This window comes from Neisseria sicca, assembly GCF_014054945.1.
GTDB classification, from domain to species: domain Bacteria; phylum Pseudomonadota; class Gammaproteobacteria; order Burkholderiales; family Neisseriaceae; genus Neisseria; species Neisseria sicca.
The window spans coordinates 1,034,480-1,090,864 of sequence record NZ_CP059566.1 but is presented as its reverse complement, the minus strand read 5'-3'; the positions used below and the strand labels follow the sequence as shown (position 1 = coordinate 1,090,864).

The window sequence follows — 56,385 nt, the reverse complement described above, 5'->3', positions numbered from 1 at the left end:
ACTGCGCCTTTTTCTTTACCGACCCACAGGAAGGTCAGCGGGCCGACGATGGTCGGTTTGGCTTTCAGACCCAAAGCTTGGGCTTCTTTCAGTTGTTGAACGTAGTGTTTGGCGTTTGCTTTGAATTCGGTATCGGCGTGGAATTCAGGCACCAAGTAGTGATAGTTGGTGTCGAACCATTTGGTCATTTCGATGGCGAATTGGTCTTTGTTGCCGCGCGCCAGTTGGAAGAATTGTTCCAAAGACAGGTTTTGGCTGTCGAAGCCGAAACGGGCGGGAATTGCGCCGGTAGCGACTTGCAGGTCAAGGATGTGGTCGTAGAAAGTGAAATCGCCTACGGCAACGTAATCGGCGTTGGCGGCGGCTTGGTGTTTCCAGTTTTTTTCGCGCAGGTCTTTGGCGACGTCGAGCAGCTCTTGTTCGCTGATTTCTTTACGCCAGTATTTTTCTTGGGCGAATTTCAATTCACGGAAGGCGCCGACACGCGGGAAGCCTGAGAAATGTAATGTTGTCATGTTGAACTCTCCAGTTGGATTTTGTAAGGACCGGTTCAATCCGAATCGGTCGGTATTGTAAATCAGAATAGGGCGGATGGGGCGGTGTTTTGTTTTTCAGACGACCCCTGAGGTCGTCTGAAACCGTTTTCGGCTTTAAGGACGCACGCCTAAAATATGGCAGATGGCGTAAGTCAGCTCGCTGCGGTTGAGCGTGTAGAAGTGGAAATCTTTCACGCCTTCGCGGGATAGGACTTTGACCATGTCGATGGCGATACTTGCCGCCACCAGATTGCGCGTTGCTTGGTCGTCGTCCAAGCCTTCATACATTTGCGACAGCCATTTCGGGATTTTGACGTTGGTTACTTGCGCCATTTTGCCGAGTTGCTTGAAGTTGGTAACAGGCAGGATGCCGGGAACGATTTCGACGTCGATGCCCAGCATTACGCAGCGGTCGCGGAAGCGCAGGTAGCGTTCTACGTCGAAGAAGAATTGGGTGATGACATGGTTTGCGCCCGCATCGATTTTGCGCTTCAGATTAATCAGGTCGGCTTGTGCGGATTTCGCTTCGGGATGCACTTCGGGGTATGCCGCTACGGAGATGTCGAAGTTGGCGACAGAGCGCAGGAGTTTGACCAAATCTTCGGCGTAAAACGGTTTTTTCTCATAACCGGGTGGCTCGTCGCCACGCAGGGCGACAATACGGCGGATGCCGCTGTCCCAATAGTCTTTGGCGATTTGGCGCAATTCGTCGGGAGAGGCGTCGATGCCGGTCAGGTGCGGCGCGGCTTCCAAGCCGGTTTCCTGTTGGATGCGTTTGACGATGCTGTGCGTACGGTCGCGTTCGCCGGAGTTTGCGCCGTAAGTTACGGAAACGAATTTGGGATGAAGGGTTTGCAGGCGATGGATGGAGTCCCACAGCATGGTTTCCATTTGTTCGTTTTTCGGCGGGAAAAATTCGAACGAAACGTTGATGTCGCCCTTCAAGTCGGAAAGGCTGTTGTTTAACGCATTGATTTCTTTTGCGTAACTCATTGGCTGTGTACCTCGGTTGTCTTTTTTAAACGTTTTCAGGCTTGTATGATAAATTTGCCTTGTATATGAGTCAAATTCAAAATTTTCAGAAAGTTTATGAATTATTTTAATGTGGTTGCCATTATGCTTGTCTCTATTCATATGAGGGCAAGCCGGCGAGAAAATACATATTCTGATGTGTGGGAATGTCTTGAAATTAAATGGATTTCAATGGTTTGTATTTTTGTTGGTAACGCAAAAGCAATAAGATGTTTCGCGCTTGAGTTGGCTATCAACCCATTCAAACGTCGTCTGAAAAATTTTCAGACGACGTCTTGGTTTTTAGCTTACAAATGATGTTGCCTCACTCAGCCTCTTCAATCCATGCCTGTTGTACGGCTTCGAGGATACGTTCGCCGCAGCGTGCGGGATCGTCGTCGAAGTCGGGCAGCGCCATAATCAGGTCGCGCAGTTGGGTGAAGCGAACGGTTTTCGGGTCGATGCTGTCGCCGTGCAGGTCGTAGAGTTCCTCAGCGATGCGTTGGGTGTCTGTCCATTTCATGATGTCGTTCCTTTTGGAGTGTCCGAATGGGTTGATTCGGGATGGCTTGTTTAGGTTTTAATGCTTTGGGGAAAATTCGTGTCGGCAATGATTAATGCGTCTGAAATCGCATATGGTATTTTCCTATGTAATATTTTCAAGGTGTACGTTAATACATTTTTCTGACTTTCACTAAGGAAAATTTACACTTTGTCATGCAACCAAATCATTTGGAATGGTTCTTAAAGAAATCCATTATAGTATGAATAACAGGAAAATCGATGAACAACGCACTCAATGCCAAATTATCCAAACTTATTTACGCGCTCGCCTCCGATGATCCTAATTATCTTGCTAAAGCGGGGGTGTTCGACCGCCTGCTGCTGCTTATCCGCGAGCTTTATCAGATGCTGGACGATAGTGAGGGGCTGAAGCGGCTTTCGCTGCGCCTCCGTTATGGCAAGCGTTACGGCATGATTGCTTTGGATGCCGCCACGCCGGACGAAGATGCGGGCGCTTTGCGTTTGAAACGCTGGATGGTGTATTCGCGTATTGCGGAACGCATTGTCGGCTGCGGCAACGACGTGTCTGTGGCGCTTGACGATATGGTGGTGGAAAACGAAGAAGCAAAACAGCGTTATATGGATGCCGCAAACAAAATCATCAAACGCTTCGGCTTGGCGGGATATGTCCCCGAACCGCCGAAATCCGTTACAACCGCAACAAAAAACGAACCGGCACCGAAGCCCGAACCTAAGAGCATCATTACCCGTCATGGCAGCAGCCTCAGTATGCTGAACGCCAAAGGCAGAGTGGAAAATTACCCTGTTGCGCAAACCGTCGCTTCGATGAAAGTATCCCGCTTAAGGTTTGTCGTTCCACGTTCCAAATAAACGATTTGGCAGCGATTTGACGGAAGGTCGTCTGAAAACGGTCGGTAAGGCAGTTTCAGACGACTTTTTGTTTGCTCAAAATTTGGCAGGGGTCGTCTGAACATTGCTGTATCCGTTTCAGACGACCTCTTTGCATCAATGATCTTCGCGCGCGTGGTTGATGGTGTATTTGGGGATTTCCACCACCAAGTCTTCGTCGGCAACCACTGCCTGACAGCTCAGGCGCGAGTCGGCTTCCAAGCCCCATGCCTGGTCGAGCAGGTCTTCTTCCAGCTCGCTCGGCTCTTCCAAACTGTCGAAGCCTTTGCGGATGATGACGTGGCAAGTGGTGCAGGCACAGGATTTTTCACAGGCGTGATCGACTTCGATGTCGTGGTCGAGCAGTACGTCAAGGACGGTTTTGCCTTCGGGTGCGTTTTCGATGACTGCGCCTTCGGGACATAATACGGCGTGTGGGAGTACGGTGATTTTGGGCATTTTTATTGTCTCTTGTAATGAGTGGTTTGATAATGGTGGGGTTTAACAATAGTCTGTGTTCTATGTCCATTCGAATGTAAATAATGCAATCCGGCTGACGGGTTCGTAGAGCAGAATTACGTCATCTGCTCCGTTGGAGTATCCATATCCTGAGCATGAGGCAATATGGTAGAAAGGATTACCCTGGTGTTCTATGAATACGTTCCAATCCTTGTCTTCTTTTAGAGTGAAGGCGGGAGGAATGGGACTAGTATCTACCCAATTTCCACCTTTAATCACTCCGCCTAATCTATCAAGATATAGACCAAAATAGGTATTATCGTAAGGCTCGTCGCCGTACCGCCCCTCTCGTTTTTCAAAATCTGATTTGTTCTTTTGATAGATTTGAACAGATTCATCGAAATACTTCAGTGCTTCTTGATAAAACTCTTCTTTACACTTTTCCAGAATGTCTTTGTTTTCAAAAGCATTGGGATCGAAATCGGCGCAAAGTATTTGTTTTAAGTTCTCTCTGTATTGAGGACTGCGGGTGAAATAGCCTTCTTCTCCCAAAAATTCATATTTGTTATCGTCTGTCAAACGGAAAGCCAGCCAGTTTTCACCAATAAATTTATTGTGGTAAGCGGGTGTGCAGCCACCTATATTGTATCCATAAGGTTCGATTGGGTTGATAAGATGGACGATTGTGCCACTCCATTCTGTTTTAAATTCTCCCAAATCTATACTCATCATGGGTAGGAAATGATTTTTTAGCCATGGCTGTTTTTCACAGAATACAGTTTCCGGTTCTGCAAAAGCAATGAGATTTTCATTGAGTTCGTTAACTTTTTCCTTGAACGGAAGATTTGTAAGTTTGTTCATGGTTTGCTCGTGCTGGGTTGGTCATTATAGTGGATTAAATTTAAATCAGGACAAGGCGACGAAGCCGCAGACAGTACAGATAGTACGGAACCGATTCACTTGGTGCTTCAGCACCTTAGAGAATCGTTCTCTTTGAGCTAAGGCGAGGCAACGCCGTACTGGTTTAAAGTTAATCCACTATATTTCAGACGACCTTTTGTGATGAAGAGGTCGTCTGAAACCGTTTATAACACGATGCCTTTGCTTTTTAAATTTTCCAGACATTCGTCCAGATAAGCATCATCGTGTTCGGGGTAAATCGGCGAATCGGCAGCTTCGGTATTGTGTGCGGGATAAGGGGCAACCGCTTTGCCGCGGTACAGCGGGTCTTTCCACAACGGATCGGGTTTGTAGCCGCGTTTTTCCATTTCTTCCATAATCAGCGCGTGATACAGATAGAGTTTGTCAGGCGAATGGGTGAAAACGTAATTCACCGTCGCGTGTGGCCTGCCCCAGCCTGCTCCGCGCAGGGCGGCGCATTCGCGGTGTTGCCCTAAAAGCTGGGCGCGGGGGAGTAGCGGGATGAGGGTTTGGTGCCAGAGTCTCATGTTCGGTAGGTTGGAGGTCATCTGAAATTGTATCTTGGTTTTCAGACGACCTTTTGTTTAGTGGGGTGGTTCAAATATCTTGATGACGTTTTGTCGGTCAAGGAGGTGTGCGACGCTGAGTGTGGTCAGTCTTTATGTTGTTCGGTCATTTTCGCTTTTTTGGCGGCAACCCAGTTGTCTATGCGGCCTCCCCATCGGGGATGAAGCAGTAGTGCTAAGGTCAGAAGCAGGGTGATGCCGGCGGCTATTAGTCCTGCTACCAGTCGTCGGGAAAAGGAATCCCAGGTAAAGGATAAAGGCTCTATGCGACCTTCTGTCAAACGGTAGTGATTGGTCTCTGTTTGATCTGTACCATAAGCAATGAACTTGTATTCTTGAGTATTTATCTGTTTTAAATCGCAACCGGTTTTCGTCTGTGGGATTGGGAAACAAGACATGTCCTCAAAGCTTTGTGTGCAAATTTTGTCCTGAACGGAATCAAACTCTGTCCATCGTTTTAAGACACATTCACCATTTTCATTTTTGAGGACGGGAACGCTGAATTGTGCGTTTATCTTGCTGCTTGGGGTGTAAGTTTCGTGTTGCGGTGGTAAAAAGTAAAACACAGCAATACCGACCAGAACAGATACGGTAAATCGCCAAACAAGAGCCCAAATGACGGTCAGTATTGTCAGTATGATTAGCATGATTAGTCGAAATCGATCGGACATTTTTACTATTCTTTCTTTTCAGACGACCTCATCAAGATTTAGGTCGTCTGAAACAGTTTAAACCCATCTATAAGGCGGCAATATATTGAACAAAATCTGTTTATTTTGCGGTTTACAGTATGGTCAGTCTTTATGTTGTGCCGCCATTCTTGCTTTCTTGGCTGCCGCCTGAATTTTTCTACGGCGTCGCCACGTACAGTAAAGTAGCGGTACTAAAGTCAGAAGAAGGGTGAAGATGCCGGCTAGTAGTCCTGCTTCAAATCTGCGTGAGGATGAGTCGAAGGTAAAAGACAAGGGTTCTACACGACCTTCAGTTATACGGTAATGACTGGTTCTTTCCTCTGTGAAGAAGGGGTCAGTATAAATGAGTTCGTATTCTTCGGTACTGATACGTTTTACATTGCAAGTGATTTTCGAATTTACGTAGCAATCATTTTGATCAGGGCGGTACGTACACACTTTATCCTGCTCGGCATTGAACTCATTCCATGGTTTCACTGCACAACTACTGTCATCAGTTGGGCGAACGGCGATTTGAAACAAGGCGTTTATTTTGCTGCCTTGGGTGTAAGTTTCGTGTTCGGGTGGTAAAAAATGAGATACGGTCTTTCCGACCGAAATAGAGACGGTCAGCCGCCAAACAAGGGCCCAAATGAATTTCAGTATTGTCGGTATGATTAGTCGAAATCGATCGGACATTTTTCTTTTCTTTTTTTCAGACGACCTATGGTTTAGTGGCGTGGTTCGAGTATCTCGATGACGTTTTGCCAGTCCATAAGGCGGGCAAAGTCTAGGGCGGTCAGTCCTTCTTGCGTGGTGGCGGCCGGGTCTGCACCCAATTCGAGCATGGCTTTGACCAGGGGCGCGTTGCCTGCGATGGCTTCGTGATGGAGCGGTGTGTAGCCGTCTTCGTCTTGCTCGCGCAGGTAATCCGAGTTTTGTGCCAGCTGTTGGCGGAAGTCGTTCAGACAGTTTCGACACATCGGATGTTCGTCCAGATTTTCGGGGTGTTTTTTTTCTTCGTAAACCAGCAAGACTTCTTCGGGATCGCCAAAGTCGATGCCCCATGCGGCATCGTGTTCTGCGCGCTCTTGCGGCGTCATTTGGATGCGGACTGCCTGTACGGTGAAGCCGCCGTAGGGGATGCCGTTACACAGGAATATCCAGTCGCTGATATCGTCAACCGGAACGCAGACGCTTTCGCCTTGTTCTACATTGGTCAGGTCGTTGGGTTCGTTGACCAGCGTGCCGTAAATGTGGAGGCCGTCGAAGTAGATGTCGTTTATCCACATATGTTCGCAAATTTCGCCGTCTTCGCTGTCTTGGAAAAAAGGTACTTTGACCATGGCAAAATCTAAGGCGGGTATGATGCGGCGGTTTTCCCAATACAGCTCGCGCCAGAAATATTTGAATGTGGAACGTGCCTGTTCGAAGGCGCGGTTCATGAGTTCATTTTCCTGATCGATACCGTAAACAATGGATTCGCTCATGGGATTCTCCTAAGGTCAAAGTGGATGCGGGTCGTCTGAACGGGGCTGCCGGTGTGTTTTCAGACGACCTGATGCTTTATTGGACTAATATGCTGCCCCAGCCGTCGTAGTCGCCATTGTTTTCGTGGGCGATATCGATCAACTCCCATGTGTCGTTGTCGATGTCGGTAAGCGGGGCGTTTTTGGAAAGTTGCAGGCGGTAGCTCGGGTGGTCTTCTTCCTGCTCGATGCGGCCGCTGTCGCTGACGGTATAGCCTAATGTGCCGACTTTGGCGGCTGCGGCGTTCAGGTCTGCTTCGGTGTGGAAAAACAGCCAGTGGTCGATGGGGCGGGGCTTATCGAGGCGGTCGCCGTCTTGTCGGAAACGGCGTAAAACCTGTTCGTTGCGGATGGCTTGCAACTCGTAGCTGTCCGGATACAGGAATTCTTGATAAAACGACCATTCGGCATCTTCGCTGATTGTGATGTCGCAAACACGGTCGTTTTGTGTCAGCAAGTTACGGCAGGCTTGGGCGAAGGTTTCGGCATCTCGGCTGTAAAAATGCCAATTTGCCGCGCCGTTTGTGGTGACTATGCCTGAGGGAATGTTGTCGTTGCCCGCCAGTCGGTCGATTTGGTCTTCGATGTCGTAAACCGCTTCGCTTTCTTCGGGCGTCGGGAAGCCGTGTTCGTTGGTTTGTTCCAATTTCATGCTGACGCGCACATGTTGCGGATACTCTGCCAGCGGCGCGACTTCGATTAAGGCAAGGTTGATGCGTAAGGCGGCGGGTGCGTCGCTAATGCGGCTGAAATAAACGTTCCAGTCTTGGGGGATGGAAGGGTTTTGCATGGGATGGGGTCGTCTGAAAAATAGTGTTTGAATTTTTTCAGACGACCTTTGTGTCTTTCGAGGTCGTCTGAAACCGTTTGCCGTCAAATATCATCCACACTTTGCCCTGTCAGCGCACGTTGGATGTTGCGGTTCATGCGTTTGGCGGCGAAGTTGTCGGTGCTGCGGCTGAGTTTGGTGACGGCGGCGCGGATGTCTTCGGCGTTGCTGTCTTTCAGACGACCTTGCAAATCGGCGATGTCTTGCTGGATTTGTGCAAGCTCTTCGGCATCCAGCAAATCGTTATCCAACTCGAGGGCGGCGTTGACGGCGTCGGTCAGGCTTTCGGCTTCGACCACGGCTTCGGCACGGGCGCGTGCCGCCATGTCTTCGGCGGCGTTGCTCATGCTGTCTTTGAGCATTTGGGTGATGGTGTCGTCGTCCAAGCCGTAGGAAGGTTTGACTTCGATTTGCGCCTGTACGCCGGTGCTTTGTTCTTGGGCGGAAACGGACAGCAGGCCGTCGGCGTCAACTTGGAAGGTAACGCGGATGCGCGCCGCGCCTGCGGTCATGGGCGGAATGCCGCGCAGGGTGAATTTGGCAAGGCTGCGGCAGTCGGAAACGAGTTCGCGCTCGCCTTGTACGACGTGTATCGTCATAGCGGTCTGGCCGTCTTTGAAGGTGGTGAAGTCCTGCGCGCGCGCGGTGGGGATGGTGGAATTGCGCGGGATGATTTTTTCGGCGAGTCCGCCGTAGGTTTCCAAGCCGAGCGACAGGGGGGTAACGTCCAGCAGCAGCCATTCGCCGTCGGTTTTGTTGCCGGCAAGGACGTTCGCCTGTATGGCGGCGCCGAGCGCGACAACTTCGTCGGGGTTGAGGTTGTTCAACGGGGTTTGTCCGAAGAAGGTGGCGACCGCTTGTTGAACGTGCAGCATACGGGTGGAACCGCCGACCATAATCACGCCTTTAATGTCGGCTTTGGTCACGCCCGCGTCTTTCAAAGCCTGTTTGACGGGTTCGATGGTTTTTTGCACCAGATTTTGCGTCAGGTGGTGAAATTCTTGGCGGGTAATGACGGTATGGATTTTGCGGCCATCTGAAAGCGTGGCTTCGACGATAGCTTCGGTTTGGCTGGTCAGTTGTTCTTTGGCGGCGCGGACAAGGGAAAGCAGAAGCTGGCTGTCGCGCTCATTGAGTTTGGAAAGGTCGTTTTGCTCAAGCAGGTGGCAGAACAGGCGGTGGTCGAAATCGTCGCCGCCCAATGCGCTGTTGCCGCCGGTGGCTTTGACTTCAAACAGCCCTTTGGTCAGTTGCAATACGGATACGTCGAACGTGCCGCCGCCCAAGTCGTAAACGACAAATGTGCCTTCCGAGGCGTTGTCCAGCCCGTAGGCAATCGCGGCGGCGGTCGGCTCGTTGAGCAGGCGCAAGACGTTCAAGCCCGCCAAACGCGCGGCGTCTTTGGTGGCTTGGCGTTGGGCATCGTCGAAATAGGCGGGAACGGTAATGACGGCGCCGACCAAATCGCCGCCTAATGTTTCTTCGGCACGCGATTTGAGGGCTTTGAGAATTTCAGACGACACTTCGATAGGCGTTTTTGCACCTTGGCGGGTGTTCAGCTCGACCACGCGCTCGTTGGGCGTGAAACGGTAGGGCAGGTATTGCGCGTCCTGCGCGAGGTCGGCAAGCGTGCGGCCAATCAGGCGTTTGGCGGAGCTGATGGTGTTCAGCGGGTCGGTTTTTTGGGCGGCAAGGGCGGCTTTGCCGACTTCGACGGCATCGCCTTCGCCGTAGCGGACGACAGAGGGCAGGGTGGTGCGCCCGTCCATATCGGTCAGACAGACCGGGCTGCCGCTGCGGACGGTGGCAACCAGGCTGTTGGTCGTACCCAAGTCGATGCCGACGGCGAGGCGGTGTTGATGCGGAGCGGCGGACATGCCGGGTTCGGAAATCTGCAAAAGAGCCATGATTGTGTGCCTTTTGATGCTGTATTTATTAGGATAGGTCGGTATTTTAACAGATTTCGGGCGGATAGTTGAGTGGTTTGGTAGGGAATTGACTGTGGTTAGAGGATTTGCATTTTTAGATAAAAACAAAGCCGACCGGATTGTTTTTCAGGTCGGCTTTGTGTCTAAACATGGATGCCGTCGATTTCGGCGTACCGTTTTACTTTTTCTTCCTCGTTTAAAAACGAGGCTTTGAACGAGTTTTTGCACAAGGTGCGGATGTCTGCTTCATTCAAATCCAATGCGTCGGCAAGTTCGATGAAATTTTGGTTGAGGTAGCCGCCGAAGTAGGCGGGGTCGTCTGAATTGACGGTAACCAATACGCCGTGCTCAAGCATACGGCGCAGGTTGTGCCGGGACAGGTCGCCGACGACTTTGAGTTTGAGGTTGCTCAATGGGCAGACGGTCAGGGGCATTTGCTCGGCAATCAGGCGCTGCATAAGGGTTTCGTCTTCTTCGGAGCGCACGCCGTGGTCGATGCGGACGACTTTCAGCAAATCCAACGCTTCCCAAACGTATTCGGGCGGGCCTTCTTCACCGGCATGGGCGACGGCGGGAAAACCTTGGGCGCGGGCTTGGGCAAAGACGCGCTCGAATTTCGAGGGCGGGTTGCCGAGTTCGCCCGAATCCAGTCCGATGCCGTCGATATGTCGTCTGAAAGGCTGCGCTTGGGCAAGCGTTTCAAACGCGGATTCTTCGCTCAAATGTCGCAGGAAACACATAATCAATCTGCTGGAAATGCCCCATTTTTCCTGCGCTTCCAGACGTGCACGGGTAATGCCGTTGATGACGGTTTCAAACGGTACGCCGCGCGCGGTATGGGTTTGCGGGTCGAAGAAGATTTCGGTGTGGACGACGTTGTCCTCGCGGCAGCGGGCGAAATAGGCGGTGGTCAGGTCGTAAAAATCCTGCTCGTGGAGCAAGACCGCCGCCGCAGCGTAGTAAATATCGAGGAAGGACTGGAGGTTGTGAAAATCGTAAGCGCGGCGCACGGCGTCTACATCCGCATAGGGAATGGAAACGCCGTTGCGTCCGGCGATGGCGAACATCAATTCCGGCTCGAACGTGCCTTCGATATGGACGTGCAATTCGGCTTTAGGCAGGGCGCGGATTAAGGTGTGTACGGTCATGGGCGGCATCCGCTCAATCAATAGTGGCGGCGGCGGAAGTAGAACATTCCTTCGCTGTCGAGTTCGAGGATGTAGCGGCCGTTTTGAACGGCGGCATAGCCGCTTTTGCCAGCCTGATACGGTTGCAGGGCGGCATGGGAGAGGAGGTAGCTTGTCAGTTTGCCGCCGTCTTCGGCGATGTTGCCGACCAGTTTGGCAAACAAGGCATGGCATTTGCCGTTTTCAGTCCAGCCCAAAGGCTCGCCTTTGTCGCCGGTTTCCATACATTTGCCGCTGATGACTTCCAAATCGTTGGGGTGGTTGCCGATCAGTTGGATGACGTTTTGTTCGGATAAGCCGTTAATCGGATAGCTGATTTGTTTTTTGCCGTCGTTGGTTTTGCCTTCGCTGCTTTGTCCTAAATCCAAGCCTGCGATGGCGTTGTTGTCGATGTATTTGACTTTAAACGTGGGCTTTGGCGCGGCTTCGGCGGCATTTTGTGCAGGCTCGGCTGGGGCTTCGGATTTGCCGCAGGCGGCAAGCAGGAGGGCTGATAAGAGAATCGGAAAGGCTTTCATCGGATATTCCTTGTTTTAAACAGGAAAAGGTCGTCTGAAAATAGCGGGCTGCTTTTTCAGACGACCTTTTGAGATTTACTTCAATGGGCGGATGCCGACGGCGTCGCGTACTTGATCCAGCAGTTCGCGCGCTTCTTTGCGCGCTTTGGCGGCGCCTGTCTGCAGGATGTCTTCGATTTGCGAAGGGTTGGCGGTCAGCTCGTTGTAGCGTTCGCGCGGTTCTGCCAGCTCGGCGTTGATTTTGGCGGCCAAGAGTTTTTTGGCTTCGCCCCATGCCAAGCCTTCGGCCAGCATTTGCGTAAACGCTGCGGTTTCAGACGGCGTGGAGAAGGCTTTGTAGATTTCAAACAAGGGGCTTTCGTCGGGCTGCTTCGGCTCGCCCGGCTCTTTCATGTTGGTGATGATTTTGTTGACCGATTTTTGGGTTTTCTTGTCGTTTTCCCAAAGCGGAATGGTGTTGCCGTAGGATTTGGACATTTTACGTCCGTCCAAACCGACCAAGAGTTCGACGTTTTCGTCGATTTTCACTTCGGGTAGGGTGAAAACTTCTTTGAAGCGATGGTTGAAGCGGCCGGCGATGTCGCGCGCCATTTCGACGTGTTGGATTTGGTCGCGGCCGACGGGTACTTCGTTGGCGTTGAACATGAGAATGTCGGCGGTCATCAGGATGGGGTAGCTGTACAACCCCATTTCTACGCCGTGGTCGGGGTCTTCCTGATTGTTTTCGGCGTTTGCCTGCACGGCGGCTTTGTAGGCATGGGCGCGGTTCATCAGGCCTTTGGCGGTAATGCAGGTCAGAATCCAGTTCAATTCCATCACTTCGGGAATGTCGCTTTGGCGGTAGAAGGTAGTGCGCTCGGGGTCGAGTCCGCAGGCAAGCCAAGTGGCGGCAACGGCTTGGGTGGATTGGTGAATCATCTCCGGTTCGTGGCATTTGATGATGCCGTGGTAATCGGCGAGGAAGAGGAAGGACTCGGTATCGGGGTTTTGCGCCGCGCGGACGGCGGGGCGGATGGCGCCGACGTAGTTGCCCAGATGCGGGATGCCGGTGGTGGTTACGCCTGTGAGGACGCGTTTCTTGCTCATGGAGATATCCTTAATGGCTCAAGGTCGTCTGAAAATGAAATAATGAAATAGGGATGGATTATACCTGATTCTGATGCGTTTCAACTTTACGGAAATCGGCGGTTTCAGGCAGGAGTCTCAACACAACGGACGGGTAAAATCGTCAAGCTATTTGCGTGAAATAACAAAAAACGGATGATTTGTTTTTTGGCAAAGTTTCAAATATATCCGTTCTGCTGCTCATCGCGGTTGAAACGGAATTTATAAAACCCTACCAGCTGTCGCGCTTCATGCGGTCGAGTTGGCGGCGGTCGCGTTTGGTCGGCCTGCCGTCGGGATACGCCGCGCTGATGCGGCTTGCTTGGTCGAGTTGTTTCTGCGCTTCGCGTTCGGCGGCGGTTTTCATGTCTTCTTCGTAAAGCTGACGCGCTTCGGGGGCGGGGCGGCGCTGGTGGTTGAGTGCCAATACTTTGATTTTGTAAGGCAGTGAATTGAGCGTCAGGTCGATGATGTCGCCTGCGCTGATGTTTTTGCTGTTTTTGACTTTGGCGCCGTTGACCTGAACCCTGCCCAATTCGATATGTTTTTGAGCCAGCGCGCGGGTTTTGAAAAAGCGCGCAGCCCAAAGCCATTTGTCGAGCCGCATCGCTGTATTGTCGTGTTCGTTTTTCATAGCCTGTTTGAAATGATTGAACTGAATGGAAGTTTATCATAAGATACGGCACTTCATTTGTTTAGTGCAGATATACTATATCATCCGCAAAAGGTCGTCTGAAAAGGCATCCGCCCGATTATCTGCCGTTTTGCACGGCATATCCTCAATGAGAAATGCTGCCAAATATGCCTGATTGGCGTATGATAGCGGCAGCGTCCCTACCGAGAGCTTCACCCTATGAAACCAGTTTTTTTGGATTTTGAACAACCCATCGCCGAATTAACCAATAAAATCGAAGAGTTGCGCTTTGTGCAGGGCGAATCCGCCGTCGATATTTCCGATGAAATCTCCAGATTGCAGAAGAAAAGCAACGACTTGACCAAATCGATTTTCAACAAGCTGACGCCCGCTCAGATTTCGCAGGTTTCACGCCATCCCCAACGTCCTTACACCTTAGATTACATTCAAGCCATTTTCACCGATTTTGAAGAGTTGCACGGCGACCGCCATTATTCAGACGACCATGCCATCGTCGGCGGTTTGGCGCGCTTCAACGGTCAAAGCGTGATGGTTATCGGCCATCAAAAAGGCCGTGACACCAAAGAAAAAATCCGCCGCAATTTCGGTATGCCGCGTCCTGAAGGCTACCGTAAAGCGTTGCGCCTGATGCAGACCGCCGAGAAATTCAATATTCCCGTGATGACTTTTGTCGATACGCCGGGCGCGTATCCGGGTATCGGCGCGGAAGAGCGCGGTCAGTCCGAAGCCATCGGACGCAACCTGTACGAATTGACCCGCCTGCGTGTGCCGGTTTTGTGTACCATTATCGGCGAGGGTGGTTCCGGTGGCGCGCTGGCGATTGCGGTCGGCGATTACGTCAATATGCTGCAATATTCGACTTACTCGGTTATCTCTCCGGAAGGTTGTGCGTCTATTCTGTGGAAAACCGCCGAAAAAGCGGCAGATGCCGCGCAAGCCTTGGGTATTACCGCCAAACGCCTGCAAGAACTAGATTTGATCGATACCGTGATCAACGAGCCTTTGGGTGGGGCGCACCGAGACTTTGAAACGACCATGAAAAACGTCAAAACGGTTTTGGAAACCGAGTTGCGCGAAGCGCAAAATATGCCGATGGCGGATTTGCTGTCGCGCCGTTTCGACCGGATTATGGCTTACGGCAAGTTTACGGATAAGTAAACAATTAATGTGTAGAAAAGCAGGCAGAAGCCCCCCTGCCTGCTTTTTCATTTCTCAGAACTTGCCTTGCCGACAAAACATAGATTACGCCATATGAACCCGACGTCGTCTGAAAACCTCCCGCCTCAATGTCGCAGTTTGTTGGAAACCCTGCGTCTTTCGGCGCGTTCGCTTCCAGATGGTTGTACGGTAACGGTCGGATTAAGCGGCGGTTTGGATTCGGTGGTGTTGCTGCATATGCTCGCGTGTTTGCGGGAAGAGCTTGGTTTGAATGTACACGCTTTGCACGTTCATCACGGATTGAGCCGCAATGCGGATGACTGGCTGGGGTTTTGCACACGCTTATGCCAAGAATGGAATGTGCCGTTTAGAAGCGTAAAAGTTGAAGTCAAAAAAGACGGCTTGGGAATCGAAGCCGCCGCACGGAAAGCGCGTTATCAGGCGTTTTCAGACGACCCCTCCGGCATCATCGCATTGGCGCACCATCAGGATGACCAAATTGAAACATTCATGCTCGCGGCGGTTCGCGGCGGCGGCATTAAAGCACTTGCCGCCATGCCGCAATGGCGCAAGCTGGATGAGGAAACGCAAATTTGGCGGCCGCTGCTGACGTTTTCCCGAAAAGAACTGGAAAGCTACGCCGCTGCCTGCAATCTGCCGAACATCGAAGACGAAAGTAACGCCGATACTGCCTTTTTAAGGAATTGGATGCGTTATGAGGCGTTGCCGGTTTGGCGGGAGCGCATTCCGAATTTTGACCGTCATGTGTGTGCCAACATCCGTTCTTTGCAAACCGATTTGGCGATTTTAGACGAAGTTGTCGAAGCGGATTATCAGGCGGTTTGCCAAAGCGGGCGTTTCCAAGTCAGCCGCTGGCAGACATTCAGCGAAGCGCGCCGCAGCCGGATTCTTTGGCGGTTTTTTAAAGAGAATGAGATTGTGGAAAGTTCTCCGAGAAAGCTGGCGGATTTCGCGCGGATACTGTTGGAAGCAGAAACTGCACAATGGCAGTTCGGCGAAACATCGGTATGTTTATACCGGGATTTTTTATTCATATTGAAACAAAACCAGTTTGCAGACGCGGATTGGATAAAGGGAAAAGAAGTCAGAGGTCGTCTGAAAGATATTCTCCAAGAAAACGGCTTTTTTCTGGTGCCGCACCGCAACGGATTGCCGGAATCGGTCTTGGAAAAAGACGGAATCATTCGGACGGCGGGCAGTGATGATATGATGAATGTAGGTTTTTTGTATAAAAACGTTAAGAAAGTGTTGCAAGAAAACCATATTGTACCGTTCGTCAGAAAATGCTGGCCGATTATCACAAATACTGACGGAAACTGCATTGCTATTGTTAACCTTACGGTAAGCCACGATTTTCAAGGGTTTGACGGTTTTTTACCGGTTTACGGAAAATTTTTGAGATATAAATGGAACTAAATACGGCGGCAGTTGTCTTTAACTGGCACGGCACGCTTTACTATTTTATAGCTTATAATGCAGTTATTATAAAAGGTAAGATATGAATGATCGCCAGATTGATCAGGCCTTGGTAGAGCGCGCGCAGAAGGGCGAACAAAAAGCATTCGAGTTGCTGATGTCCAAATATCAGCGTCGGCTCATCAGATTGATTTCCCGTTTTGTCAAAGACGAACACGAAGTCAATGATGTGGCGCAAGAGGCAATGATTAGGGCTTATCGGGCCTTGCCGAATTTCCGGGGTGAGAGTGCTTTTTATACTTGGTTGTACCGGATTGCCATCAATACCGCCAAGAATTTCTTAGTAACATCAGGAAAGCAGCCGTTCGTCAGTGCAGAGGCTGCTAACGAAGACGGGGATATTCTGGATTTGTCGGATCAGATTGCGGATTACCATACGCCGGAAGCTGAAATGATCAATCGGGAAATCCTGCAAACAGTCGAATCAACAATTTCGCATTTGCCCGAAGACTTACGCAAAGCCATTACCCTGCGGGAAATGGACGGTTTGTCTTACGAGGAAATAGCCAAAATTATGGATTGTCCGATAGGAACGGTCCGCTCCCGTATTTTCAGGGCGCGGGAAGTGATAGCAAAAGATTTGAGGCCGCTGCTGGAAACCTCTGAAAATCAAAGGTGGTAAAAAAATGGTAACAACTATGGATACAACAAGAGAATATGTTTCCATGCTGATGGATGGAGACCAAGTAAGCGAAGAGATGCTTGACCGTCTGTTGTCCGACGATGCCGCTGCCGAAGCGTGGTACGAGTACCATCTGTTAGGCGATTGCATGCGCTATAAAGAAGGGACAGGGCGTGATGCGGATTTCATGCAAAGCGCGGCATTTACCGCTACGCTTGCGGAAATCAGCGAAGAACACAAACAGCGTCATGAAGCCGAAGTTGCCGCTGTGATGCCTGTTGTTAAGGAAGTACAGGCTGCGAACAGTTCCTTCTTCAAATCCTTCGCCGTCGCCGCCAGCGTGGCAGCGGTTGCCGTAGCCGTATGGCAATTCGGTCCGCAAGTGAAGGGCGACTCTTCTGGTATGGTCGCGGAAAAAGCTGTTGAAACCAAAAATCAACAGGAAAATATCGTACCTGTAGCCGCCAATCCGACAGCCAAAAATGCTTCGGACGCTGTGGTAATGCCTGAATCCGCAAAGAATGATAAAGGTGTGAGTCAGACTACAGTTCGAACCGAAACGCAGGTTCAACAGGATTCCGTCGTTCATTAAGCTGCATAGAGATACAGATTTTCATCAAGTAGAGAAAATCCCTTCCCGAGCTATTCGGGCAGGGATTTTGTTTTTGACCGGACGCATCTTGAGGTCGTCTGAAAAAGCGGGTTGAACAAAGTCGGACGGTATTGAGCTGTATCCTTTTTATTTGAATCCGCTATATAATGCGGCACATGAAATTGATTACCTCCGCGCAAAACGAGCAGCTCAAGCATTTGTCCAAGCTGTTGACACAATCTAAAGCACGCCGTGAATACGGGCAAACCGTGTTGGAAGGCGTGCATCTTTTGCAGGTCTATTTAGAGGCGGGATACACGCCCAAACAAGTGTATTTGCCCGAAAGTAAAAACACGCATCCTGAAATCCGAAATTTAATCAGCAGTTTGGACGAAGATGGTATTACTTGGGTCGGAAACGAAGCCTTGTCTAAAATCACCAGTCTGAACGATGCCGACGATGTGATGACTTGGATAGAGATTCCGCCGCAAGGTGATTTGCCTTTAAGCGGCGACTGCGTGGTGTTGGACAGGTTGCAAGATCCGGGCAATGTCGGGACGGTTTTACGCAGCGCGGCAGCTTCGGGCATTAGGCAGATTGTGTTGGGTAATGACTGTGTCGATATTTGGTCGCCCAAAGTATTGCGTGCGGGTATGGGGGCGCATTTTCTGCTGGACATATACAGCCGCGTTTTTCTACCGCATTGGCTGGATGCTTATCAGGACAAAATATGGGCAACCGCTTTGGACGGGCGCAATCCTTCCGACTTGTACCAACTGGATTTAAATGCCCCTTGCGCTTGGGTTTTCGGCAATGAAGGCAGCGGCGTGAGTCGGGAAATTTTGGAAAAAGTTGACGGCAGCGTCAGAATCCCGATGCTGGGACAGACCGAATCGTTAAACGTCGCCATGGCGGCAACGGTATGCCTTTTCGAGCAAATGCGCCAACGCATCGCCTAAACCGTTTTCAGACGACCCCTTAGAGAATATAGTGGATTAAATTTAAATCAGGACAAGGCGAGGCAACGCCGTACTGGTTTAAAGTTAATCCACTATAAACATACCATTTAAAATTAAGGAATAACCATGCAATTGCAAGCATTTGACGAAGCGTCGCGCGTACGCCTGATGGAGCTGCTCGATGCCAAATCGGAACACCACAACACCATGCGCTGCGATGAGGTGCAGGCGTTTATGATGGCTTTGTTGAGCGGTCCCGATGCGTTGAACCCGAATGACTGGCTGCCTGAAGTTTTGGGCGACGAATCCTTATTTGATGCCAAAGAGCGCACCGAAATCGAACGTTTGGTCATCGGTTTGGCAGCGGATTTGCGCATCAAACTCAGTAAAAAAATGCTGCCCGATTTGTGGTTATACGAAGATGCCGCTTCTAATCCCGATATTTATACTTGGTGTAACGCTTATCTGTATGCTTTGGATATCGTTCCGACCGATTGGTTTGAGGCGGTTGATCAGGAAGAATTTGAAGATTTGTTCTATCCGATTATGGCTTTGGGCGGGATTTACGATGAAGAGCGAAACGGCGAAATCATCCTGCACCTGACCGAAAAAGAACTCGCCCAGCTCGAATCCGAGCTGCCGCATGTGTTGCTGGATATTTATTGGTATTGGCAGGCAATCATCAACAAACCGCAAACGGTACGCCGCGAAGGCGACAAAATCGGACGCAACGACCCTTGCCCTTGCGGCAGCGGTAAGAAATACAAAGCCTGCTGTAACAAATAAGCGTTCAAAAACCAAAGGTCGTCTGAATTTTCAGACGACCTTTGGTTTTGAAGATATGGCTTAGAAAAACGAAGCCAGCCATACGAATAGGACAGTCAGCATAATGGTCAGCGCGCAGCCGATTTTGGCAACCGTACCGATGATAAAGCCGATAAACGTACCGATGCCGACTTTGCCTGCCTGCCAACTGTCTCTGCGGGCGATGAATTCGCCGCTGGCTGCGCCAATCAGAGGGCCTAACAGCAGGCCGGGGATGGCGAAGAATGCGCCCACAATGCCGCCGATAAACGCTCCCCAGACAGCGGTTTTACTCGCCCCCGTATATTTTGCCCCCAGCGCGCCCGCGACATAATCCATTGCCGTGCCGAAAATGGCGACAACGGCAAGGAAAATGAGTGTGCCGGAACCGAAAACCTGATAGTCGCCGGCATAGCCCAACAGCCATGCGCCGACAAACATCAAGCTCAATCCCGGCAAGGCGGGGTAAATCGTGCCAAAAATGCCGACCGCTATGGCAATCAGGCCGAGGATAATCAGGATGGCAGTCATCGCTTTCTTTCAAATATGAAGTGGTATAACGGCAGTATTATGGGGATGTTTCGGCTGATTTCGATAAGGCCGGATGCAAGAAAATGAAAATTTATATCGGGATGTTGCAGCTTGGGATAGGGAATTGAGCATTGCAGGATATTTCATTGAAAGGCGGTTTAAGAGAAATCAAATAGATTTTTGTATGAACATAAAGCCTTGTCTGCAAACCGCGCTAAACATTTTTGTGTTGAACAAATTTCCTGAAAAAGGTCGTCTGAAAAAATGAATTTCGGTGTTTTCAGACGACCTTTGATGTCTTAATTTCAGTAAAACATTGTTAATAACGAGTGCTTACTCTATAATCACGCCCGATTTAATCGGATAAAGTGTTGGTATTTAAAATAAAAACAAAAATATGGATATCAGATGTAATGCAACAGCAGCTTCCGCCGATATCCGCTTTAATCCGTTTCCTCTTCAAGATTTTTTTACAAACAATGGAGTGTTCATGTCCACAATGTTTTTTATCCAGTTCGCCATCGTACTGGTGTGTATCTTAATCGGCGCGCAGGTCGGCGGCATCGGCTTGGGCGTGCTCGGCGGTATCGGGCTGGCGGTTTTGGCCTTCGGTTTCCATCTTGAGCCGACCAGTCCGCCGATTGATGTGATGCTGATGATTATGGCGGTCGTTTCCGCCGCCGCATCGATGCAGGCAAGCGGCGGCTTGGACTACATGATTAAAATCGCCACCCGTGTTTTACATCGCAATCCGAAATACATCACTTTCATCGCGCCTATGGTGACTTATCTGTTTACCGTATTGGCAGGCACGGGACATGTCGCTTATTCGGTATTACCCGTCATTGCCGAAGTCAGCCGCCGCAACGGCATCCGTCCTTCCCGCCCGCTGACGATGGCGGTCATCGCGTCGCAATTTGCCATTGTTGCCAGCCCGATTGCGGCCGCGGTCGTCGCCTGCGTGACCTACCTGGAGCCGCAGCACATCACGATGGCCGATGTGCTGAAAGTGACTGTTCCTTCAACTATTTTAGGTATCGGCCTTGCCTGCATATTTGTCAACAAGCTCGGCAAAGAGTTGAAAGATGACCCGCATTATCAGGCGTTGCTGAAAGACCCGGAATATGTAGAAGCCAACGAAAAAGATTCGACTGAAGTATCCAATGCGCCCGTCAGCAAAGCGGCGAAACTTTCAGTCGGGATTTTCCTCGCCGCCGCATTGTTGGTGGTCGTGATGGGTGCCGTCCCCGAGTTGCGCCCAACCTTCCAAACGGAAGAAGGCCCGAAACTGATGGGCATGGCGCACACCATCGAAATTGTCATGCTTTCCGCTGCTGCGCTGATTATTCTGCTTTGCAAACCGAATGGTAACGCGATTACCAAAGGCTCGGTGTTCCATGCGGGGATGCGCGCCGTTATCGCCGTATTCGGCGTGGCATGGCTGGGCGATACATTGATGCACGGTCATTTGACCGAAGTCAAAGAAACCGTATCGCATTTGGTCGAAACCGCGCCGTGGACTTTTGCGTTTGCCCTGTTCGTTTTGTCCGTCTTGGTCAACAGCCAAGGGGCGACCGTTGCCACGCTGTTCCCCATCGGTATTTCGCTGGGCATTCCCGCCCCGATTATCATCGGCACGTTTGTCGCGGTGAACGGCTATTTCTTCATCCCGAACTACGGCCCGATTATCGCGGCGATTGATTTTGACAGCACGGGTTCGACTAAAATCGGCAAATTCATTTTCAACCACAGCTTTATGATCCCCGGCCTCTTGAGCATGGCATTCAGCTTGGCATTCGGTTTGCTGCTGGCGAATTACTTCTTTTAAGGTCGTCTGAAAAAAGGTCGTCTGAAAACACAAAATAGGTTTTCAGACGACCTTTGCTATATCTTTCCGGCAAAAATCTTATTCGCAATGAAGCGAGCGCGTTTTTTCGGCGAACGAATCCATGGCAATTTTGCACATGGTTTCACGCTGCGTTAAATCGGCGGCAGGCAGGGATTGAAACAGGAATTTTGTATTGTTGCGTTGAAAATCGGATTTGGCGCCCGCCTTTTTGTAACAATTCTCCGCGCGCGTGAAGTATTGTTGGCAGATTTTGGGCAGCTCTTCAAAGGTCAGCGGCTTATGTTTATGCATGCCGTGAGCGGATGCTGAGAATGCCGATGCCGTTAAAACAAAGGCGGTTAAGAATTTTAGAGGTGTTTGCATGATGCACTCCGGTTAAAAAATGGGGCAAAACAGGCAGGAGCAAGGTCAGCCCGCCTGCTTTGACAGATTGGTTTCATCTATCGCCGACGTTTAAAAAAATATGCGCTTTGTATTTCGCATTTGTTGCATTTTTGCCTTACGCGCCGTGTCGGTATTGAGTAAGCAATGCCATCCATTGCTTCAAGTTTTGCGCTGGATACGGGGCAATTTGCGGATAAAGGTCGTCTGAAATACTGTTTTCAGACGACCTTTAAACGTGTTTTAACGAGGCAGGCCGCGTTCCCATGCGCGGCGGGCGCGTTTGCAGGCAAGCTGTTCTTTCCAATTCATGTAGCGTGCTTTAAAGCGGGCTTTCATGAAGTCGTCGAACTTGCGCTGTACGGTCAGGTTCCACAAACTATGCGCCTTAACCACCCAGCTTTCATCCCATGCGCGCAGGGAGATGGAGAATGAGCCGTCAAGGTATTTCATCCAATGCCACCAGCCGGTCGGCATGAACAGGGTGTCGCCGTATTCGAGGAAACATTCGATGCCTTCGATGCCTTCAAGCTCGGGGAAACGTTCCGTATCGGGGTTGTCGACGTGGTAGTCTTCCAGCGCGTAAGTGGCGAAAGGAATACGGAACAGGCGCTCTTTCCATTTGTAATCGAACAAGATGATGTGTTTTTTGCCGAAATGCGTATGGAAGATGTGCGCCATATCGATGTCGTAGTGCAGGAAGGTTTCCGAACCTGCACCGCCGAAAAACAGAGTAGGGTAACGGTCTAAGAATCCGCCCATCAGCTCTTTGGGAAAAACGTAATCGTTCAGTAAGGCGGGAGCGTGTTTGATGGGGTCAAATAAGAAAATCCGCAAATCCGTCGGCTCGCGTTTGATCAGATCGATATAATCGCTGAAGCGCATTTCCGTACTGGCGGCGTTAATCGGCGCGGAAGGGTCGGCTTTGGCGCTGTCGTACAAGGGGACGACGATATCGCCGACGGTTTCTTTCATATAGTCCAGCGACCATTTGTCACGGGCAGGCCAGTTGCGGGTCAGTCCTCTGATCACGACGGGACGGCGCGGCTTGAGATAATTCTGATAAAAATCTTCGCGGCTGATGTCATCAACAACATCAATCGGAGTAAGTTTGAAACCCATAAGCAAATCTCTTTTTGGAATGTAAGACTGATTTTAAGTGAATATTTCGGAAGGAGGCAAGCGATGTTTCAGACGACCTGATTGGAATCAAGAATCGCGGTTAACTGTGATATTATGTCGATATAAATATTCCGTCCGAAACGCTTATGAACGATGCAGACGATTATTTGGGCAAGATGCCTTTTTTTATTGTATTCCTCGACCCGCTGCACACGGATTTCCACAGCAGCGGCAAGCCTCTGAACGAATACATCGCCCGCCATCCGCTGATGCACGACAAGCTGCACCGCCCCGCTTTTGCCGCCAAAGTGTTGGAAATGGCGGCAAACAGCAGCAATATGCGTGTTTTTGTCCGCAAAGCGGATGCGCTGATTAAGCATCCGCTGCATTATATTGTCCGTAACGGCGTTTTCCGAACCGAAGAGCAGATGTGGGCGTTTATCAATTCGCCCGAAAACATCGCCGCCGTCAAACAACCCTAAAAGGCCGTACCCCATGCTTTTGTTCATTGATAACTATGACAGCTTCACCTACAACATCGTCCAATATTTCGCCGAACTTGGTCAGGAAGTCGTCGTCCGCCGCAACGACGATATTACGCTTGAAGAAATCGAAGCTTTGAAACCGCAATATCTCGTTATCGGGCCGGGTCCTTGTTCGCCGAAAGAGGCGGGCATTTCCGTCGCCGCCATGCGCCATTTTGCCGGCAAGCTGCCGATTATGGGTGTGTGCCTCGGGCATCAGACGATAGGCGAAGCGTTTGGCGGGGATGTGGTGCGGGCAAAAACGCTGATGCATGGAAAAGTTTCGCCCGTGTTCCATTTGAACAAAGGCATGTTCAAAGATTTGCCCGATCCTGTCACCTGCACGCGTTATCACAGCCTTGTCATCGCCCGCGATACGCTGCCCGATTGCTTGGAAGTAACCGCATGGACGGAAGATCAGGAAATCATGGGCGTGCGGCACAAGGAATATGCTATCGAAGGCGTGCAGTTCCACCCCGAAGCCCTGTTGACCGAACACGGACACGATATGTTGAAAAACTTTTTGGAAGAATTTAAAGACTTCCAAGCGTCCGCCGCTTAAACCAAACGTCGTCTGAAAATTTTCAGACGACGTTTGACGTAAAAATACCCGTAAAAAGGATTGAACCATGATTACACCGCAACAAGCCATCGAACGATTAATCAGCAACAACGAATTGTTTTACGACGAAATGACCGACCTGATGCGCCAGATTATGAGCGGGCAGGTGCCGCCCGAACAAATCGCCGCCATCTTGACCGGATTGCGGATTAAAGTCGAAACCGTATCAGAAATCACCGCCGCCGCCGCCGTCATGCGCGAATTTGCCGCCAAAGTGCCGCTGGAAAATTCAGACGACCTCGTCGATATTGTCGGTACGGGCGGGGACGGTGCAAAAACCTTCAATATTTCCACGACTTCGATGTTTGTCGCGGCGGCGGCAGGCGCGAAAGTCGCCAAACACGGTGGGCGCTCCGTTTCCTCGTCCAGCGGCGCGGCAGACGTGATGGAGCAGATGGGCGCGGTGTTGAACATTACACCGGAGCAAGTCGCCGAAAGCATCCGTCAAACAGGCTTGGGCTTTATGTTTGCCCAAAACCACCACAGCGCGATGCGCCACGTCGCGCCCGTGCGCCGCTCGCTCGGGTTTAGAAGTATTTTCAATATCTTAGGTCCGCTGACTAACCCTGCCGGTGCGCCAAACCAGCTTTTGGGCGTGTTCCACATCGACTTGTGCGGCATCCTGTCGCGCGTATTGAAACAGCTTGGTTCCAAACACGTTTTGGTCGTGTGCGGCGAAGGCGGTTTGGACGAAATCACGCTGACGGGCAAAACCCACGTTGCCGAGCTGAAAGACGGAGAAATCCGCGAATACGACATCAGCCCTGCGGATTTCGGCATTGAAATCCGCCGCAATTTGGACGAAATCAAAGTCGCCAACGCACAAGAATCTTTGGAAAAAATGGATGAAGTGTTGAGCGGCAAACATGGCGCGGCACGCGACATCGTCCTGCTCAACGCCGCCGCCGCGCTTTATGCCGGCAATGTCGTGCCTTCGTTGTCGGACGGTGTCAAAGCCGCCGAAGCAGCCATCGATTCAGGCAAGGCAAAAGCGAAAAAAGAAGAATTTGTCCGCTTTACGCAGCAATTTGACAAAGAGTAAGCGAAGGTCGTCTGAAAACGGGAATTCGATGCTGATTATCGGGAACGGGCTGAAACGCTGCAAAACCGTTCGATAAGCAGTTGAGGAGGATTGAACGTCTTCAAGAAAAGATAGAAAAGTGCCGTCATCAAAAAAAGGTCGTCTGAAAATTTTCAGACGACCTTTTGTTTAATCTGCCATTTGTATCAAGCTGTCGGCGAGGCGGTCGGCGGCTTGGCGGTAGCCTTTGCCTGAGAAGTGGACGCCGTCTTTGGCGGCAAGACCTTGGTTCATCCAGCTTTTCATGCTGCATTCGCCGCCCATCGCGTTCTGCCACGACCAATACATGATTTTTTCATCGCGGGCGACGCGCTGCTGCATTTGTTGGATGCTGCTCAAGGTGGCGGGACGTGTGCCGCAGCTTCCTGAAGTGCTTTTAAGGGATTCGGGCGCGCCGAGAATCAGGATGCCTGCGTCGGGCAGGCTTTGTTTGATTTGGCGGATGTAGCTGCGCCAGCTTTGTTCGGTGGCTGTGATGTCCAAATTTGGCGCGAAGGCTTCGTTGGTGCCGTAGGCGAGGATAACGAGGTCGGCGCGGGTTTGGGCAAGGTCATCCTGCCAAGAGGGACGCCATTTGGACCAGTGGGTCAGTTGCGCGCCGTTGATGCCGAGTGCGGAAACGGTTACGCCGCGTCCGGGATTTTCGATATTGATGTAGCCGATGTCCCAAGGCATGGAGCTGCTGAGGGTCAGGGGCAGGCGACCGTTGCTGCGGATGATTTGCCAGCCGCTGCTTCCGGCAGGAACTTCGCGTCCGTTGAACGACAGGGTTTGCTCGGGCAGGACGGGTTTGGCGAAAACGGAAATCTGCCTCTCGCCGCTGCTTCCGTCTTTGGCGCTGATGGTAACGCTGCTGCCGTTGGCTTTGGCTATGATGCCGCCTAAGGGGAAGTCGTCTGAAACGCTGCGGCTGCTGACGGTTTGCCATGAACCGTCATAGCGGACGGCTGCGCTGCGTTGTCCTTTGACGGTAAAGGGGTAAACCCAGCCTATGCCGCCGTCGCCCCATTTTTGTTGGAGACGCAGGCGCAGTTGTTCGGTGAAAAGGTCGCCGGCAGTGTGTGAATCGCCGATTTGGAGGATGCGGAATTTGCCGTCCGAGCTGCGGTCGAGTTTTTTGAGCTTGAAGAGCCAGGTGGGACGGCTGCTGCCGTAGTTTTCCAGCAGCATATCGGCGGCGGGGGCGGCGGCAGACAGGCACAATGCGGTAAGGGATACGGACAGGGTTTTGATGTTCATGAGTTTCCTGTGTGTGGTTTCAGACGACGTCTTTTGATGCGGCGGATGGCTATTGTAACGAAAAAGACGGCATTGGATAAACTAAACGCCGTCCTTTTGCTGCCGATACGGGCTTAACGTGCGGACAATTGTTCCGTGCGTTCTTCGCCGTTCATTTCAGGGGTCGTCTGAAAAACGATTTTTTCCATGATTTTATCCGCGAGCAGTTTTTGTCCTTCAGCAGAGAAGTGGATGCCGTCTTTGCTGCGGTAGCGGATGATTTTTCCATTGATGTTGACGGAGTCGGCGTAGGTGTCCGAGCCGTTGCTGAGGAGTTTGTCGGTCGGTATCCACAGGGCTTTTGGACTGATCTCGTCTGCTAAAAGTTTGTCGAGATATCGCATTTGCTTGTTAAGTTTTGCCTGTTTCATATAAGGGATGCCCATCCAAATGACTTGCACGTGGTGTTGTTCGGCGGCGGCCAAGATGCGGTTGACGCGGCTGAGGTATTCTTCCGACCATTCGGGCGAGGCGAATTTCAGGTATTTTTTGCCTTTCGGGAAATCCCACGGATCGTTGGGACCGAGGAAAACGACCAGAAGGCGGATGTCGGTTTGTTGTTTCAGCGTTTGTTCGATGGTGTTCGGCCAGTCAAAAAATTTGGGATAGGACAATCCGGTACTTTGCTTGCTTAAGTTCACCGACTGGATACCGTATTGTTTTTTCAGGCTTCTTTCAACAAAAGGTGCAACGCCCTGCATCATCGAGTCGCCGGCAAAAAAGACTTTGTCGCCTTGTCCGAGAACGATATTGGCGGGCGGGGTAATAGGGAGACGATGTGCTTCGGGTTGTCCGCCGTGTTGTGCCGTTTGGGGTTGACGTCCGTCGGCGGGACGGTTTTTTTCGTGCGGTTCGGACGCATTAAGCTGCGCATTTTGTTCAGACGACCCGTCGTTTTCAGCGATTTGAGGTTCCGGTTCGGCAATCACAGGCTGTCCTGCCAAACGTGCTTTGAGGTCGTCTGAAAAGGCGTATGCGTCTTGTTGCAGCTTCGCGCCCGTGCGCCACCATTCGTATTCGGACAAAGGCTCCAACGGAGAAGCCTGATGATAGGTTTGCTGCCAATAGGCATTGATGGAGTCTTGACTGAACCACGCCGCGCCAAAGGCGCAAACCAAAAGGGAGGCAAACAGGGAAATAAAGCGTTTCATATTCTGATTGTCCTTTTAAAAATCGGCGTAAATAAAGCCCGGGATGCCTGACGGCGCCAATACGATAATCAACACCAACACCAGCGTCAGCGGTATAAACCACAGCCACATCGGCATTTTTTCCAATGCCGCCACTGTGCCGTCAAACAGGCGAAGCAAATACGGGTAGAGCAAAATCATCAGGCCAAACGCGGCAAGCAGCAGGGTATCCGCCTGTTTCGGCGCGGCCCAACCTGCTTCGTTGGCGAATAAGGCATCAAATACCATCTGCGTATCGGCGAGGCTGCCGGTGTTGAACACGACGAAAGTGAAGCAGACAAAATGGAAAGTGACGAACCAGGCAAGCGGACGTAAGATTTTCAGACGACGTGAGCCATCCCGACCGAATATTTTGTCGCCGCAGTTGAGCAAAATTAATGCCACGCCGTGCAGCGCGCCCCACAGCAGGAAATTCCAGCCGTAGCCGTGCCAAACGCCCGACAACACCATCGCCAGCAGCAAGTTGAACTGCGTCAGGACGAAGCCGTGTTTGTTGCCGCCCAAAGGAATATAAATATAGTCGCGTATCCAGGTGGAAAGGCTGATGTGCCAACGGTTCCAGAAGTCGCGGATATTGAACGCGCGCAGCGGTGCCGCAAAGTTTTTCGGCAGGCGGAAACCGAGCAGCATCGCCATCCCGATTACCAAATCCGAATAGCCTGAAAAATCGAAGAAAAGCTGGAAAGTATAGCCGTACACCCCCGACAACACGCCCCAGCCGTCAAATTGGGCGGGATTCTCGAAAACGGGCGATACCCAGCCGTCTCCCAGCGCACCCGCCAGCCACCATTTTTTAGCAATGCCCAGCAAAATCAAGCACACCGCTAGAGCGGGGCGCACCAATGCGCGCGGTTCTGCCGTCCGAATCTGTTCCAAAGCCCCCGCCTGTTCACCGTCTATGCTTTTAAACGCCGCGGCACGGATAATCGGCCCGGAAGTAATCGTCGGGAAAAAGCTCAAATGCAGCAGCAATTCATGCCACGCAAAGCGGTCGCCCATCGGATGACGGCAGCAGTACACCAAATAAGCCAAAGATTGAAATGTGTAATAAGACAGCCCCAAAGGCATCAAGATATCGACAATCTCGCTCTGCCCCGTGTATTGGCGGATAAACGGGCGGAAAAAGTCGAAATATTTGAAGAAACACAATACTGCCAAAGCAGTTGCTACGCCGAAGCCCAGCCAGAATTTCCGTACGTTTTCGTTTTCAGACGACATCAACAGACCGAGCAAATGCACGCAGGACGAATAGCAGGTAATTATGGCGGCAAAGATGGGATTCAAGTGATACAGCCAGCCCATCCCCGCCAGCAGAAGCAAAACATTCTGCACTGACGGCATACGGACAAATGCCCAATAAATAGGCAAAAAAGCAATAAAAAATACCGCGAATTCAATCGACAGCAACGGCATAAGTGTTCCTTGAAATTTTTATTATTTCAGATGCCCCGAATATAGGTTTGGCAAGTCGAAGCGAACCATATATTTTAAATAAGTGTTTGAATTTATACAACTAACGCTAATCTCGTTTTAGAACCGCTCGTCAGGGTTTGGGGTGGATTTTGAAATCTTTTGTCATAAATATCGTATTGGATAAGCAGGCTTTTTTTAAATTTTCAGAGATAAAAAGCAGGTTGGGCAGGGCATGCTGATTGCCCTTGTTTCGACACTCAATTTCAAGCAATGAATTGATTTAAGATGAAAAAAAAGCAGATTCGGGGTAAAGATGCCCGTAAGGTGTTTAAACCTTGACGGGTTTTACCTTGAATCTGCTTTTAATAAGGTTGGTTTTTAAGAATAATATTTTATTTCAATAAATTAGATGATTTTTTACTTAAGAGGATAGGGCGGCTTGCTGGTGTGCCGTCAACTCGGCAATGCCTTTCTGCGCCAGCGCAATCAGTTTGCCAAATTCGTCCAAGCTGAACGGCGCGCCTTCCGCCGTGCCTTGGATTTCGATGATTTTGCCCGAAGCGGTCATAACGATGTTGACGTCGCTGTCGCAGCCGGAGTCTTCGGGGTAATCCAAATCCAAAAGCGGCACACCGTTCACCACACCTGCGGATACGGCGGCAACGGCTTCGCGGATGGGATTTTCGCTGATGAGGTCGTCTGAAAGCAGCTTGTTGACTGCAATTTGCAGGGCGACGAACGCGCCGGTAATAGATGCGGTGCGCGTTCCGCCATCTGCCTGAATTACGTCGCAGTCAATCAGGATTTGGCGTTCGCCCAGTTTTTCCATATCCACGATGGCACGCAGCGAGCGCCCGATCAGGCGCTGGATTTCCTGAGTGCGGCCCGACTGTTTGCCTGCCGCGGCTTCACGGCGCATACGCGAGGCAGTGGAAGCGGGCAGCATCCCGTATTCGGCAGTAACCCAGCCCTGACCCTTGCCGCGAAGGAAGGGCGGGACATTTTCGTCGATGGAAGCGGTGCAGATAACTTTGGTGTTGCCGCATTCGATCAGGCACGAACCGTCGGCGTGCGGCAGGAAGTGCGGGGTGATTTTGATGTCGCGCAGGCTGTCGGCAGCGCGCGAGGTTCGGGTGTAATTGCTCATGATTTGTCCTTTGGGGAAGCGGTAAAAATTTGTGGTCGGTATTATAGGGCAGAAGCCAAATGAGATGGGAAGGTCGTCTGAAAACAAAGGTTGAATCCCAAAAATTGGGGCGGTATAGTCAATTGTGTCGAGTATTATCAGCAATTTGAATATGTGTCTGATGAACTAATCAAATTGGGACTAAAATTAAATTCAAAAAATATTTTTGAGATCATTATTATGAATGGTGCAGAATTTAAATCATCCTATCAAAAATTTGACAATGACAGAGAGAAAGAGGAATTTCTACAAAATTACGCTGATGAGGATATGTCTGAAGAGTTGGCGAATTTTCTTTTGGATATCGGTCTAAGTTCAAAAGAATCCGATATTGCCCGCCATGAAGCATTCAGCATCTTAAGGGTGTATATAGGCGAATTTGATTATGGTTATATTTTTGAAAAAATAATTGATTTTTTTGAGAATCTAGATGAAGATATTTATCTTCGGATTGAGGCGCTAAGTATCTTAAAAAGAGAGCCAATAACTGTTAAGGAAGCGGAGTTTGCAATGAATGTCCTTAAGAGGAATGAAAATGAGTTAATAAGCAGTGCAGCCCTCCAAGTTTTAACATTTCATCGAAAACTGCCTTTTGTTAAACTGTATTTAAAGCAACTAATTGAAGATAAATCAGATTTTTCTGAAGATGCCCGAATAGCTTTAGATTGGTGACCAGAGTATATGAAAACTTTCAATAAAGACTACCACGACGCAGAAATTATCGGCTATGTTTATCAGTCAAAAGAACAAATCCTCAAATTTTTCCTTGACGATGGTTCAATATTGGATTTTCAGGATGTGGTGTTTTTTGATTTTGATAATATCGGTACGCAGAATGTCATTTTTGATATTCAGACGTATCACAATCAATCATGTCCCGAATGGTTGATTGAGTTGTTTCCATCCATTGAGTTTTATGTGGACCAAAAACGGCATGAGTCATTTGATTTTTACTATATTTCATCATCGGTGGGGCTGGAAGCTTTGATTGTGTGTGAAAATCAAGCTGCGTAGTCGGTATGGCAAGTTGCAGCCAGTATTCCCTTCTTTGTAGAAATTTATTTGTAAACCAAGTCTGTGAAAATCATAAAGGTCGTCTGAAAACCATCAAACAGGGTTTCAGACGACCTTTTATATTTCCCTTCCAATCAAGCAAGGAACAGGCGGTATGCGGCGTTTTGGGTTTCGTCCTGATAGCTGTAACCGAGGCTTTCGAGGAAGTTTTCGAAGGCTTGATTGTCGCCGGGCGGGACGTCGATGCCGACGAGGATGCGGCCGTAGTCGGCGCCGTGGTTGCGGTAGTGGAAGAGGGTAATGTTCCAGCCGCCCTGCATATGGTTGAGGAAGCGGGCGAGTGCGCCGGGGCGTTCGGGGAACTCGAAGCTGATCAAGCGTTCGTGGGCGACTTTTGTTGTGCGTCCGCCGACCATGTAGCGGATGTGGATTTTGGAGATTTCGTCGTCGGTCAGGTCGACATTGGGCAGTCCGGCTTCGGTCAGCTGGCGGCTGATGACGGCGAGGTCTTGGGAACCTGCGGTTTGCAGGCCGACGAAGATGTGGGCTTTTTGGTCGTCGCCGTAGCGGTAGTTGAACTCGGTGATGTTGCGGCTGCCGAGCAGGTTGACGAATTTGAGGAAGCTGCCGCGTTCTTCGGGGATGGTAACGGCGAAAATGCCTTCATTGCCTTCGCCCAATTCGCTTCGTTCGGAAACGTGGCGCAGGCGGTGGAAATTCATGTTGGCGCCGCTGGTTACGGCGATAAGGGTTTGGTTTTGGATGCGGTTGCGGGCGGCGTAGGTTTTCAGGCCGGCAAGGGCGAGGGCTCCTGCGGGTTCGGTGATACTGCGGGTGTCGTCGAAGATGTCTTTGATGGCGCCGCAGATGGCGTCGGTATCGACGGTGATGATGTCGTCCAAGAGGTCGCGGCAGAGGCGGAAGGTTTCTTCTCCGACGACTTTGACGGCGGTACCGTCGGAGAAGAGGCCGACGTCTTTGAGGCTGACGACTTTTCCGGCTTCGACGGATTGTTTCATGCAGCAGGAGTCGTGTGTTTGCACGCCGATGACTTTGATGCTCGGTCGGACTTGTTTGACGAACGCGGCAACGCCTGCCGCGAGCCCGCCGCCGCCGATGGGGACGAAGATGGCGTGGATGTCGTCGGGACGTTGGCGCACGATTTCCATGCCGACCGTGCCTTGTCCTGCAATCACGTCGGGGTCGTCAAATGGGGCGATGTAGGTCAGTTTTTCTTTTTCTGCCAATTCCATCGCGTAATCATAGGCATCGTTGTAGGAAACGCCTTTGAGGACGACTTCGCCGCCGCGGCTTTTGACGGCGTCGATTTTGATTTGGGGCGTGGTTTCGGGCATAACGATGACGGCGCGGCAGCCTAAACGCTGTGCCGAAAGTGCGACGCCTTGTGCGTGGTTGCCCGCGCTGGCAGCAATGACGCCGCAGGCGAGTGCTTCTTTGGGCAGCTTCGCCATTTTGTTGTACGCGCCGCGGATTTTGAAGGAAAACACGGGTTGCAGGTCTTCGCGTTTGAGCAGGACGTTGTTGTTCAGACGACCCGACAGCCCGATGGCGGGTTCGAGCGGGGTTTCGACGGCAACGTCGTAAACGGAGGCGGTCAGGATGCGGATGAGGTAATCGGAATAAGATGGGCGGTTGTTCATGGTTTTGTGTGCCGGAGGAGTATTTTCGAAAGGAGTGTCCGCCGTCCGCGTCAAACTTTGTCAACAAAACGGCGGAAAGGTAAAACCATACCCGCGAGGTCGTCTGAAATCAAGAAAAATCTTAGCAAAGCGAAGTTGCGGCGGTATAATGACAGCCTTTTGCGCCAAACCGCACGACGCGGTTGTTTTTATTTCTATTTCCGCACCACATTCCAATGAAAAAAACATTATCCGTATTGATCGCGGCGATGATGATTACCGCCGCGCAAGCCGCGCCGCAAGCGGCTAAAAACAACGCAGCTCCCGCAGTTGCCGCTTCCGAGCCGGCTCCTGCCGCTGCGTCCCAGCCCGAAGCCATGATGCCCAGCATCAACAGTCCCGATGCGCCGCCTGCCATTGCCGCTGCCGCCTACATTGTTACCGATTTGCACAGCCATCAAGTGCTTGCCTCCAACAATATCGACACGCAGATCGAACCGGCTTCGCTGACCAAAATGATGACTGCCTACCTCACGTTCAAGGCTTTGGAAAACGGCACATTGCGCGCCGACCAAATGCTGACCGTGTCCGATGCAGGCTGGAAAATCGAAGGCTCGCGGATGTTCCTCATTCCCAAAGTCCCCGCCAGCGTAAGCGATTTGATTAAAGGCATGATTGTCCAATCCGGCAACGATGCTGCCACCACGCTTGCCGAAGCCATGGGAGGAGGCTCGGTGGACGTGTTCGTCCAACAAATGAACGAAGAAGCCAAGCGTTTGGGCATGACCAAAACCCACTTTAAAAACCCGACCGGATTGGCTGCCGAAGGCCACGTTTCCACCGTCGGCGATTTAGCCATTTTGTCCGCCGCGCTGATACACGATTATCCGAAATACTATCCCGTATTTTCGATTAAATCCTTCAAATACAACAATGTCGAACAGCCAAACCGCAACCTCCTGCTCTACCGCGATTCCAATGTGGACGGTCTGAAGACGGGACACACCGAAAGCGCAGGCTACAACCTTGCCGCGTCCAGCAAACGCAACGGCAGACGCATCGTTTCCATTGTTGTCGGTACCGATTCCACCGAAGCCCGCGCGTCCGAAAGCGGCAAATTGCTCAACTGGGCATTGCAGGCATTCGACACGCCCAAGCTCTACAACGGCGGCGAAATCATTTCCAAGGTCAAAGTTTATAAAGGCAGCAGCAAATCGGTGAACGTCGGCTTCCTCGAAGACGTGTACATCACGATTCCCCACGATGCCGGACAAAACATCAAACCGATTTTAGAAACCGTCCAGCCCGTTATCGCCCCGATACGCAAAGGTCAAACCTTGGGCAAACTCAAAATCGTCAAAGACGGCAAAGTCATTACCGAGAAAAACGTCGTCGCCCTCCATTCCGTTGAAGAAGGCAGCTGGTTCAGACGGATGTGGGATGATATCGTATTGTGGTTCAAAGGCTTGTTCGGCAGCAGTTCGAAATAAGCAGGATTGATGAAAAGGTCGTCTGAAAATGGTTTTCAGACGACCTTTGTTTTGGATGCGAACAGGACGACGGCAAAGTCTTTATAACTCAAATCCGCTTTCAAATATCCGTTCTTGCCCTCTGATCGGGTCGGTAAACTCAATCCGTTTTGCCAGTAGTTTCAAAGGTTTTTCATAATCTTCATCGCCCACCGCCAAAGGGGTGGGATAAAGCGCGTCGTTTAGCAGCGGCATGCCCAAACGCATCATATGCACCCGAAGCTGGTGTTTTTTCCCCGTATGCGGCGTCAGCCGGTAGAGGCTGAATTCGCCGCGGTTTTCAAGCAATTCGACCGTCGTATGGGCGTTCGGCTCGCCTTCGGTTTCCTGCGTCGTGAAAAACCGTTCCCCGCGCACCATGCGCGAAACCACGTCCAAGGGATATACCAAATCCGTCCGCGTCGGCGCGACGGCGTGATAGGTTTTACGGACGCTTTTTTCCTGAAACATCGTTTGATAATCGCGGCGCGTGGCAGGATTGTGCGACAGCAGCATCACGCCCGCCGTATCTTTGTCCAAGCGGTGAACCGGCGTAATGTCTGCTACGTTCAAATGCTGCAATTCCGGCCGCAGGCGCAGGCGCAGGCGGGTCAGCAGGGTTTCGCGCAAAAAACGTCCGCTGGGGATAACGGGCAGAAAATGCGGTTTGTCAACGACAATCAGATGGTCGTCGATGTGTAGGATTTTTTCTTCAAACGGAATGACGGGTTCGCTGTCGCTGCTGGTTTCACGGTAATAAAACATGGTTTTGCCCGGCTCGAACAGCGTGTGTTCGTCAAACGGCGCGCCGTCTGCATCGACGACGAAGCCGCTGTTCAAACGCCTGCGCCAGTTGTCCTCGCCGACAAAGGGAAAGCGGACGCAGAGGAAATGCAACAGGGGCAGGCCGTAAAACGGTTTTTCGTGCGGCAGCACCAAATAGCTGGGTTTGACGCCGTTTAAAAGCGGGAGGGGGTTGGAGCGTTTTTTCATGTGGCGGATTGTACTCGGTTTCGGTCTTTTTTTCAGACGACCTTGGCTGGGTTAAGGCTGTCGGGTGATAATGAAGCGGTTTGCGTGGGGAAAGATTGTGTTACGGATGATGGGAAAGGGGTCGTCTGAAAAGCCGGATTTGGGGTTTCAGACGACGTTTTTATTTGGTTTTTTTAAAGACAGGTTGGGTGGTGTTTTTCGTGGGCAAAGCCCACGCTACGGGAGGGTTGTGGATGGAACGTGTGGTTTGTTTGAACGCATGAAGAAAGGTCGTCTGAAAACAGGAAATCTATTTTCAGACGACGTTTTTATTTGGTTTTTTAAAGACAGGTTGGGCAGTGTTTTTCGTGGGCAAAGCCCACGCTACGGGAGGGTTGTGGATGGAACGCGTGGTTTGTTTGAACGCATGAAGAAAGGTCGTCTGAAAACGGGAAATCTGTTTTCAGACGACCTTGGTTACCACCTGTTTAACAAAAACTTATTCCGCCAATTCGGTTTGCTGGTGCGACATGAGTTCTTGTCCGACATCGGTCAGGAGGTTGAGGTAACGCTCGTACTGCTTGAGGATGTCGGCGATGAGTTCGCGGCGGTTCATGTATTGCACGTCGTAGCCGCTGCGACCGTCGAAGAAGTAGGTGTAGGGCTCGTAGGTGACGTTGTGGCGGATGTGCGGGAGGTGGCCGTCTTTGATAAGCTGTTCGGACACTTCGCGCTTGATGGTTTTAATGCCGTACATGAAGTCGCGCAGGGACTCTTTGTGGATGGTGAATTCGACGGCAGGTTCTTCGCGGTCAAAGTGGGTTTGGATGTCGACGCTCAGGCTGTATTTGTCGGACAATTCCTCGCCCAATTCGCGCATGGCGGGCAGGGCGGTGGTTTTGAGGAATTTGAGGATGTCTTGTTCCTGCGTTTGGTTCAGCATACGCTCGAGCCTGTCCTGCCAGTTGTCGCCGCTCCAATAGACGCTGGAGGGGGTGACGGCGGTCGTAAAGTATTTGTGGTCGGCATTTAATCCGCGCCATAGGCTGAAACACATGATCAGCATGAGCAGGGCGAAAGGCAGGGCGACGATGAGGGTCATGGTTTGCAGGGTGGGCAGTCCGCCGAAGCGCAAAAGGACAATGGCGGCGGCGGACATCAACAGCCCCCACATCACTGCCTGCCAGCGCGGGGCGGCCACGCTTTTGTCGCGGGAGGCGATGTTGTTGAGGACGTAAATGCCGGAGTCGGCGGAGGTGATGAAGAAGAGGGCGATCACCATGAGGCTGACAAGCCCTGTGAGGGTCGGCAGGGGGAGGTATTCGAGGAAGCGGAAGAGGAGTTTTTCGGGTGTGCCGGTCAATTCGCCCAATGCGCCTGCTGCGGTGTGGTCGTTAATCCAGATGGCGGTATCGCCGAAGATGGTAAACCAGATGACGCAGAACAGGGAGGGAACCGCCAAAACGCCGAAAATGAATTCGCGTATGGTGCGTCCGCGCGAGATGCGGGCGATGAAGAGTCCGACGAAAGGCGCCCAAGAACACCACCATGCCCAGTATAAGATGGTCCAGCCGCCGAACCATTCGGTATGGTTTTGTTCGTAGCTGTATGTTTTGAAACTGAGTTGTACGAGGTTGCTCAGGTAAGTGCCGAGGTTGTCGTTGAAGGCGGAGAGCAGGTGGAGGGTCGGGCCGGTGGCGAGGACGAAAACCATCAGTACAAAAGCAAGGGTCAAGTTCATCTCGCTCAACATTTTGACGCCTTTGCCTATGCCGGAGGCGGCGGAGGCGACCGCCAAACCCATGACGGCGAAAATCACGATGGTTTGTACGGAAAAGGTGTTTTCGCTTATCCAGCCGATTTGTGCCAAGCCCGCACCCAACTGCGCCGCGCCGAAACCAAGCGTGGTAATGATGCCGAACAGGGTGGCGACCAGCGCGAGTATGTCGATGATGTCGCCTGCCTTACCGTCGATTTTCTCTTTCAACAGCGGATAAAAGCAGGAGCGCAGGGAAAGCGGGAGTTTGTAACGGAAGGCGAAATAGGCGAGCGCCAACGCCATGGCGGCGTAAACCGACCAGGCATGTACGCCCCAGTGGAAGAGGGTGTGGAGCAACGCGTCCTGCTGCCTTGCGCCGCTGCTGCCTTCGGTGATGGGGGACAGATAGTGGGTGAGCGGTTCGGCGACACCGAAAAACATCAACCCGACCCCCATACCCGCCGCGAACAGCATGGCGAGCCAAGACCAAAAGCTAAATTCAGGTTCTTCTTCGTTGCTGCCCAGCTTGATGTTGCCGAAGCTGCTGACTGAAAGTGCGAGCAGGAAGAAGAAGAAGGCTGAAAACGCCAAGATGTAAAACCAACTGAAGTTTTTGAAAATGCCTGTTTTGGCGGCATTGAGGACGGTTTCTGCCTGCTGCGGAATCAAAAGCGCGATGCCGATGACCAGCAGCACGAAGGACAGCGTAACGGAAACGACGAAGGGATTGAACGAAGAGCGGTTGCGTAAGAAATGAAATAAAGACAAACCTTGACCTCCTTTGGGATGGTGAGGCAGGCGGATACGGGCGCAAGGCTGTATATGGTTGATTAACAAAAACTAGGAATAAAACATGGTCTGTCGGACAGGGTCCGAGACTTTCCCGATTTTTGGTAATCCACTATAAAACGCAGACAAAAAACGAATGGCGTTTAAACCGTCCTGCCGGATGAAAAACAAGGGAAAAAGAGAGTAAAAACGCACAGATGAATGAGCCGTAATGAGGGCCGGGTGAGACAAAATGGATGATGATTATTTCTTTTTTTGAAGGAATAATAACAAAATCAGGGGATTGTTTCAAATTGGGAAAGATTTGTGTGTATAGTGGATTATAGTCAATTAAAAATAAAATAGTACAATACTCAACTTTGAAGGTCTAACCATGGCATACTCTGCGGACTTAAGAAACAAAGCTTTAAACTATTACGAACAATGCAAAAATATCAGCCAAACCGCAGTAACGTTTAACTTGTCAAGAAACACGCTTTACCTGTGGATTCGCCTTAAAAAGCAAACAGGCAGCCTAAAACATCAAGTTACCGGTCTAAATGCCGTCAAATTGGATAGGCAAAAACTGGCTCAATATGTTGGGCAAGACCAGGATGCCTATCTGCATGAAATCGCCAAACATTTTGATTGTACGCCAGCCGCCGTTTGCTATGCACTCAAACAGATGGGGATGACGCGCAAAAAAAGACCACCACTTACAAAGAACAAGACCCGGCCAAAGTGACGCATTATTTGACACAGCTGGCCGAATTTTCCGACTACCAACGCGTTTATTTGGATGAAACAGGATTTGACCGCTACCTGTTCCGTCCCTATGCCCGCAGCCCGAAAGGGCAAATAGTGAAAGCGCAGATAAGTGGAAAAAGATACCGACGCTTATCTCTGGTGTCCGCACAAGTCGGCAACCGGCTGATTGCTCCGATGGTTTATCAAAATACGATGACCGGAGTCTTTTTTGAAGCGTGGTTTCAGCAATGCCTACTGCCCGCATTGACTCAAAAATCGGTGATTATTTTAGATAATGCACGATTTCACCGTATGGGTGTCTTACGGGAAATGGCGGAAAAATGGGGACATAAGGTATTGCCTCTTGCACCTTATTCACCTGAGCTCAACCCGATTGAGAAGGTGTGGGCGAATATTAAGCGGTATCTGCGAACCGTATTGTCTGATTACGCCCGATTTGACGATGCGCTACTGTCCTATTTTGATTTTAATTGACTATAACTTTAAACCAGTACGGCGTTGCCTCGCCTTAGCTCAAAGAGAACGATTCTCTAAGGTGCTGAAGCACCAAGTGAATCGGTTCCGTACTATCTGTACTGTCTGTGGCTTCGTCGCCTTGTCCTGATTTAAATTTAATCCACTATATTTGGACAAGAAAGATGGCGGCAATAAAATGGGCAAAGGGGTCGTCTGAAAGGCATTTCAGACGACCCCTCATCAGTTTTATTAGCTATTGCCGCCATCTACTTTCTTAAACGACAGCCAAATGCAGACGCCGACCGATATCAGCCAAGCCGCCAGCAGCCAATACGGGTTGAGCAAATGGGCGTAGGGGTTCAAATCGGGATTCTTGATAGGCGGCAGATAAACCATAACACCGAAGTAGGCAGACGATAGGGCAAGGCCGCTCAAAATGCCTTTTTGGTCTTTACGCAGACGCATCAGCATTGCCGTCAAACCGCTTGCCACCATGGCGGCAAAGCCAAAGAAAGTCATCGGGATAAAGTGTGCGCTCCAAGCTTGTGTGTCGGGGAAGGCGGAGTCCGGTTGCATCAGGAAGGCGCAAGTCAGGAAAATCGGTGTGCCTGCCAAAGCAAAAGCAAGCGGAATCCACCAGCGGTAAGAAAAAACGCCTTTTTTTTCAGTTGCATGTTCAAAAATGACTTGCCCCGCATGAATGCCCGCCTTCACGGTTTTCACGGCAATTTCCCGCTCCCGTTTATACCCGCTTTCACTAGGTAAAAACACCAGCCCAAAGGGAATAACGGCAAACGCATTCAATAGGCTGAATATCGTTAATCCTTCGAAATAAAAATTAAACAGCATCTCTATATCTTTTGACAAAAACAGCGCAAACAATATCGTGCTTATGTAGGAACAGACAAAGCCGATGAGCATGGCGGTCAAGATATGCTTCAAGTTCCTACGCAAACGAAGCTGCGTCATCGCCATACCGGTCAGTATGCCCCAAACCAGCATATAGCCAAGCATATAGAGTAAACCGTTAATTATTGCAGCCACACTAGCCAGACTGCCGAACACCAGTCCGAAAATACCGAAATGGAGCATAGAGGCAAAAAAAGCTGCCACCCCGCCGGAAGCTACGGTAAGCTGAACGGTGAGAAACACGAGTAAAACGCCGTAACACAAGGCATAAACGGTAAAAAGCAGTATAAGGTACGGCTTGCGCGGTTTCTTGTCCTTCAGGGCGGTGTTGTCCGACATTATGCTGGTTTCCTTTGGATGATTTATCGGAATTGAAGTAGTTTCAGACGACCTTTGAGCGCGGATACATCGAGCTCAAAATTGTCGTATCGGATTACGGTTAAGCCGTTATGGAAATTTGAATGATTATAATGGAATAGTTTGTGTTGATGATAGCCGTATAACGATATTGCATTTTCGTGAAACCGATAATAGGCAACAAGATTTGCCATTGCAGTAAAAAAGGTCGTCTGAAAACTGTTTTTCAGACGACCTTTTGCCGTTTTATCACTCAAGAAAGCGACGGATTACGAACGTACCTGCCCGTCGCCCAAGACAATCCATTTCTGCGAAGTCAGCCCGTGCAGACCGACGGGGCCGCGGACGTGGATTTTGTCGGTGGAAATGCCGATTTCCGCGCCGAGGCCGTACTCGAAGCCGTCAGCGAAGCGGGTGGAGGCATTGACCATGACGCTGGCGCTGTCGACCGTGCGCAGGAAGGTGCGGGCGTCGGTGTAGGATTCGGTTACGATGCTGTCGGTGTGGTGGCTGCCGTGGGTGTTGATGTGGGCGACGGCTTCTTCGAGGCTGTCGACGATTTTGACGGAGAGGATGGGGGCGAGGTATTCGGTGTCCCAGTCTTCTTCGGAGGCCGTCTGAATGTGGGGCAGGATGGAAAGGGTACGCGGGCAGCCGCGCAGCTCGACGTCGCGGGCGGCATATTTCTCCGCCAATACGGGCAGGATTTCGGCGGCGCGGCTTTGGTGGACGAGCAGGGTTTCCATGGTGTTGCAGGTGCCATAGCGCGAGGTTTTGGCGTTGAAGGCGATGTTGACGGCTTTTTCGGCGTCGGCGGCGCGGTCGATATAGACGTGGCAGATGCCGTCGAGGTGTTTGATGACGGGCACGCGGGCTTCGGCGGCGATGCGGGAAACCAGCGACTTGCCGCCGCGCGGGATGACGACGTCGATAAACTCGGGACTTTTCAGCATGGCGCCGACGCTTTCGCGGTCGGTGTTTTCAATCAGGCTGACGGTTGCTGCGGACAGGCCGTTTTCAACTAACGCCTGCGTAATCAGTTTGGAGAGCGCCATATTGCTGTTGAAGGCTTCGCTGCCACCGCGCAGGACGCAGGCGTTGCCGGATTTGAGGCAGAGGGCGGCGGCATCGATGGTTACGTTGGGGCGGGATTCGTAAATGATGCCGACAACGCCCAACGGTACGCGCATTTTGCCGATTTGCAGGCCGTTTTCGCGGGTGCGGAATTCGTCCATTTCGCCGACGGGGTCGGGCAGGGCGGCAATCTGGCGCAAACCTTCGCACATATTGTCTATGGTTTTTTCGGTCAGCCGCAGGCGGTCGAGCAGGGCGTCGTTCAAACCTTTCTGCGCGGCCTGTTCCATATCTTGAGCGTTGGCGGCGAGGATGGCGGTTTGATGGTGTTTGATGAGTTCGGCGGTGCGCAGGAGCGCGGCGTTTTTTTGCGCGGTTTCGGCGGCGGCGACAACATAGGAAGCCTGCTTGGCGGCGGACGCGGTGTGGCGGACGTAGTCTTGGATGTTTTGCATGGTGTCTCTGCGGGGAAAGTGGGAATGGGTTGATGATAAGGTCGTCTGAACGGGAATTCAATAGGATGCAGGGAGACGGTTCAAATGATACTGGGGAAGGATAACTGAGAAAATCGCAGATAAAAAAAACCATCTATACTAAGGGGAAAAGTATAGATGGCCAAACACATTACGGGGAAAACGTCTTACTCACTTACTCACTTCTCTCGAAGCAAGTGTTACTCAGACACGCGAATTATATAATAGTTCACGAATGATGACGTTAAGTTTGGTTAATGACATCTTAACAATTATATCATCATGTTTTAAAACAAATAAAAAAACCATAATGGTTAAAATTTTTTTGAAAAAACTTCAAAATTTTCAAACTGTGATGAATTTCCACTCCCCTGAGGCTAAATTTTCTACCGTTCGTCCGTTAAATTCGTCCCGATGGAGGTGTTCGACGCGGTTGCCGGCGGCGGCGACCATGCGTTTGACTTGATGATATTTGCCTTCGGTAATGGTCATCAGCAGGGTGGTCGGATTTTCCAAAACGGCTTCGGCAGCGCGGACGGTTTCGTTGTCGTCGTGCAGCAGGACGCCGTTTTTCAGCGTTTCACACAGGCTGTCATCGGCAGGATGCTTCAGGGTAACACGGTAGATTTTGGGCACTTTGTGTTTCGGCGAGGTAACGCGGTGGTTGAACTGCCCGTCGTTGGTAATCAGCAAAACGCCCGTCGTATCTGCATCCAGCCTGCCGACCGCCTGCATGTCGATATTGCGCATATGGTCGGGGAAAAGGCTGAAAACGCTGGGGTATTGCTGCGGTTTGTGCGAGGTTTCGTAATCGGCAGGCTTGTTGAGCAGGATATAAAAATAGGGCATGGGTACGACGACGATGTCTTCTCCGTCTATGCGCAGCGTTTGGACTTCGGCGGGATCGATATCGGCTTTGGTGTCGTTGCGGATCGTATCGTTGATTTCGACACAGTCGTTTTGAATCAGCCACTGGCATTGTTTGCGGCTGCCTATGCCTTGGGATTGGAGGTATTTGATCAGTTGCATGGGAATGGCGGGAACGGGTTTCAGACGACCTAATTGTATATCAGGACTTCGCTTTCAAACGATAGAGATAAGTGGTTTCCCGATTGCGGGCGAAGGCGAGCGGGTCGGATTCGTCGGCGGCTTTGCGGTGGCGCGGTTTGGTTTTCAGAATATCGGCCACTTCTAAAGAGGTCGTCTGAAAACATTGTTCCAGAAAATCGCGGTCGCGCAGGTGCAGATGTTCCGCCAAGTCGGAAATGATTAACCATGCTTCGCCTTGTGGGTTTAAATGCTGCTGCACGCCGTTTAAGAAGGCGGTCAGCATGGCGTTGTCGGGGTCGTAGAGGGCGGCTTCGACGGCGGAAGTCGGTTTGGCGGGCAGCCACGGCGGGTTGCAGACAATCAGGTCGGCGCGTCCTTCGGGAAACAAATCGACGGCTTGGACGACGACTTGTTTGTCCAGCCCCAAGCGGGCGAGGTTGGCGGTTGCGCAGGCGATGGCTTTGGGGTTGGTATCGGTAGCGATGATTTCGGAAATGCCGCGTTTGGCGAGGATGGCGGCGATAACGCCGGAACCTGTGCCGATGTCGAAGGCCGTCTGAATATGGGGATTTAACGGTGCTTGGGCGATTAAGTCCAAATATTCGCCGCGCAGGGGCGAGAACACGCCGAAGGGAACATGGATTTTGCCGTCAAGCTGCGGAATCTCTATGCCTTTTTTGTGCCATTCGTGTGCGCCGATAAAGCCCAAAAGCTGGTTGAGCGGCAGCAAAAACGGTGTGTCATTCGGTTCGGCGTACACATCGGCAAGGGCAGCGCGGACATCGGGTGCGCGCGGGTTGCTTAACTGAAAACCCGCGCCGATTTCGACGGCAAGCATATTCAGCACGCGGCTTTGCTGCGCCTGTTTCATACGGTGGGTGTGGAAGGCCGTCTGAATATCGGCGGGAGCGTTTTTCGTTTTTTCAGACGACCTGCGGACGCGCTTTTTCATCGCTGCCAAGACTTGCTTGGCGTTGTGGAAATCGCCCGTCCAAACGGTTGCCGTGTGGGCGTGGGCGTTTTTCAGAATATCGGCGGCATTGCTTTCATGCACATAAACCGCCTGCTTGGGCGGCTTCTGCGTGCTTTCGTTGCGCCATTCGGCAGCGGCGCGGTCGGTGGGGATAATGGGGAACATGGAGGGAAGGAGGAAGGGAAACCGGCGGCAAGTTTACTATAGTGGATTAAAATTGCAATGATACGGCGTTGCCAACGCCCTTATGTACTACCCGTACACGGCGGGCGTTGCCGCCTTGTCTCATTTTTATTTTAATCCACTATATATTTCGGCTTGCGATGTATTGCCGTTATAGTGTGCAGGACATTTAAAATAAGCAAGTGAAGTTTGGGCAGTGATGCCTATTCATTATTTAGCGGCAGGTATGTGTCGCCTGCCTTTTTGTATTTAAGATTTTGAAACTAAATTGGACAAAATGTATAAAATAATTCTATTTTTAAAAAGTAAATCCGTATTTTTAGAAAAATAGATTGTCGTTTTGTCTAAAATGCGTATAATCCCCTTCCAAAGCAAACCATAATTTCGATAAAGTTTGGACAAGGAACATCATGCAATTAGACATTGACCGCTTAGTTGCTTATTTCGGCGGCGTGAATGCACTTGCCGAAGCGTTGAAACAGCACGATCCCGAAAATGCCGCAACAACCGCTGCCATCTATAAATGGCGCACGCGCGGGTCGCTGCCTTTGGCGCAACTGCAAAAGCTGACCGCGTTGGCGGAAGCGCAAGGCAGACCGCTGGATTTGAATGCTTTTTTACAAAAAAACGAATCTCTGGAGAGAACAGAAATGACACAAACCAACCGCGTAATTATTTTCGACACCACCATGCGCGACGGCGAGCAGTCGCCCGGTGCATCCATGACCAAAGAGGAGAAAATCCGCATTGCCCGCCAGTTGGAGAAAATGGGCGTGGATGTGATTGAGGCGGGTTTTGCCGCCGCCAGCCCGGGCGATTTCGAGTCGGTCAATGCGATTGCCAAAATCATCACCAAATCCACAGTCTGCTCGTTGGCGCGTGCCGTTGAAAACGATGTGCGCAAAGCGGGCGAAGCCGTTTCCCCCGCGCCGAAAAAACGCATCCATACCTTCATCGCCACCAGCCCCATCCACATGGAGCACAAACTGAAAATGAAGCCGCAGCAGGTCATCGATGCGGCGGTCAAAGCAGTGAAAATCGCCAAAGAATACACCGACGATGTGGAATTTTCCGCCGAAGACGCCGTGCGTTCGGATTTGGACTTCCTCGCCAAAATCTTTACGGCGGTTATCGAAGCGGGCGCGACCACCATCAATATTCCCGATACTGTCGGCTACTCCATCCCTTCCGTGTGGTACGAGCGTATCAGCAACATCATCAAAAGCGTGCCCAACGGCGACAAAGTAGTCTGGTCGACCCACTGCCACAACGACTTGGGTATGGCGGTTGCCAACTCGCTGGCCGCCGTTCAGGCAGGTGTGCGCCAAGTGGAATGCACCATCAACGGTTTGGGCGAACGCGCAGGCAATGCCAGCCTTGAAGAAATCGTGATGGCGTTGAAAGTGCGCCATGACCTTTTCAGCTTGGAAACCGGCATCGACACCACGCAAATCGTGCCGGTATCCAAACTGGTGTCCACCATTACCGGCTATCCGATTCAGCCCAATAAGGCGGTGGTCGGCGCAAACGCCTTTGCACACGAATCAGGCATCCATCAGGACGGCGTGTTGAAACACCCCGAAACCTATGAAATCATGACTGCCGAATCGGTCGGCTGGTCAACCAACCGCCTGACCTTGGGCAAATTGTCCGGCCGCAGCGCGTTCCGCAGCAAACTGGCGGATTTGGGCATCGAGTTGGAAAGTGAAGAGGCGCTGAACGCCGCGTTTGCCCGCTTCAAAGAACTCGCCGACAAAAAACGCGAAATCTTCGATGAAGACCTGCACGCGCTGGTGTCCGACGAAATGGGCAGCATGAACGCCGAAAGCTACAAATTCATCTCCCAAAAAATCAGCACCGAAACCGGCGAAGAGCCGCGCGCCGACATCGTGTTCAGCATCAAAGGCGAAGAAAAACGCGCTTCGGCCAGCGGCTCCGGCCCTGTCGATGCGATTTTCAAAGCGATTGAGAGCGTAGCGCAAAGCGGCGCGACTTTGCAGATTTATTCCGTCAACGCCGTAACGCAAGGCACGGAAAGCCAAGGCGAAACCAGCGTCCGTTTGGCGCGCGGCAACCGCGTCGTCAACGGTCAGGGCGCGGATACCGACGTTTTGGTCGCCACCGCCAAAGCCTACCTCTCCGCCTTGAGCAAACTGGAATTCGGTGCCGCCAAACCGAAAGCGCAAGGCAGCGGTACGATTTGAGCTTAAATGGTTTGATTTGATTTTTAAAAGCAAAGAGGTCGTCTGAAAACCGGATTTTGGGTTTTCAGACGACCTTTCTTTATTTTTTCACAGAACTGAACAGGGGAAAAAGGTTAATCAAATACAGTAAAAAATACAAAACGAGTATTAAAATCAGCCATATATTTTTAAGTTTTATACTTGAGTAAATGATATGAAACAATAAATCTAGGTCGCCTATTAAATGGACAAAAAAATACGCTGTAAGGATGAAACAGAAAATGCCAATAAACTTTCTTCCTAATAGAAAGAATAGAATAGAAATATTGTTTATTATAAAAAATAATTTAATAATCATGGGGTTGTCGTTTATTTCACCTTGTAAGTCAGATAAATTATAGACATCCCCATCAGTTATATAGTCTATGATGTAAAATTCATCGGTATTAAGGAGAAATGAAAACGAAATAAGTAGCAATAAAATGAGGTAATTAATTGTTTTTATGAATTTTATACTGAAAATACGGTTTGCCATCATGCTCCCATTCGTTTTATTTTTTCTGTGTATTTTTTATAACGTATTCCTGCCTGAAAGGAAGGCAATAGGTAGTATACATTGTAAACTAAAAAATCAGTCTATCATAAAAGCTTCAAACATAATCGGCTTCCAAAAGGTGTGCTGATTTAAGTGCTGACTCTTATTGAAGTTTCATCAGTCGGTCTTGTTCGACTGACAACACGCCGTTTACCTTTTGGAAATAAGCAATGGCATCTTGAATATTGGTTTTGGCTGATGGACGAATGGCAATTCCGTGCAGGTTTTTATATTCGTAAACCAAGCTCGCGCCGGAATCTTTCACTGCCTTTATCAATGGACCTGAGCCGATGTCTTTATCGTAGAAAATAATCAGGTTACCCGTTGTGGCTTGTGCTTGTCGGGTGAGGACTGCTTCAGTCGCTTGGGTTGGTTTGCTCGGGCTTTGACAGGCGCAGAGTAGGGCGGCGAGTAGGATGACTGTAAAAGTTTTTTTCATGGTCGTTAAGAGGATTGTGTGATGAAACAAGGTCGTCTGAAAATGGGGTAAACGAAATCATGGAAGATAAAGTTAAAAAGATAGCTAAATCTTTAGGTTATAAAGGATGAAGGAAATAATGAATTTAAGTAGTACATATAATTTTTCACTCAATCAATATAATTTCTATTTTGAGATAAATTGGGAATTTAATTTTCTGTATTTAGAGAAATTAAATCAGTGTGGTCAAGTCTATATTGATTCTGGTTTTTATATCAATTTGGGAAATGGTCTGTCTCTATATATTGCCGGTGAAGAGGACTATGGCAATTTATTGGATTTTATAGAATTGATCTCAGATAATAATCAAAACGAATTAAAATTTAAATCACTTACTGCTAAGATAAGCAAGAAGGATAATATCTTGAATATGAAATTTAAGAAAAATAATATACTGAATATGGAGATATTAGGGGGCAAAGAAATAAATATAAATTTCAGCCATGAGTTATATGCTGAATTAAATTCTTTAGTATCGAAAATTCAGGATGACTATAAAAAATTTTCTTCTAATTTAGATGTAATTAAAAAGATTTGGTTTGGAACTGACGCAGATTAGCAGTTATATCCAGCGATTGTCGCGCACAATATAAAAAGCGAAGCTGGTATGGTCGTCAGAATACAAAGATTTCTATTTGCCTTTCAGACGACCTTCCCAGCAATCTCGATGGTTATGCCTCAGGCAGTTCCATGTCTAAAACGGTTTGCTCCTGCTTGGCGCGGAAGTCGGCAAGCTTTTGCGCCAGCTCGGGATTTTCGTTGGCAAGCAGTGAGATGGCGAACAGGGCGGCGTTGGCGGCTCCTGCTTCGCCGATGGCGAAAGTGGCGACGGGAACGCCTTTGGGCATTTGCACGATGGAGAGCAGGGAGTCTTCGCCGCGCAGGTATTTGCTGGGTACGGGTACGCCCAATACGGGGACGGTGGTTTTGGCGGCAACCATGCCGGGCAGGTGCGCCGCGCCGCCTGCGCCCGCGATGATGGCTTTGATGCCGCGTTCGCAGGCGGTTTCGGCGTATTCGAACATTAAATCGGGGGTGCGGTGTGCGGACACGACGCGGGCTTCGTATTCGACGCCGAACTCTTTGAGAAACTGCGCTGCCTGCTGCATGACGGGCCAGTCGCTGTTGCTGCCCATGATGATGCCGATTTTGGCCATATTTACTCCTGGTGTATAAAACGTTATTCAATGAATGATTTCAGACGACCTTTGAATATGGGAGGTCGTCTGAAAAGTTATCGTTGCTTGATGCTGACGGCGGCGCGTTTGGCGGCGGCGCTGCCGGGGTAGCTCTGTATCAGTTTGCGCCATGTGTTGCGGGCGATGTCTTTCTGTTGCAGCTTGTATTGGCATTGCCCGATGCTGAAGAGCGCGTCGGGGGCTTGCGGGCTGTTGCGGAAACGGTTGGCGAAGCGTCCGCCGATTTCGATGACGGATTCGCAATTGCCCATGTGCTGTTGGCTTTGCAGCAATAAATACATATTGCGTCGGGCGCTTTCGCTGCCGTTGCCGCCGTCTGCTCCTTTTAAGACTGCGGCCGCTGCGGCGTAATTGTTGCGCTGATAGTATTTGAGGGCTTGGTTGTAGAGATGGGTTTCGTTTTGGTTGGCGGAGTCGGCTTCTGAAGGCGCGGTGCCGCCGTTTGCCAGATAGGTGCTTTTGAGCTTTTGGTCGTCCAAACGCTGGGCAGGCACTTTCCTATTGCTATGGCGCGGGGTTTTGTTTTGTTTTTCGAGTTGTTGCAGGCGCTGGTTGGTGTTTTCCATCTCGCGCTCCAAACGTTCGACCTGCATACCCAAGCGTTCGATTTGAGTCATCGTGTTCAAATCGGGATAGGGGATGGCGGAGGATTCGGCTGTGGCGGTGGGAATATCGGGCAACATGAAGGTGTCGCCGGATTTGGGTTTGGGGGCGGTAGAGGCGCAGGCGTTGAGCAGGAGGATACCGGCAAACAGAATGGGAAGGGTTTTGTTCATTTTATTTTTTAAGCAGCAAAGTCAGACCGTCGCCGACGGGCAGGGTAATGGGTACGATGCGGGAATCGTCGGGTAGGTTGCGGTTGAAGGACTGGAGTATGTTCAGGCTGGGCGGGGCATCGTGTTCTGCTTCACCCATGACGCGCCCGTTCAGCAGGACATTGTCGATGGCGATAACGCCGCCACTGCGAATCAGTTGCAGGCAGCGTTCGAAATATTGCGGGGTGGGCGGTTTGTCGGCATCGATCAGCGCCAAGTCGTAGCTGCCTGATTCGCCTTGGCTTATCAAGTCGTCCAGGGTCAGCAGGGCGGGCTGGAGGTGGAGGGTGATTTTATGGGCGACTTGCGCTGCCTGCCAGGTTTCGCGGGCGATATCGGTAAAGGTGACGTTGATGTCGCATGCGGTAATTTTGCCATGTTCGGGCAGGACTAAGGCGACTGCGGTGCTGCTGTAACCGGTAAACACGCCGATTTCCAGATATTTTTCGGCTTTGAGCAGGCGCGCGAGCCAAGTCAGCAAGGCTGCCTGTTCGCGGGCAATCGCCATTTTCCCTAAACGGTGGGATTGCGTGCGCGAACGCAGGGCGGTCAGGACGGGATGCTCTTTTTCGCCGATGCTGTTGAGGTAGTCTTGTAACGCCGGGTCGATATTGTGTGTCTGGGTGGTCATGCCGTTTGGCCGTCAGTCTTGGTAGTAGGTATAAGGTTTTTTGGCGACTTTGGCGGCTTCGAATTCTTTCTGTTCTTGGGGGTCCAGCTCGACATCCCACAACAGATGGCGGTTTTCAAGGCGTTGTGTTTCCAGCTGCGGATTGTCTTCGATGAGTTTGTCGAGGAATTGGGTGGCTTCGGATTTGTAGTGATACATGATACGGTTCCGTACAGGTTTGTGTCAGTCTTTTATTATAACTGATAACGCCGTTACGGTTTTTAGATATTCGACTATATAGTGGATTAACTAAATCAGGACAAGGCGACGAAGCCGCAGACAGTACAGATAGTACGGAACCGATTCACTTGGTGCTTCAGCACCTTAGAGAATTGTTCTCTTTGAGCTAAGGCGAGGCAACGCCGTACTGGTTTAAAGTTAATCCACTATATTTTCAGGGTTTATGGTGTTTCGGGTATAATGCCGCCTTATTTTTTAATGCGGTACGGCAGGTCGTCTGAAGCCTTTGCATAATATTTTGCCCGTATTCCAGGCAGAATATTGCGCAAAGGCTTCGCCGCCGGTTTCAGACGACCTCTTTTTATTTTGGAAAGAGTTTTATGTTGAAAAAATGGTTGCATAAAGTTTTACCCGGAAAGCAGCCGAAGCAAGTGCCTGTGGCGAAGGAAATCCTTCCTTTCGACAGGCACCATATCAGCGCGGATATGTTGAGTTTTGCGGCGGAAAAAGTTGTCCGCCGTTTGCATGACGAAGGTTTTCAGGCTTATGTTGTCGGCGGGGCGGTTCGCGACCTGTTGCTGGGCGTCGAGCCTAAAGACTTCGATATCGCCACCGATGCGACGCCGGAGCAGATTCATAAGATTTTCCGCAGAAGCCGCATCATCGGCAGACGCTTTCAAATCGTACACGTCATGGTCGGGCCGGAAACCATAGAGGTCACAACCTTTAGGGGCGGCGGCAAAGTGCAGCAGAACGCGCACGGCAGGATTATGAAGGACAACACTTACGGCAGTATGGAAGAAGATGCCATGCGCCGTGATTTCACCTGCAACGCGCTTTATTACGACCCGATTAAAGAAGAAATCATCGATTTCCACCACGGTGTCGGTGATATTGCCGACCGCAAGCTGGTGATGATCGGCAATGCGGCTGAACGTTATCAGGAAGACCCTGTCCGCATCCTGAGGGCAGTGCGGTTGTCGGGCAAACTTGGGTTTGACGTGGAAGAAAACACCGCCGCACCGATTCCGGAACAGGCAGGTCGTCTGAAACACGAACCCGTAGCGCGCCTGTTTGACGAAATCATGAAGCTGCTGTTTTCCGGTTATGCCAGAGAATGTCTGAAACGATTGAATTCCCTAGGCGTTTCAGACGACGTCCATCCGCTTCTGACTGCGCTCAAATCGGCTGCAAAACCTGAAAACCGCATTATCTCTCTCGCCTTGAAAAATACGGACGAACGTTTGCGTGCAGACAAATCCGTGTCGGTGGGCTTTGTCCTTGCCGCCGTATTGTGGCCGGTTTTGAACCGTCATTGGCAGGACAACATCAAACGCGGTCAAAAACCTGCGCATGCTTTATCCGAAGCGATGAACACCATGCGCGAGACGGTGGAAAAAGGCTGGGGTGTGCCGCAGCGTTTTGCCGCGACCATGCGGGAAATTTGGCAGCTTCAGCCGCAATTCGACTACACACGCGGCGCGCGTCCGCACAAAATGCTGGCGCAAGCGCGTTTCCGTGCGGCTTACGATTTCCTTGTGTTGCGCGGAGAGGTCGGCGAAGTGGAGCGGGATTTGGTCGAATGGTGGACTAAGTTCCAGCATGCGGATGCGGAAGCCCGCGCGGAGATGACGCTTGCCACACAACAGCGTCGGCAACACGGGCAAGGCGATGGCGCGGATGGCAAGCCGAATCGCAAACGCCGCCGCTCGCGTAAGAAAAAACCGGCTGCGGATAAGCCGGAATCATGAATCGACGGATTGCAAACGGTTTTGTCTTATTTTTATAGTGGATTAACTTTAAATCAGGACAAGGCGACGAAGCCGCAAACAATACAGATAGTACGGAACCGATTCACTTGGTGCTTCAGCACCTTAGAGAATCGTTCTCTTTGAGCTAAGGCGAGGCAACGCCGTACTGGTTTAAAGTTAATCCACTATATTAGTTTGTTGCAGGACTGAAGTGTTGGTTTGAATGCCAAATTGTTTCTGCCGTATCTATCTTAGTAATGAGGTCGTCTGAAAATTTTCAGACGACCTTTTTGAATGGTTTAAAGAATCAAGAGGGAAACATTCACCCTTTACAAACCCGCAAGCAAACGGCGGATTTTGCCGATGGCGAGCTCGGTTTCCAAGCCGCATTCCGTTCCTTCCGCTCCGCCGCTGAGGCAGCGGATGTCGGTGATGCCGCAGAAGTGGGCGTATTGGATGCCCAGTTCGCGGGCGAGGAAGGCTTCGGGCATTCCGGTCATGCCCAATACGTCCACACCGTCGCGGCGGTAACGTTGGATTTCGGCGCGGGTCGGCCAGCGCGGGCCTTGCAGGCAGCCGTAAACGGCTTGGGTGTATAAGGGCATTTGGTGCTGTTGCGCGTGTTCGGCAATTTTTTCGCGCAGTCCGGCGGAGTAGGGTTCGAGAAAATCGGTGTGTACGACCGGTTCTTCCTGTCCTTCAAAAAAGGTGTCCTTGCGGCCGTAGGTGTAGTCGATCAAGTCGTCGGGCAGGACGAGTGCGCCGTTTTCAAAGCGGTCGTTGATGCTGATGACGGAGGAAACGGCGACGATGTATTCCGCACCTATGGAATGCAACGCCCAGATGTTGGCGCGGTAGTTGATTTCGTGTGGCGCGACGGTATGGCCGAAGCCGTGTCGCGCAAGGAAGAAAATGTCCTGACTGCCCAGTTTGCCGCTTAAGACGGGGCTGCTGGTCAGTCCGTAGGGGGTGCGGACGATTTTGCGGTCGGTGATGCTCAGTTCGGGCAGCTTGGTCAGGCTGCTGCCGCCGATGATGGCTAACATATGGTCCTTTGTGTAAGTGATTTTAGGGAGTGAGTGTCGGAAAGAAAAAGGTTTGCAAAACAGCCATGAAAATGGAAAACAGGATTAACACCTTCATTTTTTCCGGAAAGCTGTATCCGTCGTCTACGGGAAGCACTTCCCATAGCAACATCGACAGAAAACCGGATATAAACCAAAGTGCAAAATTGTTCAACATGGCTGTCGAAGAAAGGCTGGGAGGTCGTCTGAAAACCCATATCCGTTTTCAGACGACTCTTTTACCCTTTTATTTGTGTTTGTAAAAACGGCTGTGGAAATAAGCATTTACACCTTCGCGCAGCAGGACTAAGGTTACTGCGGCAAGCGGCAGGCCGGCGAGCATGCCGACAAAGCCCATGAGTTGTCCGAACGCCATCAACGAGAAAATCACCCAGAATGGCGACAGGCCGATGCGGTCGCCGACGATTTTCGGGGTAACGATAAAGCTCTCGAGGAATTGTCCGATACCGAACACTATCCACACCATAACCAGACCGTGCCATGTGCTAAATTGCAGCAAAGCGGCGATGGTTGCCAGCAAAAGCCCGGTAAATGCGCCCAAATACGGGATAAACACCAAAATACCGGCAATCATACCGATGGCGAAGCCCGAATCCAGTCCGACCAGCATCAGCCCGACCCCGTACACCAGCCCCATAATCAGCATCACCATCAACTGTCCGCGCAGGAATTCACCCAAAACTTCATCCATATTGCTGGTAATGCGCGTATAAGTGTCGATAAAGCGGCGCGGAACTAAGGCGCTGATGCCGTAAGACCAGCGTTTCCAGTCCAAAAGGAAATAATACAGCAAGAGCGGCAGCAGGATCAGGTTGCTCATGCCGCTGATGACGTTGCCACTCTGGCGCATCAGCGTCGGGACCCAAGCCTTGAGCGTGTTGCTCAATTCGCCCGTATGCGACTGCAACCATTTGACCACCGAAGCCTGATCGATATGCACATAATTGCCCGCCACATGGTTCAGCCAAGGCAGCAGCCTGTTTTGCGTAAAATCGACGATTTGGGGAATGCGGCTAACCATATTGTTGAACTGGTTGATCAGCATAGGCACGATAATCAGCATCAGCGACAGCAGCAACAGCAAAGCGAATACCATCACCATCATGGACGCGGGACCGCGTTTAATCCGTTTTTTCTGCAACCATTCCACCAGCGGATTCAACACATAAGCCAACACTGCCGCCACAATAAACGGCGTCAGGATGTCGCCCAGCGCGTACAGCAGCCAGACAAAAGCCGCAATCACGCAGCCCATAATGATCCACGGCTTCATGCCGCGCGTTTTTTTCTGATACATAAAACCTTTCCATGTGTGTTTCAGCGGGAGCCGCCGCAATCGTTTTCAGACGACCCCTGACCGTCCAGTATAACAGAATAAACAGGCTCGTCTGAAACCTCAGATTGTTTACAAAATTACCGAAAAATCCAAGCCCGCGCCTGCAAAATAAGGTAAAATACGCCCCATCGTTTTTCCGTCCCAATCACGATAAGGAACCCATTCATGAGCACTTCACTGAGCTACCGCGACGCAGGCGTCGACATTGACGCAGGCGATCAACTGGTCGAAAACATCAAACCTTTTGCCAAACGCACCATGCGTCCCGAAGTGTTGGGTGATTTGGGCGGCTTCGGCGCATTGGTCGAAATCAGCAAAAAATACAAAAATCCCGTCCTCGTCAGTGGTACCGACGGCGTGGGCACCAAGCTCAAACTCGCCTTCGATTGGGACAAACACGACACCGTCGGCATCGACCTCGTCGCCATGAGCGTCAACGATATTTTGGTTCAAGGTGCTGAGCCTTTGTTTTTCCTCGACTATTTCGCCTGCGGCAAACTCGACGTCGCCCGCGCTACCGACGTGATTAAAGGCATCGCCCAAGGCTGCGAAGAATCCGGCTGCGCCCTCATCGGCGGAGAAACCGCCGAAATGCCCGGCATGTACCCAGAAGGCGAATACGACTTAGCGGGCTTCGCCGTCGGCGTGGTCGAAAAAGAGCGCGTCATCAACGGCCGCAGCATCAAAGCAGGCGACATCGTGTTGGGGCTGGCTTCCAACGGCGCCCATTCCAACGGCTACTCCCTCGTCCGCAAAATTATCGCCCGCGACAATCCCGATTTGGACGCCGAGTTCGACAACGGCAAAACCCTGCGCGAAACCATCATCGCCACGACCCGCCTGTATGTGAAACCCATCCTCGCCGCTTTGGAAAAATTCATCATCAAAGGCATGGCGCACATTACCGGCGGCGGCATTACCGAAAACGTGCCGCGCATCCTGCCGGAAAACACCGTTGCCCAAATCGACGCCAAAGCGTGGGAATTGCCCAAGCTGTTCCAATGGCTGCAACAGGCAGGCAACGTGGAAACGCAAGAAATGTACCGCACCTTCAATTGCGGCATCGGCATGGTGGTCGTGATTGCCGAAGAAGATGCCGATGCGGTGCAGGCATTCTTAACCGAACAAGGCGAAACCGTTTACCGTTTGGGCAAAATCCGCGAACGCAACGGCGACGAGCATCAAACCCAAGTGGCTTAAATCACAAGCCTGAAGCTAAATAAAAGGTCGTCTGAAAACTGAACTGCACCTTGGTGGTTGGATATCCCCCAACCACCAAGGTGCAGTTTTTTATAGTGGATTAACTTTAAACCATTACGGCGTTGCCTCGCCTTGCCGTACTATCTGTACTGTCTGCGGCTTCGTCGCCTTGTCTTGATTTAAATTTAATCCACTATAAGACCTAATCCACGACTACTGTTTTAAGGAATCGAAATAACATCTGCAATGCATCTTGGACCATCAAAAATTTTAAATTTCGTATCTAATGGTATTTTTTCGTTTTTTCTTATCAGGAACCAAGCGTTTGCATAACTGATGTTTTTATTTGGTATATGCTCGTAAATGTCTAAAACTATACTTCTAGGAAAATTTTCTTGAAAAACACCATCTTCAAATTTACTTACGGGATAAAAGAGACCAATGGGAGGAATCATCTGACAACCTCCGTCTTCTCGTAACTTCCAAAAAATTTGAACATTAGCAGTATTTTCAGCATTTATAGTGGATTAAATTTAAATCAGGACAAGGCGACGAAGCCGCAGACAGTACAGATAGTACGGCAAGGCGAGGCAACGCCGTAATGGTTTAAAGTGAATCCACTATATCATTGAATCCTCCCAGTGTTCTAGTTTCAAAAGGTTGAGGTTATTTTATTAAGATTTTTAATTCATCCGGTAGCTTAGCACCATTTTCATATGCTTTTTTAGCCCAAGATGTCCATTTTTTGCCGCTATCTCTAGCCATTTAAATTCTAAATTTTGATTTAGAGATACAAACATATGGTATTGATATAATTTGAATGATGAATTTTTATCTCCATGAGAGGCTTTTT

General features: G+C 50.7%; 58 protein-coding genes (2 of these 58 only partly in view). 20 read left to right on the top strand and 38 right to left on the bottom strand.

Features of this window, described 5'->3' with window-relative positions; all coding sequences use genetic code 11:
- Positions 1-515, bottom strand: the beginning of a protein-coding gene (gene metE / locus H3L95_RS05345; RefSeq protein WP_003758559.1) for a 5-methyltetrahydropteroyltriglutamate--homocysteine S-methyltransferase. The gene continues 1,762 nt to the left of window position 1, outside the view; 515 of the gene's 2,277 nt are visible here — the first part of the coding sequence; the start codon lies at positions 513-515; the stop codon falls past the left edge of the window.
- 135 nt (positions 516-650) lie between these two features.
- Positions 651-1,529 (bottom strand): methylenetetrahydrofolate reductase, encoded by an 879-nt coding sequence (gene metF, locus H3L95_RS05340; RefSeq protein WP_040668526.1) that lies wholly within the window; start codon positions 1,527-1,529, stop codon positions 651-653.
- Between the two features lie 96 nt (positions 1,530-1,625).
- Here metF and H3L95_RS05335 point away from each other — a divergent pair, with 96 nt between their 5' ends.
- Positions 1,626-1,865, top strand: coding sequence for a hypothetical protein (locus tag H3L95_RS05335; protein ID WP_128887922.1), 240 nt, complete (start codon positions 1,626-1,628; stop codon positions 1,863-1,865).
- A gap of 7 nt (positions 1,866-1,872) precedes the next feature.
- Here H3L95_RS05335 and iscX read toward each other — a convergent pair whose 3' ends face one another.
- Positions 1,873-2,070 (bottom strand): Fe-S cluster assembly protein IscX, encoded by a 198-nt coding sequence (gene iscX, locus H3L95_RS05330; protein WP_003742471.1) that lies wholly within the window; start codon positions 2,068-2,070, stop codon positions 1,873-1,875.
- Positions 2,071-2,330: 260 nt separating this feature from the next.
- Between iscX and H3L95_RS05325 the strand changes: the two genes are divergently transcribed.
- Positions 2,331-2,942 (top strand): hypothetical protein, encoded by a 612-nt coding sequence (locus H3L95_RS05325; RefSeq protein WP_003758554.1) that lies wholly within the window; start codon positions 2,331-2,333, stop codon positions 2,940-2,942.
- Between the two features lie 135 nt (positions 2,943-3,077).
- Here H3L95_RS05325 and fdx read toward each other — a convergent pair whose 3' ends face one another.
- The 12 genes from fdx to H3L95_RS05265 all read right to left on the bottom strand — a co-directional run bounded on the left by fdx (position 3,078) and on the right by H3L95_RS05265 (position 13,306).
- Positions 3,078-3,419 (bottom strand): ISC system 2Fe-2S type ferredoxin, encoded by a 342-nt coding sequence (fdx, locus tag H3L95_RS05320; RefSeq protein WP_003758550.1) that lies wholly within the window; start codon positions 3,417-3,419, stop codon positions 3,078-3,080.
- Positions 3,420-3,479: 60 nt separating this feature from the next.
- Complete coding sequence (locus tag H3L95_RS05315) at positions 3,480-4,280, bottom strand: hypothetical protein (RefSeq protein WP_003758546.1); 801 nt, start codon at positions 4,278-4,280, stop codon at positions 3,480-3,482.
- A 224-nt stretch (positions 4,281-4,504) separates the two neighbouring features.
- Positions 4,505-4,867 carry a TIGR02328 family protein gene (locus H3L95_RS05310; protein ID WP_040668568.1) on the bottom strand — a complete coding sequence of 121 codons (363 nt, stop codon included), beginning with the start codon at positions 4,865-4,867 and terminating at the stop codon, positions 4,505-4,507.
- A gap of 125 nt (positions 4,868-4,992) precedes the next feature.
- Positions 4,993-5,577: a hypothetical protein gene (locus H3L95_RS13820; RefSeq protein ID WP_241429726.1), complete on the bottom strand. Its 585-nt coding sequence runs from the start codon at positions 5,575-5,577 to the stop codon at positions 4,993-4,995.
- Between the two features lie 123 nt (positions 5,578-5,700).
- A complete protein-coding gene (locus tag H3L95_RS05300; RefSeq protein WP_241429725.1) occupies positions 5,701-6,276 on the bottom strand; it encodes a hypothetical protein in 576 nt (191 codons plus the stop codon).
- A gap of 32 nt (positions 6,277-6,308) precedes the next feature.
- On the bottom strand, positions 6,309-7,067 hold the full coding sequence (locus H3L95_RS05295; protein ID WP_003758539.1) for a DUF2314 domain-containing protein: 759 nt from the start codon (positions 7,065-7,067) through the stop codon (positions 6,309-6,311).
- Positions 7,068-7,143: 76 nt separating this feature from the next.
- Positions 7,144-7,896 (bottom strand): DUF695 domain-containing protein, encoded by a 753-nt coding sequence (locus H3L95_RS05290; protein WP_003758537.1) that lies wholly within the window; start codon positions 7,894-7,896, stop codon positions 7,144-7,146.
- Positions 7,897-7,979: 83 nt separating this feature from the next.
- Entirely contained in the window at positions 7,980-9,842 is a 1,863-nt protein-coding gene (gene hscA, locus H3L95_RS05285) for a Fe-S protein assembly chaperone HscA (protein WP_003758536.1), read from the bottom strand.
- A gap of 164 nt (positions 9,843-10,006) precedes the next feature.
- The gene (locus H3L95_RS05280) at positions 10,007-11,011 is read right to left on the bottom strand and encodes an adenosine deaminase (protein WP_040668523.1); all 1,005 of its coding nucleotides are present in this window, start codon (positions 11,009-11,011) and stop codon (positions 10,007-10,009) included.
- Positions 11,012-11,028: 17 nt separating this feature from the next.
- Positions 11,029-11,568, bottom strand: a complete 540-nt coding sequence (locus H3L95_RS05275) for a hypothetical protein (RefSeq protein WP_003758529.1) — start codon at positions 11,566-11,568, stop codon at positions 11,029-11,031.
- A gap of 75 nt (positions 11,569-11,643) precedes the next feature.
- The gene (gene trpS, locus H3L95_RS05270) at positions 11,644-12,654 is read right to left on the bottom strand and encodes a tryptophan--tRNA ligase (RefSeq protein ID WP_003758527.1); all 1,011 of its coding nucleotides are present in this window, start codon (positions 12,652-12,654) and stop codon (positions 11,644-11,646) included.
- A gap of 250 nt (positions 12,655-12,904) precedes the next feature.
- On the bottom strand, positions 12,905-13,306 hold the full coding sequence (locus H3L95_RS05265; protein ID WP_003758524.1) for an Hsp15 family ribosome-associated heat shock protein: 402 nt from the start codon (positions 13,304-13,306) through the stop codon (positions 12,905-12,907).
- 219 nt (positions 13,307-13,525) lie between these two features.
- Between H3L95_RS05265 and H3L95_RS05260 the strand changes: the two genes are divergently transcribed.
- From H3L95_RS05260 to H3L95_RS05235, 6 genes are all read left to right on the top strand, one after another.
- On the top strand, positions 13,526-14,485 hold the full coding sequence (locus H3L95_RS05260) for an acetyl-CoA carboxylase carboxyltransferase subunit alpha (protein ID WP_003758521.1): 960 nt from the start codon (positions 13,526-13,528) through the stop codon (positions 14,483-14,485).
- A gap of 93 nt (positions 14,486-14,578) precedes the next feature.
- A complete protein-coding gene (gene tilS, locus H3L95_RS05255) occupies positions 14,579-15,922 on the top strand; it encodes a tRNA lysidine(34) synthetase TilS (RefSeq protein WP_040668522.1) in 1,344 nt (447 codons plus the stop codon).
- A gap of 82 nt (positions 15,923-16,004) precedes the next feature.
- Positions 16,005-16,604: an RNA polymerase sigma factor RpoE gene (rpoE, locus tag H3L95_RS05250; RefSeq protein ID WP_003758517.1), complete on the top strand. Its 600-nt coding sequence runs from the start codon at positions 16,005-16,007 to the stop codon at positions 16,602-16,604.
- Positions 16,605-16,620: 16 nt separating this feature from the next.
- The gene (locus tag H3L95_RS05245; RefSeq protein WP_241429723.1) at positions 16,621-17,196 is read left to right on the top strand and encodes a sigma-E factor negative regulatory protein; all 576 of its coding nucleotides are present in this window, start codon (positions 16,621-16,623) and stop codon (positions 17,194-17,196) included.
- Positions 17,197-17,372: 176 nt separating this feature from the next.
- A complete protein-coding gene (locus H3L95_RS05240; RefSeq protein ID WP_040668520.1) occupies positions 17,373-18,155 on the top strand; it encodes a TrmH family RNA methyltransferase in 783 nt (260 codons plus the stop codon).
- 126 nt (positions 18,156-18,281) lie between these two features.
- Positions 18,282-18,941 (top strand): YecA family protein, encoded by a 660-nt coding sequence (locus tag H3L95_RS05235; protein ID WP_003758507.1) that lies wholly within the window; start codon positions 18,282-18,284, stop codon positions 18,939-18,941.
- Between the two features lie 60 nt (positions 18,942-19,001).
- Here the strand turns inward: H3L95_RS05235 and H3L95_RS05230 are convergent, their stop codons facing one another.
- Positions 19,002-19,490 carry a DUF456 domain-containing protein gene (locus H3L95_RS05230; protein WP_003758502.1) on the bottom strand — a complete coding sequence of 163 codons (489 nt, stop codon included), beginning with the start codon at positions 19,488-19,490 and terminating at the stop codon, positions 19,002-19,004.
- A gap of 499 nt (positions 19,491-19,989) precedes the next feature.
- On the opposite strand from H3L95_RS05230, the gene H3L95_RS05225 reads away from it, so the two are divergent.
- On the top strand, positions 19,990-21,318 hold the full coding sequence (locus H3L95_RS05225) for an anaerobic C4-dicarboxylate transporter family protein (protein ID WP_040668564.1): 1,329 nt from the start codon (positions 19,990-19,992) through the stop codon (positions 21,316-21,318).
- Positions 21,319-21,396: 78 nt separating this feature from the next.
- On the opposite strand, the gene H3L95_RS05220 is transcribed toward H3L95_RS05225, so the two are convergent.
- Both H3L95_RS05220 and H3L95_RS05215 read right to left on the bottom strand, forming a co-directional pair.
- Positions 21,397-21,702, bottom strand: coding sequence for a hypothetical protein (locus H3L95_RS05220; RefSeq protein WP_003758496.1), 306 nt, complete (start codon positions 21,700-21,702; stop codon positions 21,397-21,399).
- Between the two features lie 261 nt (positions 21,703-21,963).
- Positions 21,964-22,842, bottom strand: a complete 879-nt coding sequence (locus tag H3L95_RS05215; protein WP_003758492.1) for a cupin-like domain-containing protein — start codon at positions 22,840-22,842, stop codon at positions 21,964-21,966.
- 146 nt (positions 22,843-22,988) lie between these two features.
- Here H3L95_RS05215 and H3L95_RS05210 point away from each other — a divergent pair, with 146 nt between their 5' ends.
- From H3L95_RS05210 to trpD, 3 genes are all read left to right on the top strand, one after another.
- Entirely contained in the window at positions 22,989-23,324 is a 336-nt protein-coding gene (locus H3L95_RS05210; RefSeq protein WP_003767144.1) for a hypothetical protein, read from the top strand.
- 13 nt (positions 23,325-23,337) lie between these two features.
- Positions 23,338-23,928: an aminodeoxychorismate/anthranilate synthase component II gene (locus tag H3L95_RS05205; protein WP_003758488.1), complete on the top strand. Its 591-nt coding sequence runs from the start codon at positions 23,338-23,340 to the stop codon at positions 23,926-23,928.
- 67 nt (positions 23,929-23,995) lie between these two features.
- Positions 23,996-25,030 (top strand): anthranilate phosphoribosyltransferase, encoded by a 1,035-nt coding sequence (gene trpD / locus H3L95_RS05200; RefSeq protein ID WP_003758487.1) that lies wholly within the window; start codon positions 23,996-23,998, stop codon positions 25,028-25,030.
- A 168-nt stretch (positions 25,031-25,198) separates the two neighbouring features.
- Here the strand turns inward: trpD and H3L95_RS05195 are convergent, their stop codons facing one another.
- From H3L95_RS05195 to rph, 4 genes are all read right to left on the bottom strand, one after another.
- Complete coding sequence (locus H3L95_RS05195) at positions 25,199-26,308, bottom strand: SGNH/GDSL hydrolase family protein (protein WP_003758485.1); 1,110 nt, start codon at positions 26,306-26,308, stop codon at positions 25,199-25,201.
- 113 nt (positions 26,309-26,421) lie between these two features.
- Entirely contained in the window at positions 26,422-27,498 is a 1,077-nt protein-coding gene (gene patB, locus H3L95_RS05190) for a peptidoglycan O-acetyltransferase PatB (RefSeq protein ID WP_003758484.1), read from the bottom strand.
- 15 nt (positions 27,499-27,513) lie between these two features.
- Positions 27,514-28,950, bottom strand: coding sequence for an MBOAT family O-acyltransferase (locus tag H3L95_RS05185; protein WP_003758482.1), 1,437 nt, complete (start codon positions 28,948-28,950; stop codon positions 27,514-27,516).
- Between the two features lie 421 nt (positions 28,951-29,371).
- The gene (rph, locus tag H3L95_RS05180; RefSeq protein WP_003758475.1) at positions 29,372-30,097 is read right to left on the bottom strand and encodes a ribonuclease PH; all 726 of its coding nucleotides are present in this window, start codon (positions 30,095-30,097) and stop codon (positions 29,372-29,374) included.
- A gap of 153 nt (positions 30,098-30,250) precedes the next feature.
- Between rph and H3L95_RS05175 the strand changes: the two genes are divergently transcribed.
- Positions 30,251-30,808 carry a hypothetical protein gene (locus H3L95_RS05175; RefSeq protein ID WP_259345833.1) on the top strand — a complete coding sequence of 186 codons (558 nt, stop codon included), beginning with the start codon at positions 30,251-30,253 and terminating at the stop codon, positions 30,806-30,808.
- A gap of 9 nt (positions 30,809-30,817) precedes the next feature.
- Positions 30,818-31,150, top strand: coding sequence for a hypothetical protein (locus H3L95_RS05170; protein WP_003758472.1), 333 nt, complete (start codon positions 30,818-30,820; stop codon positions 31,148-31,150).
- 134 nt (positions 31,151-31,284) lie between these two features.
- Here H3L95_RS05170 and ilvA read toward each other — a convergent pair whose 3' ends face one another.
- Positions 31,285-32,811 (bottom strand): threonine ammonia-lyase, biosynthetic, encoded by a 1,527-nt coding sequence (ilvA, locus tag H3L95_RS05165; protein ID WP_040668518.1) that lies wholly within the window; start codon positions 32,809-32,811, stop codon positions 31,285-31,287.
- A 215-nt stretch (positions 32,812-33,026) separates the two neighbouring features.
- On the opposite strand from ilvA, the gene H3L95_RS05160 reads away from it, so the two are divergent.
- Positions 33,027-34,280, top strand: coding sequence for a D-alanyl-D-alanine carboxypeptidase family protein (locus H3L95_RS05160; RefSeq protein ID WP_003758466.1), 1,254 nt, complete (start codon positions 33,027-33,029; stop codon positions 34,278-34,280).
- 81 nt (positions 34,281-34,361) lie between these two features.
- Here H3L95_RS05160 and H3L95_RS05155 read toward each other — a convergent pair whose 3' ends face one another.
- The gene (locus tag H3L95_RS05155; RefSeq protein ID WP_003758463.1) at positions 34,362-35,291 is read right to left on the bottom strand and encodes a pseudouridine synthase; all 930 of its coding nucleotides are present in this window, start codon (positions 35,289-35,291) and stop codon (positions 34,362-34,364) included.
- 478 nt (positions 35,292-35,769) lie between these two features.
- Positions 35,770-37,797 carry a BCCT family transporter gene (locus tag H3L95_RS05150; RefSeq protein WP_040668517.1) on the bottom strand — a complete coding sequence of 676 codons (2,028 nt, stop codon included), beginning with the start codon at positions 37,795-37,797 and terminating at the stop codon, positions 35,770-35,772.
- Between the two features lie 394 nt (positions 37,798-38,191).
- On the opposite strand from H3L95_RS05150, the gene H3L95_RS05145 reads away from it, so the two are divergent.
- A protein-coding gene (locus H3L95_RS05145; RefSeq protein ID WP_182096227.1) for an IS630 family transposase occupies positions 38,192-39,039 on the top strand; the annotation gives its coding sequence in 2 pieces (ribosomal slippage) (positions 38,192-38,507 and positions 38,507-39,039; 849 coding nt in all).
- Between the two features lie 231 nt (positions 39,040-39,270).
- On the opposite strand, the gene H3L95_RS05140 is transcribed toward H3L95_RS05145, so the two are convergent.
- From H3L95_RS05140 to H3L95_RS05125, 4 genes are all read right to left on the bottom strand, one after another.
- Entirely contained in the window at positions 39,271-40,269 is a 999-nt protein-coding gene (locus H3L95_RS05140; RefSeq protein WP_182096226.1) for a hypothetical protein, read from the bottom strand.
- Positions 40,270-40,556: 287 nt separating this feature from the next.
- A complete protein-coding gene (locus H3L95_RS05135) occupies positions 40,557-41,816 on the bottom strand; it encodes a glutamate-5-semialdehyde dehydrogenase (RefSeq protein ID WP_003761308.1) in 1,260 nt (419 codons plus the stop codon).
- Between the two features lie 363 nt (positions 41,817-42,179).
- Positions 42,180-42,863: a 16S rRNA pseudouridine(516) synthase gene (locus H3L95_RS05130; protein ID WP_003761307.1), complete on the bottom strand. Its 684-nt coding sequence runs from the start codon at positions 42,861-42,863 to the stop codon at positions 42,180-42,182.
- A 40-nt stretch (positions 42,864-42,903) separates the two neighbouring features.
- Positions 42,904-44,022, bottom strand: coding sequence for a methyltransferase (locus H3L95_RS05125; RefSeq protein WP_003761305.1), 1,119 nt, complete (start codon positions 44,020-44,022; stop codon positions 42,904-42,906).
- Between the two features lie 428 nt (positions 44,023-44,450).
- On the opposite strand from H3L95_RS05125, the gene H3L95_RS05120 reads away from it, so the two are divergent.
- Complete coding sequence (locus H3L95_RS05120) at positions 44,451-46,244, top strand: 2-isopropylmalate synthase (protein WP_003761301.1); 1,794 nt, start codon at positions 44,451-44,453, stop codon at positions 46,242-46,244.
- A 677-nt stretch (positions 46,245-46,921) separates the two neighbouring features.
- Here the strand turns inward: H3L95_RS05120 and H3L95_RS05115 are convergent.
- Positions 46,922-47,257: a hypothetical protein gene (locus tag H3L95_RS05115; RefSeq protein ID WP_003761297.1), complete on the bottom strand. Its 336-nt coding sequence runs from the start codon at positions 47,255-47,257 to the stop codon at positions 46,922-46,924.
- A gap of 118 nt (positions 47,258-47,375) precedes the next feature.
- Here H3L95_RS05115 and H3L95_RS05110 point away from each other — a divergent pair, with 118 nt between their 5' ends.
- A complete protein-coding gene (locus H3L95_RS05110) occupies positions 47,376-47,855 on the top strand; it encodes a hypothetical protein (RefSeq protein WP_040669040.1) in 480 nt (159 codons plus the stop codon).
- Positions 47,856-47,967: 112 nt separating this feature from the next.
- Here H3L95_RS05110 and purE read toward each other — a convergent pair whose 3' ends face one another.
- From purE to H3L95_RS05090, 4 genes are all read right to left on the bottom strand, one after another.
- On the bottom strand, positions 47,968-48,453 hold the full coding sequence (gene purE / locus H3L95_RS05105; protein ID WP_003761292.1) for a 5-(carboxyamino)imidazole ribonucleotide mutase: 486 nt from the start codon (positions 48,451-48,453) through the stop codon (positions 47,968-47,970).
- 77 nt (positions 48,454-48,530) lie between these two features.
- A complete protein-coding gene (locus tag H3L95_RS05100; RefSeq protein WP_003761291.1) occupies positions 48,531-49,271 on the bottom strand; it encodes a tetratricopeptide repeat protein in 741 nt (246 codons plus the stop codon).
- Position 49,272: 1 nt separating this feature from the next.
- Positions 49,273-49,941 (bottom strand): class I SAM-dependent methyltransferase, encoded by a 669-nt coding sequence (locus H3L95_RS05095; RefSeq protein WP_003761289.1) that lies wholly within the window; start codon positions 49,939-49,941, stop codon positions 49,273-49,275.
- Between the two features lie 12 nt (positions 49,942-49,953).
- Positions 49,954-50,139 carry a DUF3460 family protein gene (locus H3L95_RS05090; RefSeq protein ID WP_003761287.1) on the bottom strand — a complete coding sequence of 62 codons (186 nt, stop codon included), beginning with the start codon at positions 50,137-50,139 and terminating at the stop codon, positions 49,954-49,956.
- A 401-nt stretch (positions 50,140-50,540) separates the two neighbouring features.
- Between H3L95_RS05090 and H3L95_RS05085 the strand changes: the two genes are divergently transcribed.
- Positions 50,541-51,911 (top strand): polynucleotide adenylyltransferase PcnB, encoded by a 1,371-nt coding sequence (locus H3L95_RS05085; protein ID WP_003761285.1) that lies wholly within the window; start codon positions 50,541-50,543, stop codon positions 51,909-51,911.
- A gap of 329 nt (positions 51,912-52,240) precedes the next feature.
- Here H3L95_RS05085 and H3L95_RS05080 read toward each other — a convergent pair whose 3' ends face one another.
- Positions 52,241-52,957 (bottom strand): S-methyl-5'-thioinosine phosphorylase, encoded by a 717-nt coding sequence (locus tag H3L95_RS05080; RefSeq protein ID WP_003778025.1) that lies wholly within the window; start codon positions 52,955-52,957, stop codon positions 52,241-52,243.
- Positions 52,958-53,222: 265 nt separating this feature from the next.
- Positions 53,223-54,293 carry an AI-2E family transporter gene (locus tag H3L95_RS05075; protein WP_003761272.1) on the bottom strand — a complete coding sequence of 357 codons (1,071 nt, stop codon included), beginning with the start codon at positions 54,291-54,293 and terminating at the stop codon, positions 53,223-53,225.
- Between the two features lie 204 nt (positions 54,294-54,497).
- Between H3L95_RS05075 and purM the strand changes: the two genes are divergently transcribed.
- Positions 54,498-55,532, top strand: a complete 1,035-nt coding sequence (purM, locus tag H3L95_RS05070; protein WP_003761271.1) for a phosphoribosylformylglycinamidine cyclo-ligase — start codon at positions 54,498-54,500, stop codon at positions 55,530-55,532.
- A gap of 221 nt (positions 55,533-55,753) precedes the next feature.
- Here the strand turns inward: purM and H3L95_RS05065 are convergent, their stop codons facing one another.
- Positions 55,754-55,987 (bottom strand): hypothetical protein, encoded by a 234-nt coding sequence (locus H3L95_RS05065; RefSeq protein WP_182096225.1) that lies wholly within the window; start codon positions 55,985-55,987, stop codon positions 55,754-55,756.
- A 228-nt stretch (positions 55,988-56,215) separates the two neighbouring features.
- Positions 56,216-56,385, bottom strand: partial view of a hypothetical protein gene (locus tag H3L95_RS05060; protein ID WP_003761267.1) — the 3' portion only. The gene runs 154 nt beyond the window's last position; only the last 170 of its 324 coding nucleotides appear in the window; its start codon lies off the right edge, out of view; the stop codon is at positions 56,216-56,218.

Coding starts and splice junctions, on each gene's coding strand:
- patB (WP_003758484.1), bottom strand. CDS start 27,498: ATGAAACGCTTTATTTCCCTGTTTGCCTCCCTTTTGGTTTGCGCCTTT.
- H3L95_RS05075 (WP_003761272.1), bottom strand. CDS start 54,293: ATGTATCAGAAAAAAACGCGCGGCATGAAGCCGTGGATCATTATGGGC.
- H3L95_RS05125 (WP_003761305.1), bottom strand. CDS start 44,022: ATGTTCCCCATTATCCCCACCGACCGCGCCGCTGCCGAATGGCGCAAC.
- H3L95_RS05280 (WP_040668523.1), bottom strand. CDS start 11,011: ATGACCGTACACACCTTAATCCGCGCCCTGCCTAAAGCCGAATTGCAC.
- H3L95_RS05170 (WP_003758472.1), top strand. CDS start 30,818: ATGAAAACTTTCAATAAAGACTACCACGACGCAGAAATTATCGGCTAT.
- H3L95_RS05300 (WP_241429725.1), bottom strand. CDS start 6,276: ATGTCCGATCGATTTCGACTAATCATACCGACAATACTGAAATTCATT.
- H3L95_RS05335 (WP_128887922.1), top strand. CDS start 1,626: ATGAATTATTTTAATGTGGTTGCCATTATGCTTGTCTCTATTCATATG.
- fdx (WP_003758550.1), bottom strand. CDS start 3,419: ATGCCCAAAATCACCGTACTCCCACACGCCGTATTATGTCCCGAAGGC.
- H3L95_RS05290 (WP_003758537.1), bottom strand. CDS start 7,896: ATGCAAAACCCTTCCATCCCCCAAGACTGGAACGTTTATTTCAGCCGC.
- H3L95_RS05100 (WP_003761291.1), bottom strand. CDS start 49,271: ATGAACAAAACCCTTCCCATTCTGTTTGCCGGTATCCTCCTGCTCAAC.
- trpD (WP_003758487.1), top strand. CDS start 23,996: ATGATTACACCGCAACAAGCCATCGAACGATTAATCAGCAACAACGAA.
- H3L95_RS05230 (WP_003758502.1), bottom strand. CDS start 19,490: ATGACTGCCATCCTGATTATCCTCGGCCTGATTGCCATAGCGGTCGGC.
- H3L95_RS05115 (WP_003761297.1), bottom strand. CDS start 47,257: ATGAAAAAAACTTTTACAGTCATCCTACTCGCCGCCCTACTCTGCGCC.
- ilvA (WP_040668518.1), bottom strand. CDS start 32,811: ATGAACAACCGCCCATCTTATTCCGATTACCTCATCCGCATCCTGACC.
- H3L95_RS05095 (WP_003761289.1), bottom strand. CDS start 49,941: ATGACCACCCAGACACACAATATCGACCCGGCGTTACAAGACTACCTC.
- H3L95_RS05275 (WP_003758529.1), bottom strand. CDS start 11,568: ATGAAAGCCTTTCCGATTCTCTTATCAGCCCTCCTGCTTGCCGCCTGC.
- H3L95_RS05090 (WP_003761287.1), bottom strand. CDS start 50,139: ATGTATCACTACAAATCCGAAGCCACCCAATTCCTCGACAAACTCATC.
- H3L95_RS05235 (WP_003758507.1), top strand. CDS start 18,282: ATGCAATTGCAAGCATTTGACGAAGCGTCGCGCGTACGCCTGATGGAG.
- trpS (WP_003758527.1), bottom strand. CDS start 12,654: ATGAGCAAGAAACGCGTCCTCACAGGCGTAACCACCACCGGCATCCCG.
- purM (WP_003761271.1), top strand. CDS start 54,498: ATGAGCACTTCACTGAGCTACCGCGACGCAGGCGTCGACATTGACGCA.
- H3L95_RS05325 (WP_003758554.1), top strand. CDS start 2,331: ATGAACAACGCACTCAATGCCAAATTATCCAAACTTATTTACGCGCTC.
- H3L95_RS05310 (WP_040668568.1), bottom strand. CDS start 4,867: ATGAGACTCTGGCACCAAACCCTCATCCCGCTACTCCCCCGCGCCCAG.
- H3L95_RS05155 (WP_003758463.1), bottom strand. CDS start 35,291: ATGAAAAAACGCTCCAACCCCCTCCCGCTTTTAAACGGCGTCAAACCC.
- H3L95_RS05245 (WP_241429723.1), top strand. CDS start 16,621: ATGGATACAACAAGAGAATATGTTTCCATGCTGATGGATGGAGACCAA.
- purE (WP_003761292.1), bottom strand. CDS start 48,453: ATGGCCAAAATCGGCATCATCATGGGCAGCAACAGCGACTGGCCCGTC.
- H3L95_RS05140 (WP_182096226.1), bottom strand. CDS start 40,269: ATGTCGGACAACACCGCCCTGAAGGACAAGAAACCGCGCAAGCCGTAC.
- H3L95_RS05195 (WP_003758485.1), bottom strand. CDS start 26,308: ATGAACATCAAAACCCTGTCCGTATCCCTTACCGCATTGTGCCTGTCT.
- H3L95_RS13820 (WP_241429726.1), bottom strand. CDS start 5,577: ATGTCCGATCGATTTCGACTAATCATGCTAATCATACTGACAATACTG.
- H3L95_RS05220 (WP_003758496.1), bottom strand. CDS start 21,702: ATGCAAACACCTCTAAAATTCTTAACCGCCTTTGTTTTAACGGCATCG.
- H3L95_RS05135 (WP_003761308.1), bottom strand. CDS start 41,816: ATGCAAAACATCCAAGACTACGTCCGCCACACCGCGTCCGCCGCCAAG.
- H3L95_RS05260 (WP_003758521.1), top strand. CDS start 13,526: ATGAAACCAGTTTTTTTGGATTTTGAACAACCCATCGCCGAATTAACC.
- metF (WP_040668526.1), bottom strand. CDS start 1,529: ATGAGTTACGCAAAAGAAATCAATGCGTTAAACAACAGCCTTTCCGAC.
- H3L95_RS05210 (WP_003767144.1), top strand. CDS start 22,989: ATGAACGATGCAGACGATTATTTGGGCAAGATGCCTTTTTTTATTGTA.
- H3L95_RS05315 (WP_003758546.1), bottom strand. CDS start 4,280: ATGAACAAACTTACAAATCTTCCGTTCAAGGAAAAAGTTAACGAACTC.
- H3L95_RS05265 (WP_003758524.1), bottom strand. CDS start 13,306: ATGAAAAACGAACACGACAATACAGCGATGCGGCTCGACAAATGGCTT.
- H3L95_RS05215 (WP_003758492.1), bottom strand. CDS start 22,842: ATGGGTTTCAAACTTACTCCGATTGATGTTGTTGATGACATCAGCCGC.
- iscX (WP_003742471.1), bottom strand. CDS start 2,070: ATGAAATGGACAGACACCCAACGCATCGCTGAGGAACTCTACGACCTG.
- H3L95_RS05085 (WP_003761285.1), top strand. CDS start 50,541: ATGTTGAAAAAATGGTTGCATAAAGTTTTACCCGGAAAGCAGCCGAAG.
- H3L95_RS05130 (WP_003761307.1), bottom strand. CDS start 42,863: ATGCAACTGATCAAATACCTCCAATCCCAAGGCATAGGCAGCCGCAAA.
- H3L95_RS05065 (WP_182096225.1), bottom strand. CDS start 55,987: ATGATTCCTCCCATTGGTCTCTTTTATCCCGTAAGTAAATTTGAAGAT.
- H3L95_RS05205 (WP_003758488.1), top strand. CDS start 23,338: ATGCTTTTGTTCATTGATAACTATGACAGCTTCACCTACAACATCGTC.
- H3L95_RS05110 (WP_040669040.1), top strand. CDS start 47,376: ATGAATTTAAGTAGTACATATAATTTTTCACTCAATCAATATAATTTC.
- H3L95_RS05160 (WP_003758466.1), top strand. CDS start 33,027: ATGAAAAAAACATTATCCGTATTGATCGCGGCGATGATGATTACCGCC.
- rpoE (WP_003758517.1), top strand. CDS start 16,005: ATGAATGATCGCCAGATTGATCAGGCCTTGGTAGAGCGCGCGCAGAAG.
- rph (WP_003758475.1), bottom strand. CDS start 30,097: ATGAGCAATTACACCCGAACCTCGCGCGCTGCCGACAGCCTGCGCGAC.
- H3L95_RS05240 (WP_040668520.1), top strand. CDS start 17,373: ATGAAATTGATTACCTCCGCGCAAAACGAGCAGCTCAAGCATTTGTCC.
- tilS (WP_040668522.1), top strand. CDS start 14,579: ATGAACCCGACGTCGTCTGAAAACCTCCCGCCTCAATGTCGCAGTTTG.
- hscA (WP_003758536.1), bottom strand. CDS start 9,842: ATGGCTCTTTTGCAGATTTCCGAACCCGGCATGTCCGCCGCTCCGCAT.
- H3L95_RS05120 (WP_003761301.1), top strand. CDS start 44,451: ATGCAATTAGACATTGACCGCTTAGTTGCTTATTTCGGCGGCGTGAAT.
- H3L95_RS05225 (WP_040668564.1), top strand. CDS start 19,990: ATGTTTTTTATCCAGTTCGCCATCGTACTGGTGTGTATCTTAATCGGC.
- H3L95_RS05295 (WP_003758539.1), bottom strand. CDS start 7,067: ATGAGCGAATCCATTGTTTACGGTATCGATCAGGAAAATGAACTCATG.
- H3L95_RS05185 (WP_003758482.1), bottom strand. CDS start 28,950: ATGCCGTTGCTGTCGATTGAATTCGCGGTATTTTTTATTGCTTTTTTG.
- H3L95_RS05080 (WP_003778025.1), bottom strand. CDS start 52,957: ATGTTAGCCATCATCGGCGGCAGCAGCCTGACCAAGCTGCCCGAACTG.